General features: G+C 67.3%; 56 protein-coding genes, 1 tRNA gene and 1 riboswitch (2 of these 58 cut by a window edge). Of the genes, 43 read left to right on the top strand and 14 right to left on the bottom strand.

The features are described from left to right. The 3 genes in view from BM150_RS03910 to BM150_RS03900 are tightly spaced (each overlapping or abutting the next) and all read right to left on the bottom strand, a layout consistent with a single transcriptional unit that may run on beyond the window. Positions 1-106, bottom strand: partial view of an MFS transporter gene (locus BM150_RS03910; protein WP_217641340.1) — the 5' portion only. It extends 1181 nt beyond the left edge of the window; 106 of the gene's 1287 nt are visible here — the first part of the coding sequence; it begins with the start codon at positions 104-106; its stop codon lies off the left edge, out of view. Then, positions 103-1224, bottom strand: coding sequence for a PLP-dependent cysteine synthase family protein (locus BM150_RS03905; protein ID WP_092923973.1), 1122 nt, complete (start codon positions 1222-1224; stop codon positions 103-105). Before BM150_RS03905 ends, BM150_RS03910 begins: the two co-directional genes overlap by 4 nt. Then, entirely contained in the window at positions 1221-2141 is a 921-nt protein-coding gene (locus BM150_RS03900; protein ID WP_175496672.1) for a hypothetical protein, read from the bottom strand. The genes BM150_RS03905 and BM150_RS03900 overlap by 4 nt, the downstream gene beginning before the upstream one ends. Positions 2142-2362: 221 nt before the next feature. After that, positions 2363-2533: riboswitch (cobalamin riboswitch) on the bottom strand. Positions 2534-2731: 198 nt separating this feature from the next. Between BM150_RS03900 and BM150_RS03895 the strand changes: the two genes are divergently transcribed. Next, positions 2732-3286, top strand: coding sequence for a GNAT family N-acetyltransferase (locus BM150_RS03895; protein ID WP_217641339.1), 555 nt, complete (start codon positions 2732-2734; stop codon positions 3284-3286). Positions 3287-3607: 321 nt separating this feature from the next. Then, positions 3608-5701 carry a putative bifunctional diguanylate cyclase/phosphodiesterase gene (locus BM150_RS03890; RefSeq protein WP_092924423.1) on the top strand — a complete coding sequence of 698 codons (2094 nt, stop codon included), beginning with the start codon at positions 3608-3610 and terminating at the stop codon, positions 5699-5701. A gap of 228 nt (positions 5702-5929) precedes the next feature. Here BM150_RS03890 and BM150_RS03885 read toward each other — a convergent pair whose 3' ends face one another. Continuing rightward, on the bottom strand, positions 5930-6844 hold the full coding sequence (locus BM150_RS03885; protein WP_092923970.1) for an esterase/lipase family protein: 915 nt from the start codon (positions 6842-6844) through the stop codon (positions 5930-5932). Positions 6845-7465: 621 nt separating this feature from the next. Here BM150_RS03885 and BM150_RS03880 point away from each other — a divergent pair. Both BM150_RS03880 and BM150_RS03875 read left to right on the top strand, forming a co-directional pair. Then, a complete protein-coding gene (locus tag BM150_RS03880; RefSeq protein WP_092923967.1) occupies positions 7466-8938 on the top strand; it encodes an MFS transporter in 1473 nt (490 codons plus the stop codon). Positions 8939-9002: 64 nt separating this feature from the next. After that, positions 9003-10022, top strand: coding sequence for an alpha/beta hydrolase (locus tag BM150_RS03875; protein WP_217641338.1), 1020 nt, complete (start codon positions 9003-9005; stop codon positions 10020-10022). 93 nt (positions 10023-10115) lie between these two features. Here BM150_RS03875 and BM150_RS03870 read toward each other — a convergent pair. After that, positions 10116-10188: transfer RNA gene (locus BM150_RS03870), tRNA-Arg, on the bottom strand. Between the two features lie 432 nt (positions 10189-10620). On the opposite strand from BM150_RS03870, the gene BM150_RS03865 reads away from it, so the two are divergent. The 10 genes from BM150_RS03865 (at position 10621) to prmC (ending at position 24002) form a co-directional block, all read left to right on the top strand. Next, complete coding sequence (locus BM150_RS03865) at positions 10621-11541, top strand: cation diffusion facilitator family transporter (protein WP_092923964.1); 921 nt, start codon at positions 10621-10623, stop codon at positions 11539-11541. A gap of 87 nt (positions 11542-11628) precedes the next feature. Beyond that, complete coding sequence (argS, locus tag BM150_RS03860; RefSeq protein WP_092923961.1) at positions 11629-13293, top strand: arginine--tRNA ligase; 1665 nt, start codon at positions 11629-11631, stop codon at positions 13291-13293. 12 nt (positions 13294-13305) lie between these two features. Next, positions 13306-14724: a diaminopimelate decarboxylase gene (gene lysA, locus BM150_RS03855; protein ID WP_092924419.1), complete on the top strand. Its 1419-nt coding sequence runs from the start codon at positions 13306-13308 to the stop codon at positions 14722-14724. Then, positions 14725-16029, top strand: a complete 1305-nt coding sequence (locus BM150_RS03850) for a homoserine dehydrogenase (protein WP_092923958.1) — start codon at positions 14725-14727, stop codon at positions 16027-16029. Beyond that, entirely contained in the window at positions 16026-17117 is a 1092-nt protein-coding gene (thrC, locus tag BM150_RS03845) for a threonine synthase (RefSeq protein ID WP_092923955.1), read from the top strand. The genes BM150_RS03850 and thrC overlap by 4 nt, the downstream gene beginning before the upstream one ends. Positions 17118-17188: 71 nt before the next feature. After that, the gene (thrB, locus tag BM150_RS03840; RefSeq protein WP_342752528.1) at positions 17189-18073 is read left to right on the top strand and encodes a homoserine kinase; all 885 of its coding nucleotides are present in this window, start codon (positions 17189-17191) and stop codon (positions 18071-18073) included. Between the two features lie 1034 nt (positions 18074-19107). Beyond that, positions 19108-21135, top strand: a complete 2028-nt coding sequence (gene rho / locus BM150_RS03835) for a transcription termination factor Rho (RefSeq protein ID WP_092923949.1) — start codon at positions 19108-19110, stop codon at positions 21133-21135. Positions 21136-21555: 420 nt separating this feature from the next. After that, the gene (rpmE, locus tag BM150_RS03830) at positions 21556-21786 is read left to right on the top strand and encodes a 50S ribosomal protein L31 (RefSeq protein ID WP_092923946.1); all 231 of its coding nucleotides are present in this window, start codon (positions 21556-21558) and stop codon (positions 21784-21786) included. A gap of 81 nt (positions 21787-21867) precedes the next feature. Next, the gene (gene prfA / locus BM150_RS03825) at positions 21868-22938 is read left to right on the top strand and encodes a peptide chain release factor 1 (RefSeq protein ID WP_092924417.1); all 1071 of its coding nucleotides are present in this window, start codon (positions 21868-21870) and stop codon (positions 22936-22938) included. 176 nt (positions 22939-23114) lie between these two features. Then, on the top strand, positions 23115-24002 hold the full coding sequence (gene prmC / locus BM150_RS03820; protein ID WP_092924415.1) for a peptide chain release factor N(5)-glutamine methyltransferase: 888 nt from the start codon (positions 23115-23117) through the stop codon (positions 24000-24002). A 129-nt stretch (positions 24003-24131) separates the two neighbouring features. On the opposite strand, the gene BM150_RS03815 is transcribed toward prmC, so the two are convergent. After that, complete coding sequence (locus BM150_RS03815) at positions 24132-25007, bottom strand: alpha/beta fold hydrolase (protein ID WP_092923943.1); 876 nt, start codon at positions 25005-25007, stop codon at positions 24132-24134. A 121-nt stretch (positions 25008-25128) separates the two neighbouring features. On the opposite strand from BM150_RS03815, the gene BM150_RS03810 reads away from it, so the two are divergent. The 13 genes from BM150_RS03810 to BM150_RS03750 all read left to right on the top strand — a co-directional run bounded on the left by BM150_RS03810 (position 25129) and on the right by BM150_RS03750 (position 36405). After that, complete coding sequence (locus BM150_RS03810; protein WP_092923940.1) at positions 25129-25776, top strand: L-threonylcarbamoyladenylate synthase; 648 nt, start codon at positions 25129-25131, stop codon at positions 25774-25776. Between the two features lie 382 nt (positions 25777-26158). Beyond that, positions 26159-27298 carry an MraY family glycosyltransferase gene (locus BM150_RS03805; protein ID WP_092923937.1) on the top strand — a complete coding sequence of 380 codons (1140 nt, stop codon included), beginning with the start codon at positions 26159-26161 and terminating at the stop codon, positions 27296-27298. A gap of 20 nt (positions 27299-27318) precedes the next feature. Beyond that, on the top strand, positions 27319-27798 hold the full coding sequence (locus BM150_RS03800) for a Cg1360 family ATP-synthase-associated protein (RefSeq protein WP_092923934.1): 480 nt from the start codon (positions 27319-27321) through the stop codon (positions 27796-27798). 277 nt (positions 27799-28075) lie between these two features. Next, positions 28076-28855: a F0F1 ATP synthase subunit A gene (gene atpB, locus BM150_RS03795; protein WP_092923931.1), complete on the top strand. Its 780-nt coding sequence runs from the start codon at positions 28076-28078 to the stop codon at positions 28853-28855. A gap of 60 nt (positions 28856-28915) precedes the next feature. Continuing rightward, the gene (locus tag BM150_RS03790; RefSeq protein WP_092923928.1) at positions 28916-29173 is read left to right on the top strand and encodes an ATP synthase subunit c family protein; all 258 of its coding nucleotides are present in this window, start codon (positions 28916-28918) and stop codon (positions 29171-29173) included. A gap of 33 nt (positions 29174-29206) precedes the next feature. Then, complete coding sequence (locus BM150_RS03785; protein WP_092923926.1) at positions 29207-29761, top strand: F0F1 ATP synthase subunit B; 555 nt, start codon at positions 29207-29209, stop codon at positions 29759-29761. Positions 29762-29832: 71 nt separating this feature from the next. Next, positions 29833-30663, top strand: coding sequence for a F0F1 ATP synthase subunit delta (locus BM150_RS03780; RefSeq protein ID WP_092923923.1), 831 nt, complete (start codon positions 29833-29835; stop codon positions 30661-30663). 78 nt (positions 30664-30741) lie between these two features. Next, on the top strand, positions 30742-32394 hold the full coding sequence (gene atpA, locus BM150_RS03775) for a F0F1 ATP synthase subunit alpha (protein ID WP_092923920.1): 1653 nt from the start codon (positions 30742-30744) through the stop codon (positions 32392-32394). A 10-nt stretch (positions 32395-32404) separates the two neighbouring features. Further along, positions 32405-33325 (top strand): F0F1 ATP synthase subunit gamma, encoded by a 921-nt coding sequence (locus tag BM150_RS03770; protein ID WP_092923917.1) that lies wholly within the window; start codon positions 32405-32407, stop codon positions 33323-33325. 1 nt (position 33326) lies between these two features. Next, a complete protein-coding gene (atpD, locus tag BM150_RS03765; RefSeq protein WP_092923914.1) occupies positions 33327-34760 on the top strand; it encodes a F0F1 ATP synthase subunit beta in 1434 nt (477 codons plus the stop codon). A gap of 155 nt (positions 34761-34915) precedes the next feature. Then, complete coding sequence (locus tag BM150_RS03760; RefSeq protein ID WP_092923911.1) at positions 34916-35281, top strand: F0F1 ATP synthase subunit epsilon; 366 nt, start codon at positions 34916-34918, stop codon at positions 35279-35281. A 12-nt stretch (positions 35282-35293) separates the two neighbouring features. After that, complete coding sequence (locus BM150_RS03755) at positions 35294-35749, top strand: DUF2550 domain-containing protein (RefSeq protein WP_092923908.1); 456 nt, start codon at positions 35294-35296, stop codon at positions 35747-35749. Between the two features lie 182 nt (positions 35750-35931). Then, entirely contained in the window at positions 35932-36405 is a 474-nt protein-coding gene (locus tag BM150_RS03750) for a GNAT family N-acetyltransferase (protein WP_092923905.1), read from the top strand. Positions 36406-36849: 444 nt separating this feature from the next. Here the strand turns inward: BM150_RS03750 and BM150_RS03745 are convergent, their stop codons facing one another. After that, complete coding sequence (locus tag BM150_RS03745; protein ID WP_092923902.1) at positions 36850-37434, bottom strand: cob(I)yrinic acid a,c-diamide adenosyltransferase; 585 nt, start codon at positions 37432-37434, stop codon at positions 36850-36852. A 133-nt stretch (positions 37435-37567) separates the two neighbouring features. On the opposite strand from BM150_RS03745, the gene murA reads away from it, so the two are divergent. From murA to BM150_RS03730, 3 genes are all read left to right on the top strand, one after another. Next, positions 37568-38824 carry a UDP-N-acetylglucosamine 1-carboxyvinyltransferase gene (gene murA, locus BM150_RS03740; RefSeq protein WP_092923899.1) on the top strand — a complete coding sequence of 419 codons (1257 nt, stop codon included), beginning with the start codon at positions 37568-37570 and terminating at the stop codon, positions 38822-38824. Between the two features lie 239 nt (positions 38825-39063). Further along, positions 39064-39423, top strand: coding sequence for a hypothetical protein (locus tag BM150_RS03735; protein WP_139219442.1), 360 nt, complete (start codon positions 39064-39066; stop codon positions 39421-39423). 75 nt (positions 39424-39498) lie between these two features. Next, positions 39499-39702: a DUF397 domain-containing protein gene (locus BM150_RS03730; RefSeq protein ID WP_092923893.1), complete on the top strand. Its 204-nt coding sequence runs from the start codon at positions 39499-39501 to the stop codon at positions 39700-39702. A 293-nt stretch (positions 39703-39995) separates the two neighbouring features. Here BM150_RS03730 and BM150_RS03725 read toward each other — a convergent pair whose 3' ends face one another. Further along, positions 39996-40457 (bottom strand): Rieske (2Fe-2S) protein, encoded by a 462-nt coding sequence (locus tag BM150_RS03725; protein WP_092923890.1) that lies wholly within the window; start codon positions 40455-40457, stop codon positions 39996-39998. A 152-nt stretch (positions 40458-40609) separates the two neighbouring features. Between BM150_RS03725 and BM150_RS03720 the strand changes: the two genes are divergently transcribed. Then, positions 40610-40999: a hypothetical protein gene (locus BM150_RS03720; RefSeq protein ID WP_092923887.1), complete on the top strand. Its 390-nt coding sequence runs from the start codon at positions 40610-40612 to the stop codon at positions 40997-40999. Between the two features lie 85 nt (positions 41000-41084). Here the strand turns inward: BM150_RS03720 and BM150_RS03715 are convergent, their stop codons facing one another. From BM150_RS03715 to BM150_RS03710, 3 genes are all read right to left on the bottom strand, one after another. Continuing rightward, the gene (locus BM150_RS03715) at positions 41085-41594 is read right to left on the bottom strand and encodes a LysE family translocator (protein WP_217641336.1); all 510 of its coding nucleotides are present in this window, start codon (positions 41592-41594) and stop codon (positions 41085-41087) included. Positions 41595-41612: 18 nt separating this feature from the next. Continuing rightward, positions 41613-41744, bottom strand: coding sequence for a hypothetical protein (locus tag BM150_RS24855; RefSeq protein WP_281243642.1), 132 nt, complete (start codon positions 41742-41744; stop codon positions 41613-41615). 75 nt (positions 41745-41819) lie between these two features. Further along, on the bottom strand, positions 41820-42401 hold the full coding sequence (locus BM150_RS03710; RefSeq protein WP_092923884.1) for an NUDIX domain-containing protein: 582 nt from the start codon (positions 42399-42401) through the stop codon (positions 41820-41822). 76 nt (positions 42402-42477) lie between these two features. Between BM150_RS03710 and nucS the strand changes: the two genes are divergently transcribed. Next, positions 42478-43137 (top strand): endonuclease NucS, encoded by a 660-nt coding sequence (gene nucS, locus BM150_RS03705; RefSeq protein WP_092923881.1) that lies wholly within the window; start codon positions 42478-42480, stop codon positions 43135-43137. A gap of 90 nt (positions 43138-43227) precedes the next feature. Here nucS and BM150_RS03700 read toward each other — a convergent pair whose 3' ends face one another. Continuing rightward, on the bottom strand, positions 43228-43485 hold the full coding sequence (locus tag BM150_RS03700; protein ID WP_092923879.1) for a hypothetical protein: 258 nt from the start codon (positions 43483-43485) through the stop codon (positions 43228-43230). Between the two features lie 882 nt (positions 43486-44367). On the opposite strand from BM150_RS03700, the gene BM150_RS03695 reads away from it, so the two are divergent. From BM150_RS03695 to BM150_RS03655, 9 genes are all read left to right on the top strand, one after another. After that, a complete protein-coding gene (locus BM150_RS03695) occupies positions 44368-46047 on the top strand; it encodes a sodium:solute symporter family protein (protein WP_092923877.1) in 1680 nt (559 codons plus the stop codon). Between the two features lie 27 nt (positions 46048-46074). After that, positions 46075-46350: a hypothetical protein gene (locus BM150_RS03690; protein ID WP_092923874.1), complete on the top strand. Its 276-nt coding sequence runs from the start codon at positions 46075-46077 to the stop codon at positions 46348-46350. Positions 46351-46542: 192 nt separating this feature from the next. After that, positions 46543-48069 carry an aldehyde dehydrogenase family protein gene (locus BM150_RS03685; RefSeq protein ID WP_092923871.1) on the top strand — a complete coding sequence of 509 codons (1527 nt, stop codon included), beginning with the start codon at positions 46543-46545 and terminating at the stop codon, positions 48067-48069. Between the two features lie 341 nt (positions 48070-48410). Beyond that, positions 48411-49406 carry a dihydroxyacetone kinase subunit DhaK gene (gene dhaK / locus BM150_RS03680; protein ID WP_092923868.1) on the top strand — a complete coding sequence of 332 codons (996 nt, stop codon included), beginning with the start codon at positions 48411-48413 and terminating at the stop codon, positions 49404-49406. 144 nt (positions 49407-49550) lie between these two features. Beyond that, the gene (gene dhaL, locus BM150_RS03675) at positions 49551-50186 is read left to right on the top strand and encodes a dihydroxyacetone kinase subunit DhaL (protein WP_092923865.1); all 636 of its coding nucleotides are present in this window, start codon (positions 49551-49553) and stop codon (positions 50184-50186) included. Beyond that, the gene (gene dhaM / locus BM150_RS03670; RefSeq protein WP_175496670.1) at positions 50186-50905 is read left to right on the top strand and encodes a dihydroxyacetone kinase phosphoryl donor subunit DhaM; all 720 of its coding nucleotides are present in this window, start codon (positions 50186-50188) and stop codon (positions 50903-50905) included. The genes dhaL and dhaM overlap by 1 nt, the downstream gene beginning before the upstream one ends. 107 nt (positions 50906-51012) lie before the next feature. Continuing rightward, positions 51013-51957 carry a DUF3558 domain-containing protein gene (locus BM150_RS03665; protein ID WP_245755240.1) on the top strand — a complete coding sequence of 315 codons (945 nt, stop codon included), beginning with the start codon at positions 51013-51015 and terminating at the stop codon, positions 51955-51957. 392 nt (positions 51958-52349) lie between these two features. Further along, on the top strand, positions 52350-52658 hold the full coding sequence (locus tag BM150_RS03660; RefSeq protein WP_092923859.1) for a hypothetical protein: 309 nt from the start codon (positions 52350-52352) through the stop codon (positions 52656-52658). A gap of 169 nt (positions 52659-52827) precedes the next feature. Continuing rightward, positions 52828-53577, top strand: a complete 750-nt coding sequence (locus tag BM150_RS03655; protein ID WP_092923856.1) for an alpha/beta hydrolase — start codon at positions 52828-52830, stop codon at positions 53575-53577. Between the two features lie 55 nt (positions 53578-53632). Here BM150_RS03655 and BM150_RS03650 read toward each other — a convergent pair whose 3' ends face one another. Beyond that, positions 53633-54154: a GNAT family N-acetyltransferase gene (locus tag BM150_RS03650; protein ID WP_092923852.1), complete on the bottom strand. Its 522-nt coding sequence runs from the start codon at positions 54152-54154 to the stop codon at positions 53633-53635. 194 nt (positions 54155-54348) lie between these two features. On the opposite strand from BM150_RS03650, the gene BM150_RS03645 reads away from it, so the two are divergent. Next, the gene (locus tag BM150_RS03645; protein ID WP_175496687.1) at positions 54349-55167 is read left to right on the top strand and encodes an alpha/beta fold hydrolase; all 819 of its coding nucleotides are present in this window, start codon (positions 54349-54351) and stop codon (positions 55165-55167) included. Positions 55168-55235: 68 nt separating this feature from the next. Here the strand turns inward: BM150_RS03645 and BM150_RS03640 are convergent, their stop codons facing one another. Then, a complete protein-coding gene (locus BM150_RS03640; RefSeq protein WP_092923849.1) occupies positions 55236-57056 on the bottom strand; it encodes a coiled-coil domain-containing protein in 1821 nt (606 codons plus the stop codon). A 170-nt stretch (positions 57057-57226) separates the two neighbouring features. On the opposite strand from BM150_RS03640, the gene BM150_RS03635 reads away from it, so the two are divergent. Then, positions 57227-57511: the 5' portion of an SPW repeat protein gene (locus tag BM150_RS03635; RefSeq protein ID WP_092923846.1), read on the top strand. 102 nt of this gene lie beyond the right edge of the window; the window shows 285 of its 387 coding nt (coding positions 1-285); the start codon lies at positions 57227-57229; the stop codon falls past the right edge of the window.

Below are 57511 nucleotides of genomic sequence, written 5' to 3'. Positions count from 1 at the left end.
AGGCCAGGAACGGCAGCAGCATGTAGAAGCCGAGGGTGATGCCGAACTGGTTGACGACCAGCAGTCGTGCCGCGGGGGACAACCCGCGGAAAGCGGCTTTGCTCAAGACAGTGCACCGTCCTGTCCGCACACCGGGCAGTCGGTTCCGGCGGTACGCCCCGGGCACGGGTCGGCCACGCGGCGCGACCTGCTCCAGCGGGCGGTCCCCTCGTGGCGCTCGTCCTCCCGACCGACCGGACGCCGCTCTCCCCGCGTGGTGTGCAGTCCGTTGCGATCGACGAACTCGTCGTCGTAGATGGTTTCCCAATAGCGGTGTGGACCGTCCGGGAAGACGCCCACGATCCGGTCCGACCCGGTCTCGGCCGCGTACCAGGCCGAGACGAGAGCGACCGCGCCGGTGCTCCAGCCTCCGCTGACGAAGTTCCCCCGGGCAAGTTCCCGACACGTCCGTGCCGCTTCGGCCGGGCCGACCCAGTGCACCTCGTCGAACCGGTCGTAGGCGACGTTGTCCGGATGGATACTGCTTCCCAGGCCCCGCATCAGGCGTTTCTCCGGTGGTTCGCCGAACAGGGTGGAACCGGGGGAGTCGACTCCGACGATGCGGACGTCCGGCCGGTGCGGGCGGATGGCGGATGCGATACCGGCACTGTGGCCACCGGTGCCGACACTGCAGACCACTGTGTCCAGTCGGTCGAGCTGGTTCAGCAGCTCTCGACCGAGGGGTTCGTAGCCCGCGGCGTTGTCCGGGTTGTTGTACTGATCCGGCCAGAAGGCTCCCGCGTGCTCGGCCAGCAGCTCGTTCACCCTGTCGCGGCGTGCCCGCTGCCAACCGCCTCGCGGGTGCGGCTCTCCGACGATCTCGACCCGCGCACCGTGGGCGCGCAGCAGTGCCAGCGTCAGCGCGTCGATCTCCCGGTCGGTCACCAGGATCACGGGGTGGCCGAGTGCGATTCCCACGTAGGCTAGTCCGATACCCAGGGTTCCGCTGGTGGACTCCACGATCGTGCCGCCCTCGGCGAGTTCGCCGCGGCGGCGTGCTCCGGTCACCATGGACAGTGCCGCTCTGGCCTTCATACCACCGGGGGAGAGTCCTTCGAGCTTCGCCCAGAACCCCGGCTGCGGATCTGGAAGCGGGGTGGTGACGCGCAGCAGCGGGGTGTTGCCGACCAGCTCGGAGAGGGAGTGGTACTTCCTGTCGCCGGGTACGCGCTCCGGATCGCTCACACCGCACCACCTTCCGTGCGACGCGCCGTCCGAGAGGGTGGCGGGGCGGTGTCCGGTTCGGTGCGCTCGCCGGCCCGCGGTGGGGTCGTGGCCGGGTAGGTGTGGATGTCACCGGCCTCGCCGGTCAGCCAGAAGAACGGGTACGGCTCCGCGGACAGGGCGGTCACCTCGTCGCCGAGCAGTTCCCGGAACACGGCACTGCCGGTTTGCGCGAACACCACCAGCGGTACCCCGCTGTCGCGGCAGTGCGCCGCGATCTCGTCGAAGGTCCCGTTGCCGAGCACCATGCCGGAGGCCAGCACCGATCCCGCCTCGCGGATCGCCTCGGAGTGCTCGGTCCGGATCGGTTCGCCCCATTCGGTGTGTCCACCCTTGAGGTCACAGGGGACGTAGTCGAAGCCGCGTCCTGTCAGCGCCGCCAGCAGCGAGTTCACCACGCCGATCACCGCCACCGGGCCGGTAGCGCTCTCGGGCAGCAGGTTCGCCACGATCTCGGCCCGCGCGGTCGACTTCCGCAGCGAGTCGCCGGCTGGGACACGCACGGTTCGGGCAGCGGGATGGGAGGTGTGTGGCCGGAGCCAGGTCAGATACGCGTCCAGCGCGGCGACCCGCACCGCCGTCACGGGATGCCGGAGCAGCTCGTCGACACTGCTGCCCGCTATCCCGGTGAGCGCTCCCGCGTGGAGTTCGCCGGGCTCGGTGGCGCAGGAACCGATCACCTCGCCGACACGGATGCTGAGCACCGAGTTCACGTATCCCGTGCTTCTGCCGCCGTGTCGTGCGCTCTGTTCGGTGCGGAACGCCACCGAGGCGGTCGTTCGCCGTGGGGTGTTCTCGTCGGGGAGCCCGTTCGCTGCCGTGCGGGTGCGCCGGATCAGGTCGTCCAGCACGGTGCGATGAGGATCCGGAGAAGACAAGTCCGTAGTAGACATAAGTGTCTCCGCGCGTCCCGGTTCGCTCCGGGGAATCGGAGGAGTCGGCCGCGACTGTTGGCGAGAGGTCGTTCAGGCGCGCACGCCGAGTGGGGCGGGTGTCAGCGCGAGTGCGTCGCGGCTTCCGCGACGGGACGGCTCGAACGGTGTCGTGCTCGCAACTCGGTGCGGCAACGTCGTTACCTCCTCCGGGGCTCCGCGACCCCGTACGAATCGGCACGACGGCGGCAGTCTCCTGACTCGTGGTTCCTCACCGTCCACCGCCTTCCCGTCGGTTCATCCGACAGTGGCATGTTGGTGGTGGCTACCCACTCACAGTGGCGGGACCGTGCCGGAGTCGCACCGGCTTCCTGGACGCCGTCGTTCGGTTGTTCCGGAGTCAGACGTTCACAGTCCGTAGGTGCCCTGTCAAGGTGCGGCCGATCACGACATCGCGGCATCCGAGAACTTTTCCAGCTCAGCGGGTGTGTCCGGCCAACCGCACGAACGAATTCGATGCAACTATTGTGCAACGGACATCGCATGGCGACTGCCGTGCTCGTTCCGAGCCGTTCGAGAACTCCCGAAGGAGCGAGATGACCGAGGAGACCCGGGTGGTGGGGGAGTACGTGGTTCGCCCCGCGGAACCCGCCGACGTCGAGGGTGCGCGCACCCTGATGCTGGACACCTTCTACCGGGTGCTGGGGCACGGTTACGTGCCGCGATGGCACGCCGACGTGATCGACATCGAGGGAACCTACTTCCGCACGCCGGGGCACGCGCTGTTCGTCGCCGTGCGCGGCGATCGGGTCGTGGGCACCGCCTCGGTACGCGCCGACGGCCCGAAGAGTCCGCCCCACCCGGCATGGATCGCCGAGCGCTACCCCTCCGGCCCCACGGCGCAGATCTTCCGCACCTACGTGGACCCGGAACACCGCAGGCAGGGACTGGCCACCGAACTGGTTCGGTCGGCCTGCTCGTTCATCGCCTCCGTGCCCGGCTACGAGTCGATCTATCTGCACACCAACCCGGCCATCGACGGTGCCGAGCCCTTCTGGCGTGCCATCGCCAAGGAGGTCCACGACGCCAGGCGGGATCCCGGGCACGGTTCCACGGTCCACTTCGAGATTCCCGTCGCGGGAATTCGTTGACTTCGCGCTCCCCCGCTACCGTTCGGCGGGAACCGGAGCGGGCTCTCGCGTCGCGGGCACGGTGAGTCTCGACCGAGCACTACTGGGCCAAGCACTACTGGACCAAGCACTACCGGGCGGCTGTGCCGAGCATTTTTCGTTTCCTACGGTGCCGTGCGCACACCGCGGGGCGGGCGGACACTCGGGGGCGGGCCTCACGGCCGCGACGTCGTTCCCGGAGCCTCCGGAGCTCGCTCCGCGGGGTGAGTTCCGTGCCTGACGGGTATACAGGTGACGTCTCGGGTCGTGCGGGTCGTCGTGTCCCGGCGGCCGGAGCTGGTGATGAGCGGAGTGGAGAACGGACCCGGTATCGGGGCCGACGCGGAGGAACTGATCGGCAGGTTCGGCGCGTCGCTCTGGGAGTACGCCGTCTACACCCTCGACCCGTTCGGAGTCGTGTCGACCTGGAACCCCGGAGCTGAACGAATCACCGGTGCCTCGGCGGCGGAGGTGATCGGGCACAACATCTCGGTGTTCTACACCGCAGAGCAGCTCGCCGCCGGCGAACCGGAGGAACTGCTCGAACGGGCCGCCCGGTTCGGCAGCCACACCGACGAGGGTTGGCGGGTGCGCAAGGACGGCACCAGGTTCTGGGCGCACGTGACCACCATCGCGCTGTGGTCCAGCGAGGGGACGCTGCGGGGTTTCGCCCGCGTCACCAGGGACGACACCGAGCTGCACTCCAGGCTGGAGCGTTCGCTGCGTCAGTTCCGCGACTTGTTCGGACTCACACCGGTCGGCATCGGAGTGTTCGACCGGTACGGCTACGTGCTCGACTCCAACCCGGCGCTGCGCGAGCTGCTCGGCTACGACGAGAACGAGATGCGCGGCGCGCACATCGCCAATATGGTGCATCCGGACGAGCCGGGCAGGGAACCGTTGCGTCGGGCGTTCCGTTCCGGGAAACCGCCGAACGAGGACCTCACCCAGGAGTGGTCCATGATCCGTGCTGACGGACGACGGGTGATTTGCGAACTGCACATCGCGAAATCTGTTCGCGCCAGCGGGGAGTCGTTCTGGCTGGCGGTGTTCCAGGACGTCACCGAACGCCACCGGCGCGCGGAGGAATGGCGCTACTGGGCGACGCACGACAGCCTGACCGGGCTGCCGAACCGAGCGGCGGTCAACGAGCTGCTCAGCGGAACCGACACGCGTGGTTTCGCGATGCTGTACTGCGACATCATCAACTTCCGGCGGATCAACGAATCACTGGGGCTGCGGGCGGGGGACGAGCTGCTCATCGAACTGGCCAAGCGGATGCGCAGCGACCTGCCGAGGGACTGGCTGGCCGCCCGGATGGCAGCGGACGAGTACCTGATCGTGTGCCCCGAGCCCGCCACGGCGGGAGGAATCGAGACGATCGCCGACACTGTCGGCGAGCTACTCCACCGTCCCGTGTACCTGCGCGGACACCCACCGATCCGGGTCTCCGCCTCCATCGGCATAGCCGTGGGCGACGAGACCACCTCCACCGTCGACGACCTGCTGCGTTCGGCGGGCGCTGCCGTCATGGAAGCCAAGGCGAGCGAGCGCAGGCGGATCTCGGTAGCCGGGCCGAGGACCATCTCGGAGATGGACCGCAAAGTGGAGCTCGAGAGCGAGCTGCGCGCGGCGCTCGAGTCCGAGGAGCTGACGCTGTTCTACCAGCCGATAGTCCGTGCGAGCGGCGCGATCGTGGCCGCCGAGGCACTCGTTCGCTGGCACCATCCCAGACGGGGGCTGCTCAGCCCCGACACGTTCCTGCCGGTGGCCGAGAGCGCCGACCTGCTCGGGGAACTCGACCGGTGCGTACTGCGCACGGCCATGCGTGACGCCGCGGACTGGCCCGTCAAACCCGACGGGAACCAGGCAGCGGTGTCGATCAACCTCGCCGAACTGTCACCCGGCGATCCGGATTTCGCGGCCACGCTGGACACGACCGAGGCCGAGACCGGGCTCGACCGGCGGCACGTGGTCATGGAACTGCTGGAAACCTCGTTGATCAATCTCTCCGACCGGGGGAGAAGGACCATGCGCGGACTCACCGAGCAGGGGTTGCGGTTCGCCGTGGACGATTTCGGCACCGGGTATTCCTCACTGGCGCGGTTGCGCGAACTTCCCATCGACGTCATCAAGATCGACCGGGGTTTCGTCGCCGATGTCGCGAACACCCGGGCCGACCTCATGGTCATCAAGGCGATCGCCGATCTGGCCAAGGCGATCGGGTGCACCTGCACCGCGGAGGGGGTGGAAACGTTCGAACAGTTCGAGTTGCTGCGTGACGTCGGTGTGCACACTTTCCAGGGGTGGTTGTTCGCGCCCGCGATGCCTTTGACGGAACTCAAGACACTGCTGGCGGCGGGACCGCTCGAGCAGCGGACCGGCGAGAACGCGTGAGCGGGAACCCGGTCACCCGAGTTCCCGCCCCACTTGAGCAGCCCTGTTACGAACGTCGCTACCCGATGTCGGGCCTCCCCGCAGCGAGAGCCGTGCCAGAGGTTCCGCCCCGACTTCGGCGCGGTGTCAATTTCTCGCGAAATCGCCGCGCCGGCCCAACACGGCAAGGCGCCGACTCACGTGACGGCTAACCGACCATCCGAGCGATCCCGTCGGGCACTCGTTACATCAGCAGCCGGGGCGCTGCGCGTTGGCGGGATCGAGGGCGTTGAACACCAGCTGCTGCGCCGTTCCGTTGTAAGAGATACCGATGTGCTCGGTCAGGTCGATGGCACAGAAGTCCTGCAGCGTCAGGTTGGTCACGTTGGGACCGGCTTCCAGGAAGGCGGAGGTGTAGGGCGTGACCACCTCGTCGTACTTGGTGGCGATGTTGGTGTAGTCCACTCCCGGCACCGTTTCACCGTCCGAGTTCAGCTCCGTGATGAAGTCGGAGCCCGCCAGTTGCTGCGTGCACGAGGCGCACGGGGGCTGCCCCTCGGGCAGGAATCCGGCCAGTTGGTTGAGCCCGTACAGCGTGGTGCCGTGGTTGGACGGAACGAGGCCGACGAGCGAGTCCACCTCGGAAGCGCCGCCCAGGTTCTCGATGTAGTACCTGGGCATCATCCCGCCCTGGGAGTGTCCGACGATGTCCACCTCCTCCGCCCCGGTGGCGGCGAGTACCCGGTCGACGAACCCGCTCAGCTCCCTGGCGGAACGGGTGATCTCGCCGGTTCCCTTGATCGCGCTGTTCGCGCCGCCGCCGTAGTTCAGCGAGAACACGCAGTAGCCGCGTTCGGCCAGTTCCGGTGACAGCTCCGCCCAGTTGTCGTACCGATTCTCGAAGGTCCCGTGCACCAGCACCACCGGATCCGGATGCTCGCCACCCGGTTCGCACGAGAAATCGTTCGATCCGGCGGGTACGGCGTTCGGGTGCTGCTGCGAGTACGCGAACGCGCTCAGGAAGTCGTCCTGTCGTGGGCCGGTTTCCACCGCGGTGGCCTCGGCACTGGAAACACCCGTCATCCCGATCCCGGTGACAGTGGCCAGTGCCAGGGCACCCGTGCCCGCCACCAGACCGCGCAGTAGTCGCGCCGCTCGGTTCATCCTGGCTCCTCTCGAATTCCCGGTCGTCCGAAGCGCACTGGGTGAAACCGCGTTCGTGCGCAGCGACCGAGGATTTTCAGGTCGCCGTTTCCGCCCCGACTCCCAAACCGAAACCCGATTTCCTCGTGGGGCGGCTCCGAGCCGTTGGACGCGTGAAACGGCGAATTCAGCGTCCGAGTACGAGGGAACCGGTTCAATGCTCCAAACGAGTGGAAAGCGACCAGCCGAACGGGTTCGCTCGTCTTTCTGTCATTTCGCGGACAACTACGGATTCCGGTTATGGCAACCGCGTGCCAACAGCGCGGTTTCGCGCACCGGAGTGAGTCCGGTGCGGACACTGTTTGTCACCGTGATTATGGATCGTTTCCGGCGCAGCGGTTCTCGGTTGTGCGGAGATCTTTTCGGCAGTAGCTTTCCGCCACGGACTTCGGTGTGGCGAGGAACGGATCGTTCGGGAGTCGTGTGTGGACCGGATGTGTCGATTCGGCTCCCCGGCCCGGTTCGGTGCACCGGCCACGATTGCTCCGTTGCCGGGAAGGGTGTCTCCCGCGAGATCCCGTTCACGATTTCGACCAGCCGGAGGTGTCGGCATCCGATGACGAGCCCCGATCAGCTGATCCCATGACAGTGCTCCCCAGTGACACCGCTCGCGTCGGGACGAGCCCGGGACGGTCCCCCGTGACGGTGCTGACCGTAGTGGCGTTCGTCGGCTTCGTCACGGCGCTGGACAACACGATCGTCGCGGCCGCCGCGCCCTCCGTGGGACGTGACCTGGGAATCGGCCTCGCGACACTGCAGTGGGTCAGCATCGCCTACATGCTGCCCTACGCAGGGTTGGTGCTGGTCGCGGGAACCGTGCTCGACCGACTCGGGGATCGTGCGCTGCTGGCCGGTTTCGGTGTGTTCGCGGCCGGAGCCGTGGTCTGCGGCGCTGCGGGCGGCGCCGTCCCGCTGCTGCTGGGACGGGCTTGCCAGGGAGTCGCCGCCGCCTTCATCGTGCCGGGGACGCTGCGACTGCTGCGCACCGAACTCCCGGAACGGCTGCGCGCCACCGCCGCCGCCACCTGGACCGCGGCCCTGGCCGCCGCGCTGGCACTCGGGCCCTGGCTGGGCGGTGTGGTTTCGCAGTACCTGCACTGGAGCTGGATCTTCTACGGCAATCTGCCGTTCGTGCTGCCCGCCGTGGTGCTGGTCTCGCTCGGCACTTCACAAGGAGACCGGCGGCGCGCCGCGAAGGTGCGCCTGCCCGCCGCGCTGGCGGTGACCACCGGACTGGTGCTGCTGACATCGGCACTGGTGACAGCTTCGGAAACCGGTGCGGGGCCCTCGTGGTCAGTGCCGCTGGGAGTGCTCGGCGCACTGCTGCTGGCGGGGTTCGTGCTCGGTGAGCGCCGTGCCGCCGAACCCCTGGTTCCGCGGCGGTTGTTGCGCGGACGGGTCTTCCCGGGAGCCAACGTGCTGTTGCTGCTGTGGGGGCTCGGCATCAGCGGCGTGGTCTTCTTCACACCGCTGGTGCACCAGAGTTATCTCGGTCTGGACCCCGGTACGGCCGGTCTCCCACTGGTGGTGGTCGCGTTCGGGGTGACCGCCGCGACACCGCTGGTGGGGCCGGCGGCCCGTGGATTCGGCACACATCGGGTGGTCGCCTGCGGGCTCGGTGTGGTCGCGCTGGGGCTGTTCGGACTCGCCGCGGTCAACACCGTCGCCGCGATACTCCCGCGCGTCCCGGCGCTGTTGCTGATCGGTGCGGGGTCGGCCTTCACCGCCCCGATCACCTCCCACGCGTTGGACAGCAGCGACGAGGACGACGCGGGGACCGCCTCCGGGGTGCTCACCGCGTCACGGGAACTGTCCAGCGCTTTCGGGGTGGCGGTTGTCGGACTGGTCGTTTCCACCGTGCTGCGGCACCGCGTCGCTACCGGCAGTCCGGAACCGGCCGCGCTGGCCGCGGGCTACACGCAAGGAGTCCTGCTCGCGGCCTCGCTGCAGGTGATCGCGGCGGTACTGGCCTGGTCACTGCTGCGACCCGTTTCCACCGACGCCCCCGTTCCAGGGGTGCGACCGACGAGTCGAGTGAAGAATTCGAGGCGATGAGCTCTTGTCGATACGAAGAACCTTACGCGTTGCCGGGCGAGCACTCGCGGTATCACTCGTACTGGTGATTTCGCAGCTACCCGTCGCCACCGTCGCCGGGGGCGCGGCCGACCCCGGTGGTGACAACGGTCCCGATACCGAGCTCTTCTCGACCGGTCCGCCGTCCTGGGTGCACGACGGTTCCGGCGCGCGCGGCGAGCCCGCCGACAACGGTGCGCGGATCGTCTCGCGCAACTGGGTGGGGCAACGAGCGCTGGATCTGGGGATCCGGTCCCCCTCGCTGGCGGACGTCGGGATGGTGCGGGTGCTGCTGCCCCCCGGGTGGCGCACGCAGCCCTCGAAGGAATGGCCGGTGCTCTACCTGCTGCACGGCTGCTGTGAGCCCGCCGACTACCGGTCTTGGACCGAGTTCACCGATGTCCGTCGGTTCGTCGCGGACAAGCCCGTCATGGTGGTCATGCCCAGTGACGGCTCCGCCGGAATGTACAGCCAGTGGCGCAACTTCGGAATGGCGACGGTCCCGGACTGGGAGACCTTTCACCTCACAGAGGTGCGGCAGATCCTCGAACGCAACTACAACGCGGGAACCCGCAGAGCGGTCGCCGGTGTCTCCATAGGTGGTTTCGGGGCGATGCACTACGCGTTCCGGTATCCGGACATGTTCCGTGCGGCCGCCTCCTACAGCGGCATGCTTCACACCACCGGTCCGTTCGTACCCGAGATCGTCAAGGGAATCCTCATCCGCGAGGGATACTACGACTGGAGAGCACTCTGGGGGGACGATCGGGCCAACCGGGAGCTGTGGCGCGCCCACAACCCTTACAACAACGTCGGCGCGCTGCGCGGCACCGATCTCTACGTGTCCGGTGGTAACGGCATCGCTGGACCGTTGGACCCGAAGCCGAAGCTCGACGTCCTCGAATCCTCGGCGCTGTACACCTCGAAGTTCTTCGTGCGCAAGCTGCGCGCCAACGACATACCCGTGACCACGGACTTCTACGGTCGGGGAACGCACAGCTGGCCGTACTGGGAACGCGCACTGCACCGTTCCTGGCCGATGCTCACGGCGGACCTCTATCAGTGACCGGGAATCTCTCCACCGGTGACCGGGAAACGTGCCCCGCGCGATGCCGCGGGGCACACGTCCGGCGATTTCGCGAGAAATTGACACTGAGGGTGCCCTCGGCAGGACTCGAACCTGCGACACCCGCCTCCGGAGGGCGGTGCTCTATCCGCTGAGCTACGAGGGCTTTGCTGTTGAACTTCCCAAAGCCTAACCCATGCCGTGCCGGGGTTCGACGGTGGGGGTGATCGGATAGTCGTGACCAGCGTCGCGGCTACCCGTGCTTCGGAGTCCGTGTCTCGGGGCCCGTGCCTCGTCGCCGAGTCGGTCCCGTCCGTTCGGTTCGGGATGGCTCGGCCGCGCTCGCGTGTTCACGTCCACGCGGTGCCGTGGTTCGCGGGTCGGATCCGGGTGTTCCGCACCTTCCTCGCGGGTATCCCGATTCGGGTGTCCGGCTTCGGGTGTCCCGCATCGGACTTCTCCGGCCCGTTCGCTCGGTCGGGCACCCCGTCGGGTGTTCCTTCGTGAGTGATGTCACCCGTGCGGTGCGTGTTCCTTGTTGCGTCGACTTATGCATATGTCACTATGTGTTCGTCGGAAGCTATCGGGAGGTGCGGCTGTGGGACACGGTCACGGACACGGCGGAACCGGCGAAGCGGCCGCCAGTGCCTCGGGACGTTACGTGCGCAGACTGGCGCTGTCCCTGCTCGTACTGCTGGCGTTCCTGGTCGTCGAAGTCGTCGTCGGCTTCATGACCTCCTCGCTGGCCCTGCTCTCCGACGCGGGCCACATGCTCACCGACGTGCTCGGAATCGGCATGGCCCTGGCCGCCATCACCGCCGCACGGCGGACCTCCGGCTCCAGGAGCACCTTCGGGCTCTACCGGGTGGAGGTGTTGGCCGCTCTGGCCAACGCCGTGCTGTTGTTCGGCGTGGCGGGATACATCCTCTACGAGGCGATCGGGCGCCTGGCGAGCCCTCCGGAGGTCCCGGGGCTGCCGATGATGCTCACCGCCGCGGCCGGGCTGATGGCCAATCTCGTGGTGTTCGCGCTGCTGCGACGCGGCGCGGACGAGAGCCTGAACGTGCGCGGCGCCTACCTGGAGGTGCTCGCCGACACGGTCGGTTCGGTCGGTGTGCTGATCGGTGGTGCGCTCACCTGGGCTTTCGGATGGGGGCTGGCGGATCCGATCGTGGCCGTGGCAGTGGGACTGTTCGTGCTGCCCCGCACCTACAAGCTGGCACGACAGGCGTTGCGCATTCTGGTGCAACAGGCACCGGAGGGAGTCGACGTCGAGCGGATGCACGGTGATCTCGTCGACATCGAGCCGGTGACGGAGGTGCACGATCTGCACGTTTGGACGCTGACCTCCGGCATGGAGGTGGCCTCGGCGCACCTCACCACGGTCTCCGAAGCCGACCACTGCGACGTGCTGGCCAGTGCGCAGCGACTGCTTTCCGAGCGGTACCACATCGAGCACGCGACCCTGCAGATCGAGCCGCACGACCGCACCACCGGCTGTCATTCTCTCAGATGGTGAGACCATGTTCGCCCGGTCCGTTCCGGAACCCACTGTCCCGGCCACCCGCTCGTTAACCAGCGGCATTGCTTTCTTAGACTTCATCAGGTGACACCAGCCGCGCTTGCCGAACTCGTCCGAACGACCGCTGCCGACGTCCTGTCCGCCCGAGGGGTGGACACCTCGGTGCTGCCGGAGAAGGTCACGGTCGAGCGTCCCCGAAACCCGGAGCACGGCGACTACGCGACCAACCTGGCCATGCAGGTCGCCAAACCGGCCGGTCTCAACCCCCGGGAACTGGCGGGGTGGCTCGCCGAATCGCTCGCACAGCGCGACGAGATCACTTCCGCGGAGGTGGCGGGGCCCGGTTTCCTCAACCTGCGGCTCGCCGCCGATGCCCAGGCGGCCATCGTCCGCGACGTGCTGACCAGGCAGGCGGCCTTCGGTGCTGGTGAGCTCTACAGCGGGCTGCGGGTCAACCTGGAATTCGTCTCGGCCAATCCGACCGGTCCCATTCATCTGGGGGGAAGTCGTTGGGCCGCCGTCGGTGACGCGCTGGGGCGCGTGCTCACGGCACAGGGCGCCGAGGTGACCAGGGAGTACTACTTCAACGACGCCGGTGCGCAGATCGACCGCTTCGTGCGGTCACTCGTCGCCACCGCGCTGGGCGAGGAGATCCCCGAGGACGGTTACGGCGGGGAATACATCGCCGAGATCGCCTCCGAGGTCGTGAAATCCCGCTCGGACGACGTGCTCGCGCTGCCCGCCGAGGAACGCGACGAGGTGTTCCGCAGGGTCGGCGTCGGGCTCATGTTCGACGAGATCAAGCGCAGCCTGCACGAGTTCGGCACCGACTTCGACGTCTTCTTCCACGAGGATTCGCTGCACAACTCCGGCGCGGTCGCCGAATGCGTTCAGCGGCTCAAGGACTCCGGCAACCTCTACCACGCCGAGGGGGCGTGGTGGTTGCGCTCCTCCGAGTTCGGCGACGACAAGGACAGGGTCGTCATAAAGAGCGACGGCGCGCCCGCCTACATCGCCGGTGACATCGCCTACCTGCGGGACAAGAGCGACCGCGGCTTCCAACTCTGCCTGTACATGCTCGGCGCGGACCACCACGGCTACGTCTCGCGGCTGAAGGCCGCCGCGGCGGCGATGGGCCAGGACCCCGACTCGGTGGAAGTTCTCATCGGCCAACTGGTCAACCTGGTTCGGCACGGCGAGCCGGTGCGGATGAGCAAACGCGCGGGCACGGTCGTCACGCTCGAGGATCTCGTCGAGGCGGTCGGGGTGGACGCGGCTCGCTACTCCCTGATCCGTTCCTCGGTCGACTCGGCCGTGGACATCGACCTCGACCTCATCAGCAAGCACACCAACGAGAACCCGGTCTTCTACGTGCAGTACGCGCACGCCAGGCTGTCCTCGTTGCAGCGCAACGCGCTTTCGCTCGGTATCGACCGGGGTGACGTCGAGGCCGCGGACCTGGCGCTGCTCACGCACGACCGGGAAGGCGACCTGATCCGTACGCTGGGCGAGTTCCCCAGGGTGGTGCGCTCGGCCGCGGAGCTGCGCGAGCCACACCGCGTGGCCCGTTACCTGGAGGACCTGGCCAGCGCGTACCACCGCTTCTACGACTCCTGCCGCGTCCTGCAACCAGGGGACGACCAGCCCGGGCCGTTGACCATCGCCCGGCTGCAGCTCTGTGAAGCGGCCCGCCAGGTGCTGGCGAACGGGCTGAGCCTGCTCGGTGTCAGTGCTCCCGAACAGATGTAGAGGAGGCGCATGATGCGCGCCCATCCAGCCGGGCCGAGGCACGCCGACGTCGCCGTGAACGCCGATGCCGCCGGACCGGCCCCCTCCTCCGTGGAGGAGACCAATCGGCTGAACCCCGCGGTCTGGCCCCGCAACGCGACGCGGGGCGCCGACGGGGTGGCCACCATCGCCGGATGCGACGTCCGTGAACTGGCCGAGCAGTACGGCACTCCGCTGTTCGTGCTCGACGAGGACGACTTCCGTACCCGGTGCCGGGAGTACACCGCCGCGTTCGGCGATCCCGCCGCCGTGCACTACGCCGCCAAGGCGTTCCTGTGCACCGAGGTGGCCCGCTGGGTCGACCAGGAGGGCCTCGGGCTGGACGTCTGCAGCGGTGGCGAACTGCGAGTGGCGCTGCGAGCCGGCTTCCCACCGGAGCGCATCGCGATGCACGGCAACAACAAGTCCACCGCGGAGCTGGCGGCCGCGCTCGAAGCCGGTGTCGGCGCGATCGTGCTCGACTCGTTCCACGAGATCGCCAGGCTGGAGCACCTCGCCGCCGAGCACGGCACGCGCCAGCGGGTGATGATCCGGCTGACCGTGGGCGTGGAGGCGCACACCCACGAGTTCATCGCCACCGCGCACGAGGACCAGAAGTTCGGTTTCTCGCTCGCTTCCGGCGACGCCGCCGAAGCGGCGCACCGCGTGCTGAAGTCGGATTCACTGCTGCTGGTGGGGCTGCACAGCCACATCGGCTCGCAGATCTTCGATGACAACGGTTTCGAACTGGCGGCACACCGGGTGATCGGTCTGCTGGCCGAACTGCGTGCCGAACACGGTGAGGGGGCGCTGGAGACGGTCGGAACGGTGGACCTCGGCGGGGGGCAGGGCATCGCCTACACCGCCGACGACGATCCGCTGCCGCCCGCCGAACTCGCCGCCGGGCTGCACGAGATCGTGCGCAAGGAGTGCGCGGCGGCCGGGTTCGACCCGCCCCGGATAGCCGTCGAACCGGGTCGTGCCATCGCGGGACCCGGCACGGTCACGCTCTACGAAGTGGGCACGATCAAGGACGTCGCCCTCGACGGCGGGGCTTCCCGCCGCTACATAAGCGTCGACGGCGGTATGAGTGACAACATCCGCACTTCGCTCTACGACGCCGCATACGACTGCCGACTGGTCTCCCGTGCCGGGGAACGGAGCGGTGCGTTGTCCCGCATCGTGGGCAAACACTGCGAATCCGGCGATGTGGTGGTGCGCGACAGCTGGATGCCCGAGGATGTCGCACCGGGGGATCTGGTGGCGGTGGCCGCCACCGGTGCGTACTGCTACGTGATGGCCAGCAATTACAACCGACTCCCCAAGCCCGCGGTCGTCGCGGTACGCGACGGGCAGTCGCGGTTGTTGCTACGCAGGGAGACCGAGGACGACCTGCTTCGCCTGGAGGTGTGAGTGATCGAGGATCGGGAACCGATCAGGGTGGCGCTGCTGGGCTGCGGCACCGTCGGCACCGAGGTGGTGCGCCTGCTGCAGGAGTATCCCACCGAGTACGCCGCTCGAACCGGTGCGCCGGTTCGTGTCACCGGAGTGGCGGTACGTCGTCCGCACAAGCACCCCGATGTACCCGAGCAGCTGCTGACCACGGACGCCGCCGCCCTGGTAGAGGGAGGTGCGGACGTGGTCGTGGAGCTGATCGGCGGTATCGAACCCGCGCGTTCGCTGTTGCTGGCCGCGCTGCGCGCCGGTAAGTCCGTGGTGACCGCCAACAAGGCATTGCTGGCCGAGCACGGCTCGGAACTGTACGCGGCCGCCGACGCCAACGGGGTGGACATCTACTTCGAGGCGGCGGTGGCCGGGGCGATTCCGCTGCTTCGTCCGCTGCGGGAGTCGCTGGCGGGCGACCGCATCAACCGGGTGACCGGGATCGTCAACGGCACCAGCAACTACATCCTCTCCGCCATGGACTCCACGGGCGCCGGTTACGAGGAGACCCTGGAAGAGGCGGGCCGGCTCGGTTACGCCGAGGCCGACCCCACGGCCGACGTCGACGGATTCGACGCCGCCTCCAAGGCCGCCATCCTGGCTTCACTGGCCTTCCACACCAGGGTCGGCGCCGGTGACGTCCACCGGGAGGGGATCTCGGGTATCGGAGCCGGTGACATCGAGGCGGCACGCTCGCTGAACCGCACGGTCAAGCTGCTGGCCATCTGCGAGCGCGTGATCGACGAGGACGGTACCGAGTCCGTCTCCGCGCGCGTTCATCCGGCCATGATCCCGCGGGACCACCCGCTGGCCGGCGTCGGCGGGGCGTTCAACGCGGTCTTCGTCGAAGCCGACTCCGCGGGGCAGCTCATGTTCTACGGGCAGGGAGCCGGTGGTGCTCCCACCGCCAGTGCGGTGCTGGGCGATCTCGTCGCCGCCGCCCGCAACGTGGTGGTTTCCGGCAAGGGACCGCGCGAGTCCGCGCACGCGCAGCTCCCCGCGCGTTCCATGGACTGGACTCCCACGCGGTACCACATCAGTCTGGACGTGGCCGACCGGCCGGGTGTGCTCTCCCAGGTGGCCGCCACGTTCAACGAGCACGACGTCAGTATCTCCGTGGTTCGACAGCAGGGCCGGGGGGCCGATGCCAGCCTCGTGGTGGTCACCCACACCGCCGCGGACTCCGCGCTGCGCGCCACCGTGGAACAGATCGCGCGGCTCTCCTCGGTCAACGAGGTCGCCAGCGTTATGCGTGTGGAGGGTGAACCGTCTTGACCTCGCAAGCACAACTCGCGGCGTCCGGGGCAGGCACCGGTTGGCGTGGGATCATCGAAGCCTACGGTGACCGGATCGGCGTTCCCGACGACGCCGAGGTGGTGACCCTGTACGAGGGCGACACCCCGCTGGTGCCCGCTCCCCACCTCTCGGAACTGACCGGTTGCCGGGTCCTCGTCAAGGTCGAGGGAGCCAATCCGACCGGTTCGTTCAAGGACCGCGGTATGACGATGGCGATGACCCACGCCAAGGCCGCGGGCATGCGTGCCGTGATCTGTGCCTCCACCGGCAACACCTCGGCCTCGGCGGCGGCATACGCCACACGCGCCGGAATGACCTCGGCCGTGCTCGTGCCGCAGGGCAAGATCGCCATGGGCAAGCTCGCCCAGGCCGTGGTGCACGGCGCGCGCATCCTGCAGGTGCGGGGAAGCTTCGACGACTGCCTGGAACTGGCGCGCAAAACGGCGGTGGAGTACCCGGTGACGCTGGTCAACTCCGTCAATCCGGTTCGGTTGGCGGGCCAGAAGACGGCCGCTTTCGAGATCTGCGACGCGCTCGGCACGGCGCCGGACGTGCACTGCCTCCCGGTGGGCAACGCGGGAAACATCACCGCCTACTGGGCCGGTTACGGCCAGTACGCCGAGGAGGGGCGCAGCGATCGCACACCGGCCATGTTCGGTTTCCAGGCCGCCGGCGCCGCACCGCTGGTTTCCGGTGAGCCCGTCGCCTCGCCCGAAACCGTGGCCACCGCGATCCGTGTCGGCAGCCCGGCCTCCTGGGCCGGGGCGGTGGAGGCCAAGAACGCCTCGAACGGGTTGTTCGAGGCGATCACCGACGAGCGGATCCTGGAGGCCTATCGGCTGCTGGCCTCGAAGGAGGGCGTTTTCGTGGAACCCGCCTCGGCTTCGAGCGTCGCCGGGCTGCTCGCGACCTCGGCCGACGGCCGGTTACCGAGCGGTTCCACCGTCGTGTGCACGGTAACCGGGCACGGCCTCAAGGATCCGGACACCGCCTTGGCCGACATGGTGGAGGTGGAGCCCCTGCCGGTCGATCCGGATGCGGTGGCCACGGCTCTGGAGCTGTCTTGAGTTCCGGTGCCGTCCTTCCTTCCGGCTACGACGCCGAATCGGCCACGGGTGGAACGGACGCCGCTTTCCGGGTGACCGTTCCCGCTTCCACCGCGAATCTCGGTTCCGGGTTCGACACGCTGGCCGTGGCGTTGGCGCTGCACGATGTCGTGGAGGTCACCCCTACCGATGCCGCACCGCGGACCGCGCGTGTCGAGGTCACCGGTTCCGGCGCCGGTGAGGTCTCCGTCGACGAGAGTCACCTGGTGGTTCGGGTACTGCACGCGACCATGGATCGACTCGGTGTTTCACCACCCGCGCTGCTGCTGCGTTGCACGAACGCCGTACCGCACGCGCGGGGGCTCGGTTCGTCCGCCGCCGCGATCGTCGCGGGGGTGGCAGCCGGTTATCGGCTGGCCGGGATCGACGTTCGCGCCGAACGGGTTCGTCCGGAGGCGCTGCGACTGGCGGCCTCCTACGAGGGACATGCCGACAATGTCGCGGCGGCGCTGTTCGGCGGGCTGAATGTCGCGTGGAATGTGGAAAATCGTTATCGATCCGTTCGACTGGAACCGCATTCGGAGTTGGCTCCCGTGGTGTTCATCCCCGGTGTGGAGTCCGCCACCCACACGATGAGGGGGTTGCTGCCTGAGACGGTGCCGCACTCCGACGCGGTGTTCGCCGCCGGGCGCACGGCTCTGGCCGTGCACGCGCTGACCACCGAGCCGGAACTGCTGCTCGAAGCCACCGAGGACCGGCTGCACCAGGAGTACCGCGGGCCCGCGATGCCGGAAACGCTGGAACTCGTCCACCGGCTCCGGAATAACGGAGTGCCGGCCGTTGTTTCCGGAGCGGGCCCCACGGTGTTCGCCCTGCCACCCGGCGGTGAGCTTCCCGATCCGTCGGCGGTGGGGGACTTCGAGGTCAGGCGGCTGGATGTGGACCGGACCGGCGTGCGGGTCGAGCGGATGAGTTGACCGGGGCGGTGGTCATCGGCCTCGTCCGTCGTTCGTCCTCGGGGTGGTGGCACCGGCCCCGCTCGTTCCCGGTGGGGTTTTCCGGCAGGTGTTCCGTGACGGTGGATCCCGATCGGGGCCGGGGTCGTGGTGGCCGGTGTTTCGAGTGGTATAAAGGGAATGTCGGCATCGCCGTCGTCGGACCGGCGGTCCTGCGAGGCCCGGGGCACGGTAGCCGCGGCCGGTGAATTCCCGTGCTGTCGCACCGGGTTCGTGGTTCGGCGGGTGAGACCGACGAACTCGTGACCGAGTAGGGGCGCTCCAACTGTGGGCGTGTCATGCTCTTGGTTGTTGCACCGGAGTGACTCGGCGTATACCCTCAAGGTCAATCAGTCACCGGGCGCATCGGCGCCGGTGCCTTGCCCGGGAGCTTCTTTCCGGGATGCATCCCTCGCTGTGAATCGACTGCACCTTACGGGTGAAGATCAGGATGGCGAGTGGCCGATCGCGGTGGCCGAGGCAGGAGTTGTCAACTCAATGGGGTTCGCGTCGTCGAGTCGAACTTCACGCAGTTGCCGGTGTCGGACTGGGAGCTCTGGCGTTACGGATTGTGGTTCCGCACGGCAGTCACGAATAACTCGGTGACCACAGTGGAGGCTTCGGCCTCTCGGGTCACCGTATTCCGCGACCGCGCGGGATCGCGCTCCGAACGAACAGTGCGAACCTCCTCGACATCGGTCGATTCGGTGAGTCCGGTAACGAGTGAGCAGCAAGGTACGCATCCGGGAGTGGTGAACGGACACGGTCACGGTTGTTCCGGCAGGTGGTGGTACCGCTGTGGACGAGTGATATCACCACGGGTGCGCGAGTCGGGCGCCTCCGCTGCCCGGTGCTGCCGGTTTTCGAGTGGGTGCCGACACCACGCGCGCCGGGTGTCCTCGTCGAGTTCATTCGATAAAGGGGCCGGTAGCACTACAAGGCCGCTCGTGTTCGCAGCGAGCGGGGTAATCCGCTGGGCCGCGTAGGAGGCGCGGATCCGGTCAGGAAGGACATTCGTGAGCAACACCGATCTGTTGAGCAGCGAGACGACCAACGGCGTCTCTCCGTCCGGCCGGCAGGAGTCCGAGTCGCAGCAGGCAGCCTCCGGATCAGGAACCAACGGCAGCGCACGCCGCCGGGGTGGCCTGTCGGGCATGGTGCTCGCCGAACTGCGGCAACTCGCCGACGAATTGGGGATCGACACCACGGGCTTGCGTAAGGGCGACCTGATCGCCGCAATCAAGGAGCGCCAGGGAGGTGCCGCCGCGCCGCGCCAGGCGGAGTCCGGTACCCGTCAGCCGACTCTCGACCAGCAGGCGGCCCCGGAGAACAACACCCAGGACACCGAAAGCCAAGGGACCAAGGGTCAGCAGACCAAGGGTCGAGGTGGCAGGGATCAGGGCGCCGGGAACCGGACAGCGGAGCGGACGTCCGGCAAACCCGCCGCGGGCTCGCCCTCCGATAAGGACGATGTCCAGGACCCGGCCACCGAATCCGGCACCGGCACCGAGAAACGCTCCAACGGTTCCGCACCGAATCGGGGCGGTTCACGTCGCTCCGGTAACGACGGATCCGGTGAGGAGGGACGTCGGAACAACCGTCGTCGCCGTTCCTCGCAGCGTCCGTCCGGCAACCAGGACCAGGACGAGCGCGGCGACCGCAACGACCGGGGTGGCGGCGCGGACGGCGGGGGTCGGGCTGAACGCACCGACAACCGCCAGGATCGCCAGGACGGCGGTAACGGTGACCGGCAGGAGAGCCGTCGGGACGGTCGTGGCGACAACAACCGCAACGACAACAACAGGCAGGACGACGAGGATCGCGGCAACAGGCGCAGCCGTCGTTTCCGGGACCGCAGACGCGGGCGTGGCCGCGGGGACAACGAGCCCGAGGTGCGCGACGACGACGTGCTGCTACCCGTGGCGGGCATCCTCGACGTGCTGGAGAACTACGCGTTCGTCCGGACCTCCGGCTATCTCGCCGGACCCAACGACGTCTACGTCTCGCTCTCGCTCGTTCGCAAGTACGGACTGCGTCGCGGCGACGCGCTCAAGGGTGTGGTCCGGCAGCCGCGCGAGGGTGAGCAGCAGCGACAGAAGTTCAACCCGCTGGTGCGGGTCGACGCCATCAACGGGCTGGAGCCCGAGGCCGCCAAGAAGCGTTCGGAGTTCCACAAGCTCACTCCGCTCTACCCCAACGAACGGCTCCGCCTGGAAACCGACCCGCAGGGTATGACCAGCAGGGTTATCGACCTGGTCATGCCCGTCGGCAAGGGGCAGCGTGCGTTGATCGTCTCCCCGCCGAAGGCGGGCAAGACGATGATCCTGCAGTCGATCGCCAACTCGATCACCACGAACAACCCCGAGTGCCACCTGATGGTCGTGCTCGCCGACGAGCGCCCCGAAGAGGTCACCGACATGCAGCGCTCGGTCAAGGGTGAGGTCATCGCCTCCACCTTCGACCGTCCGCCGTCGGACCACACCACGGTCGCCGAGCTCTCCATCGAGCGTGCCAAGCGGCTGGTCGAGATGGGACACGACGTGGTGGTGCTGTTGGACTCGATCACGCGTCTCGGACGTGCCTACAACCTCTCCGCACCGGCGTCCGGACGGATCCTGTCCGGTGGTGTGGACTCCACGGCGCTGTACCCGCCCAAGCGGTTCCTGGGCGCGGCACGCAACATCGAGAACGGCGGTTCGCTGACCATTTTCGCCACCGCGCTGGTGGAAACCGGTTCCGCCATGGACACCGTGATTTTCGAGGAGTTCAAGGGAACCGGCAACGCCGAGCTCAAGCTCGACCGCAAGCTGGCCAACAAGCAGCTGTTCCCGGCGGTGGACGTGGACGCCTCCAGCACTCGTAAGGACGAGCTGCTGATGTCGTCCGACGAACTGGCCGTGCATCAGAAGCTGCGCCGGGTGCTGGCGGCGTTGGACACGCAGCAGGCGCTCGAACTGGTCCGGGACCAGTTGCGCAAGACCCGTACCAACATCGAGTTCCTCACCCAGGTCGCCAAGACCACTCCGGGCAAGGAGGACGAGTAGGCGAGTGCGTGGGACGGGCTGTGTCGCTGGTGCGGTGAGCCGTCGCGAAGCGGCTCCCGCCGCTTCTCGGTGATGTCGAACCGAGGTCGCGACACACGCCCGACCCAAGCTCAACCCGTGCGGCTCGTGGAGCCCGTGACGAAATTCGCGGGGTGGGCAGGCCGGCCCGGCACGTGAGGCGTCACCTCGCGGCGTTGGGCCGCTCTCGAGCAGCGCGAGCTACGGGGACTACGACGAGCCGCCGACGCGGGCGGTCCACACCGCCCCCGAACATGCCTCCTCCGGGAATACCCACGCTGGCTCGGGCGTTGCCGAGCAGCGGTCCCCGGTCTGACAGAATCGGGACCTGTTCCGGTTCCGGTGCCGGTTCACCTCCGGTTGACACCGCGAGGACCCGGTGCCACGAAGAGAGGACGAGACATGAAGAGCGACATTCATCCCGAGTACGTCGAGACCCAGGTCATCTGCGACTGCGGGCACAGCTTCACCACCCGCAGCACCAAGACCAGCGGGCACATCAGCGTCGAGGTCTGCTCCAACTGCCACCCGTTCTACACGGGCAAGCAGAAGATCCTGGACACCGGCGGCCGCGTGGCCAAGTTCGAGGCTCGCTACGGTCGTCGTCCGCAGAACGCTCGCACCAAGAAGTAGCCGGGTCCGCGGCGCCCGCCGTTTCGACAACGTGGCGGGCGCCGTTCTCGTATCGGACTCGTAGCGAAAGTGGGGAGCACCGTGGAGACGTCGAGGCTCGAGGAGTTGCTCGCCGAGTACACCGAGCTTGAAGGGCGGCTCGCGGATCCGGACGTGCATGCCGACCAGGCGCGGGCCCGTAAGCTCGGCAAGCGACACGCCGAGCTGACTCCGATCGTGCGCACGGCGCGAGAGCTCGAGAACGCCCGCTCCGACCTGGCCACCGCACGGGAACTCGCCGACGAGGATCCCGGTCTGGCCAGTGAGGCCGACCAGCTCGAACAGCGGATTCCGGAGCTGGAGGACAGGCTCGCCGAACTGCTGGCGCCGCGGGACCAACGCGACGGTTCCGATGTCGTGTTGGAGATCAAGTCCGGCGAGGGCGGCGAGGAGTCGGCACTGTTCGCCGGTGATCTGCTCCGGATGTATCTGCGGTTCGCCGAGCGGCAGGGTTGGCATGCCGAGATACTCGGCGCCACCGAATCCGACCTCGGCGGGTACAAGGACGTCATCGCCACGGTCAAGTCCAAGGGGGAGCCCGGTCTCGAAGGAGTTTGGTCCAAGCTCAAGTTCGAGGGCGGGGTGCACCGGGTGCAGCGTGTCCCCGTCACCGAGTCGCAGGGACGAGTGCACACCTCAGCCGCCGGCGTGCTGGTTTACCCGGAGCCGGAGGAGGTCGAGGTCGAGGTCGACGAGAAGGACCTGCGCATCGACGTCTACCGCTCCTCGGGGCCCGGCGGACAGAGCGTGAACACGACCGACTCCGCGGTGCGGATCACACACCTGCCCTCGGGTGTCGTGGTGGCTTGCCAGAACGAGAAGTCGCAACTGCAGAACAAGCTGCGCGCCATCCAGGTGCTGCGCGCTCGGCTGCAGGCCATGGCCGAGGAAGAGGCCGAACGCGAGGTGGCGGAGACACGACGCAGCCAGGTCCGTACCGTGGATCGTTCGGAGCGGGTGCGCACCTACAACTTCCCGGAGAACCGGATCTCCGACCACCGCATCAACTTCAAGGCGTACAACCTCGACCACGTGCTCGAAGGCGAGTTGGACTCGGTGCTCGGCGCGTTGCGTGAGGCCGATCGGAACGAACGGATGCAGGCCGGGGTCTGATTCCGGTTCTCCGCCCGGTCCGCCGACAGGAGCCCGTGAGGCCGTCCGTGCTCGACCACCGGGAACGTCGTACCTCGGTTGCTCCGTTCTCGGAGTTCTCCGAAGCCTCCGGTGCAGCGCACGGTGATTCCCGCCGAACTCGCCCCCGCGAGCATGCTGAAAGGATCGTTACCACCGTGGAACGAAAGCCGTTGCGGTTGGCCATCCTGGAAGGAGAGCGCGCGTTGGCAGCGGCGGGGATTCCCAGCCCACGTGCCGACGTGGAGTCACTCGCGGCTCACCTGCTCGGCGTCGAGCGCCCACGGTTGCTGCTGTTGCCGCCCCTCGAACCCGCCGTGCTCGACTCGTTGCAGGAGTTGGTACGTCGCCGCGCGGAGCGCGTCCCGCTGCAGCATCTGACCGGTACCGCCGCGTTGGGGAGCACGACGCTCTCCGTCGGCCCCGGCGTGTTCGTGCCTCGTCCGGAAACCGAGCAGTTGCTGGAATGGGCGTTGACCCGCATCCGGTCGGTGCGTGACCCCCTCGTGGTCGATCTGTGCAGTGGATCCGGCGCACTCGCGCTGGCCGTCGCCCAGCGGCGCCCTGACGCTCGCGTGCTTGCCGTGGACAACGATCCGGCCGCGTTGGAATGGGCCCGGCACAACGCCGACTCGCTTCGCGCCACCGCGGACACCTCCGTGGAGGTGATCGCCGGGGACGTCACCGACCCCACCCTGCTCACCGGGTTCGACGGGACCGTCGACCTGGTGGTCTGCAATCCGCCCTACGTGCCGGAAGGCACTCCGGTGCCTCCGGAGGTGTGGGAGTACGACCCGTACGCGGCGGTCTTCGCCGGTCGTGACGGTCTCGAGATCGTGCCGCACGTGCTGACGCGTGCCATCGGCCTGCTGCGTCCCGGTGGGGTTCTCGCGGTCGAGCACGACGACACGCACGCCGAGGCGGTGCCCGCGCTCATGAACGACAGCGGGACGCTGACCGAGGTGCACGATCATTCGGATCTGGCGGGGCGGCCTCGCTTCGCCACGGCAGCGAAGAAGCCCCCGGATTCCGCCGGGAACTCGTGACGGAGCTCGGGTGCGTGGTCGGGCAGCCGTGCACGTGATCCGACACCTCGCGGCGCGGCGATTTCGCGAGAAATTGACGCCGTTCCGAAGTGGTTCCGGCGATCCGAGTCAGGGGTCCCGCCGCGTGAGTCAGGGAGTCCCGCAGCGGTTGAGGAACTCCCGCAGCGCGGCGTTGAACTCGCCGGGTTTCTCGCGGTGGCACCAGTGGCCGGCTTCGGCGAGCACCCGCAGCTCCGAGCCCGGCACGACATCGGCCGCCGTTCGGGAGACCTGGAGCGGAACCCTCCGGTCGGCCGCACCGTGGATGAGCATGGTCGGGCAGCGGATACGGTCCAGCAGCGGGAGGTGGTTGACCCGCATGTTCCGGCTCCCCACCGCCTCGAAAAGCCAGTCGGAGAACACCGAATCCGTCTCACGAAGCTCCGCGTGAACTTCGTCGAGCAACTGCTCGGCGTCGGCCACGCGGCCGGGGGCGTGCAGCACACCGCGACTCAGGTAGCGCCGACACATCCCGCGGGAAAGCTTGGTCAGCCTCGCGATCGCCACTCCGGCGATTCGGGACCGCAGCATCAGATACATCGGCAGCTGCCCGGCGATCCGGTGCCGCAGGCCGCCAGAGGCGACGAGTACGAGTCCGCTGACCCGTTGGGGATGTCGCAGTGTGAAACCCGTCACCGCGCTGCCTCCCGTGGACAGCCCCACCAGTATCGCCCTGTCGAGCCCCCAGAGATCCAGCAGCCAGCGCAGTATCTCCTCCATCGTGCGCTGACCGACCCGTCCCGACCAGTTCCGGCTGCCACCGTGCCGTGGAAGATCCGGGACGAAGACGCGGTGGTCGGTTGCCAGGGCCGGAATCGTGTGCCGCCAGCTGATCATCGCGTTGTCGATGCCGCCGCCGTGCACCAGCACGATCGCGGGGCCCACCGTGCCTGCCCGGTAGTAGCGGATCGTTCCCGCCGGGAACTCGACGTGTTCGGTCGCCGCACCCTGTGGTGGAGCGGTCATGGGTTGTCCTCCTGGAACTGTCGTCGATCCTGACGAGGATGATCGTTCGGACATGTTGCCCGATGCGCGGGTGAGGTACCACTCGCAGCCGAGCTTCCGGTACGTGCCAGGATTTGACACCGTGAGCACGGTCTATGATTGCGAGAGCCCGGAGGGTCGCAGCGCCGGCCTGAGCAGGGCTGCGAGTTCGTTGCGCGGCGGTGGGCTGGTTGTCCTGCCTACCGACACGGTTTACGGAATCGGTGCGGACGCGTTCGACCCGGAGGCGGTCCGCGCATTGCTCTCGGCGAAGGGACGCGGCCCCGACATGCCCGTTCCGGTGCTGGTTGGTTCGTGGAACACCGTCGACGGGTTGGTCATGTCCGTGCCGCGGCAGGCCAGGGCACTCATCGAGGCGTTCTGGCCCGGTGGGCTTTCGCTGGTGCTGCCGCAGGCACCTTCCCTGTCCTGGGACCTTGGGGAGACCCGCGGCACCGTCAACCTCCGGATGCCGTTGCACCCGGTGGCGCTGGATCTGTTGCGCGAGGTCGGTCCCATGGCGGTTTCGAGTGCCAACACCACGGGCAATCCCCCCGCCGCCACGGTGGAGCAGGCGCGGGAGCAGCTCGGCGAGGCCGTTCCGGTCTATCTGGACGGCGGCCCCTCCGGCGAACCCGTCGCTTCCACGATCGTGGACCTTACCGGGGATCAGCCGCGGGTGCTGCGTGAAGGAGCGGTGAGTCGGGACGAGCTGGCCGCCGAATTGGGCGTCGAGCTTCCGGTGGAGTAACGCGCCGTTCGTGTCGTACCGCTGTTCGTTCGACCTGGCCTTCCCGCGGACGGGGGAACCGCCGATGTCTGGAATTCGTGTCGCTCTGGGCCGTGCGGGCTATTGACCTGCTGAAACGGTGTCGCTGTGATCTCCCGAGATCGTCGGTGGGACCCGCGCGGCGCGCCGCACCGCTTCTCGATAGCGTGAACGAGCGTGCGCGGCCAGTGGACGACGCTTTCGTCCCGTGCCGCGCGGTTGTCGGCAACGGCGCGTCGGCGCGGCTGCGTCGGTTTTCGTGTTCGCCCCGGAAAATGACGAGGAGCAACCAACGGTGACTGTGCTGTCGTGGGATCAAAGCGGTGTCGTACGCCACGTTCCCACGCACGGCTAGGTGGCGACGATGGATACCGTCCCCTCCTGGGCGCCGGTCGGGTTGCCCGCACGCGAGTACTTGCTGGTGTGTCTGACTTCCGCGGCCGTGACCTTCCTGCTCACCGGGCTGATCCGGGTGTTCGCCATCCGCGGCGGGGCCGTGGCGCATCCCAGACGCCGGGACGTGCACTCGACCCCCATCCCCAGGATGGGTGGGGTCGCGATGTACTTCGGCGTGCTCGGCGGCATGTTCCTCGCCGACAATCTGCCCGCTCTCTCCCGCGGGTTCGACTACTCCAACGACGCGCTCGCCGTGATCTTCGCCGGTGGGCTGATCACGCTCGTCGGCGCGCTGGACGACCGCTTCGAACTCGATTCGTGGACCAAGCTGGCGGGCCAGGTCACCGCGGCGGGGATTCTGGTGCTGATGGGCGTGCAGTGGTACATGCTGCCCGGCGGCCAGGGCGGTGAGTCCGGTTCGGTGCTGGTGCTCAGCGGGAACCAGGGGCAGTTGCTGACGGTGCTGTTGACCGTGGCGATGGTCAACGCCATGAACTTCGTCGACGGGCTGGACGGGCTCGCCTCCGGCATAGGTCTGATAGCCGCCAGCGCGACCTGCGCGTTCTGCCTGGGACTGCTCAGCGACCAGGGCGGCGATGTCACCGCTTACCCCCCCGCGCTCATCGCGGCGACCATAGCCGGAGCCTGTCTCGGCTTTCTGCCGCACAACTTCCAGCCCGCTCGCATCTTCATGGGCGACTCGGGCTCCATGCTGATCGGGCTGATGCTCGCCTCGGCCAGCACCACCGCCGCGGGCAAGATGGACCCCACGAGCCTGGACGCCTTCGGGCTGTTCGCCCCGTTGTTGGTGGTGGCGGCGGTGCTGTTCGTGCCACTGCTCGACCTGAGCCTGGCCGTGGTGCGCAGGACCAGGGCGGGGAAGAGCCCGTTCCACGCCGACAAGATGCACCTCCACCACCGGCTGCTGGAGCTGGGGCACTCGCAGCGGCGTGCGGTGCTGCTCATCTACCTGTGGGCCGGGGTGGTCGCGTTCGGCGCCGTCTCGCTCACGCTGTTCGACGATATGCTGCTCGTGGCATGGGCTGTGGGCTTCGCGGTGCTCGTAGCGGGTACCGTATCCGCGATACCCCGAATGAGGACCAAGTAGAACTTCGCGGCGGGAGAGTGATGACGGAAGCGACCGGAGCGCCCGACGACACCGACCGGCCCACGGCCGAGGAGACGAATCCACATGCCCGGACGGTGCGCCGGTTGGCCGCGGCCATGCTTCGCGCCGCCGTGCTGCCGGGTGCCCTGGCCGTGCTGTTGTGCACGGTCGTCGCCGCTTTTCTGACAGGGGTGCCGGGGCTGCTGGGCGGGTTGATCGGTGGCGCGGTGGCTTTCGGTTCGTCGCTGCTCACGCTGTGGTTGATGCGAAGTACAGCCGATTTTCACCCGATGTTCGTGATGGTCGCCGCGCTGGGCGGCTACATCGGGAAGATGGTCGCGCTGTTCGTGGTGGTGACCCTGCTGCGTGGGCTCGACTTCGTCCACGTGGAGTCCGTGGCGCTGACGATACTGGTCACGGTCCTGGTGTGGACCGCGGCCGAGGTGCGCGGCTTCCGCAAGACCAGGACCCCCACGATCGCGGTGGCGGACCGCTCCTGAACGGACCGACTCACCCGGGGCACGCGTCCTGGCGTGTGGGCGTTACGACCGTTTTGTTACCGAATGGTAGGGTCCGTTGCGCAGGTAACTCGGGTTTCGGCGCGAGTACGTCTTCCGTCGCCGGAAGTCGTGGTCCGTCCCGTGGGGCTTGCCTGGCGGAACCTGCCCGGTGGGAGGGCCCCTTAGTCCTCGATCGTGTATCAGGTACGTTGAGTGCAAATCGTGACGATTCCCCCGGTGGAGTTAGCTCCAGCCGGGAGAACCGGAAGGAGCCCAGTTGGGCGCGCTGGTGTTGAGCCAGGGCGGAACTTTCGAGCCGCCCGGTGTCGATAGCTTTTTCCTCCCGCCGATCTTTGGTGAAGTCACCAAGCCGATCGTGCTCGTAGTGCTCTCGGCTGTCATCGTCGGTGCGTACTTCTTGATTGCCACCCGCAATCTCAAGTTGGTACCTGGCAAGGCTCAGTTCGCGGCGGAGTACATCTACGACTTCAGCAGGAACACGATCGCCAGGGATCAGATCGGGGCGCAGCACTTCCGCCCCTTCATCGGGCTGATCTTCGGGCTGTTCACCTTCATCCTGGTGAACAACCTGTTCGGGATCATTCCGCTGATCCAGTACCCCACGATGGCCAAGATCGGTTTCCCGATCGCACTGTTCCTCATGGTCTACGTCGTTATCCACACCGTGGGATTCCGGCGGCACGGCTTCCTGGGGTACTTCAAGCATGTGATGTTCCCCCCGGGGGTACCCAAGCCGGTCTACGTTCTGCTGGCCCCCATCGAGTTCCTGCAGAAGTTCCTGTTTCAGCCGGCGGCGCTGGCCATCCGAGTCTTCGCGGCCATGTTCGCCGGACACCTCATTCTGCTGGTGTTCACCCTCGGTGGGCAGTTCCTGCTGCTCGAGGGGAGTGCGCTGCTCAAGCCGGTTTCCATCGTCAGCTTCGCCTTCGCGATCCTTCTGACCTTCGCCGAGGCCTTGATTCAGGTCTTGCAGGCGTACATTTTCGCGGTGCTCACCGCCAACTTCATCGGTGCCGCACTCGCGCAAGACCACTGAAGGACAGATCGAGACCTCACGATCCGCGAGTTATGCGGACCGAGTTGAAAGGTAGTAACAGTGAGCAACATCGTTCTTGCACAGGCTGCGGAGACCGCAAGCAACATCAACCCGGGGCTGGCCGCCATCGGCTACGGCCTCGGTGCGATCGGTCCCGGCATCGGCGTTGGTCTGATCTGGTCGGCCGTTATCAACGGAACCGCTCGCCAGCCCGAGGCGCAGGGCCAGTTGATGGGTATCGCCTGGATCTCCTTCGTTCTGGTCGAGGTGCTGGCGCTGATCGGTCTGGTCATCTACTTCATCGCTTCCGCCGCCTGAGTCTGACAGCTTGACGGGTTGGGAGAAGTCCTGATGGAGAACAAGATGGTGCTGGCAGCGGAGGGCCACAATCCGATTCTGCCCGCTCCGGCCGAGATAATCGTCGGTTTCGTCGCGTTCGCCGCCCTCCTCTTCGTGCTCTACAGGTACGCCGTTCCACGCTTCGAGAAGGTCTACCAGGAGCGCAGCGAGCGGATCGAGGGTGGCATCGCCCGTGCCGAGGAGGCGCAGGCCGAGGCACAGCGCACCCTGGAGCAGTACAAGGCACAGCTCGCCGAGGCACGTGCGGAGGCCGCCAGGATCCGTGACGACGCCCGTGCCGAGGGGCAGCAGATCCTGGACGAGATGCGTTCGCAGGCTCAGGAGGAGAGCGACCGCATCATCAGCCAGGGTCAGGCACAGCTCGCCGCGCAGCGTTCGCAGGTCATCGCGGAGCTGCGTGAGGATCTCGGCAGGCAGGCCGTTGATCTGGCGAGCAAGGTCGTCGGTGAATCCCTCGAGGACGAGGCCCGGCGGCGCGGCACGGTGGACCGGTTCCTGGACGAGCTGGACGCCGCTTCCGCCCCGTCGACGTCGGCCAACAGCTGAACGGTTCCGACCGTTCGGTCGAAGGTCGAAGGGACGTAAGTGATGGGCCCAGGAGAGAAAGGCGTGCAGAGTTGAGCACCCTCGTGAACGCCGCGAGTCGCGATGCCCTGGCAGCCACCGAGCTGCAGCTGTTGCAGGCCACTGACGGGGCAGGACCCGCGGAGATCACCGGGCTCGCCGAGGAGTTGTTCGGGGTCGCCGCGCTGTTGCGCGGCGAGTCCGCCCTGCGGCGTGCTCTTGCCGATGCCGCCACCCCCGCTGAGTCCAGGCAGGGTTTGGTCCGCGAACTGCTGACCGATCACCTCGGTGCACGGGCGCTGCCGGTGGTCACCGAGGCGGTGGGAGTTCGCTGGTCGTACCCCGGTGACCTGGTGCGTGGTCTCGAACGGCTCGCCCGTGTCGCGCTGCTGGTGCAGGCCGAGCGTGCGGGCAGGCTCGACGCGGTCGAGGACGAGCTGTTCCGGCTGGGCCGCATCATCGGCGGTCAACCCGAGTTGGAACGGCTGTTGTCGGACCCCACGGCCGATGCCACCGGTAAGGGAGCCGTCATCCAACAGCTGGTCGGCGGCAGAGTCGAGGACGTGACCGAGCGACTGGTTCGGCAGTTGGTCGAGCAGTCGTCGGGGCAGCACCTCAGCGAAGGGCTGGAGGAGCTGGCCGAGCTTTCCGCCAAGCGGCGGGAACGTTCGGTCGCCCACGTTCGTTCGGCGATTCCGCTCAGCGACGAGCAGCAGCAGCGGTTGGCCAGTACCCTGCAGCGCATATACGCGCGGCCGATTGCGGTACACCTGGAAGTGGACCCGCAAATCGGTGGTGGGCTGGTCATTCGGGTCGGTGAGGAAGTCATCGACGGCAGCACGTCCGGACGGCTGCAGGCACTGCGGCGCGACCTCTCCGACTGACGGGCGGCATTCCCGAGCCCGTCGTCGGAAGGGGCCGGACCCCCTTTCCACAGAACGAAGCGAGAGCAGGAACGAGACATGGCGGAGCTGACGATCTCGTCGGACGAGATCCGCAGTGCGATCGAGAAGTACGTCTCCAGCTACTCACCCGAGGTCAGCCGCGAGGAGGTCGGGGTCGTCACGGACACCGGTGACGGCATCGCCCATGTCGAGGGTCTGCCTTCGGTCATGACCGAGGAACTGCTGGAGTTCCCCGGCGGCATCTACGGCGTCGCGATGAACCTCGAGGCGCAGTCGATCGGTGCGGTCATCCTGGGTCAAGCCGACCAGATCGAGGAGGGCCAGGAAGTCAGGCGCACCGGCAAGGTGATGTCTGTACCGGTTGGCGACAACTTCCTCGGCCGCGTGGTCAACGCGGTCGGTGAGCCCATGGACGGACTCGGCGACATCGAGGCCGAGCAGAACCGCGACCTGGAACTGCAGGCCGCTTCGGTCGTCCAGCGCCAAGAGGTCAACGAGCCGATGCAGACCGGCATCAAGGCCATCGACTCCATGACCCCGATCGGCCGTGGCCAGCGTCAGCTGATCATCGGTGACCGCAAGACCGGCAAGACCACGGTCGCGCTCGACACCATCATCAACCAGAAGAGCAACTGGGAGAGTGGCGACGCGGAGAAGCAGGTTCGCTGCGTCTACGTCGCGATCGGTCAGAAGGGCTCGACCATCGCCGCGGCGAAGCGTTCGCTGGAGGAAGCGGGCGCGATGGACTACACCACCATCGTCGCCGCCCCCGCGTCGGACTCCCCGGGTCTGAAGTGGCTGGCCCCCTACGCGGGATCGGCCATCGGTCAGCACTGGATGTACCAGGGCAAGCACGTGCTGATCGTGTTCGACGACCTCTCCAAGCAGGCCGAGGCCTACCGTGCGATCTCGCTGCTGCTGCGGCGCCCGCCCGGTCGTGAGGCCTACCCCGGTGACGTGTTCTACCTGCACTCCCGGCTGCTGGAGCGTTGTGCCAAGCTGCACGACGACCTGGGCGGTGGTTCGATGACCGGCCTGCCGATCATCGAGACCAAGGCCAACGACGTGTCGGCCTACATTCCCACCAACGTCATCTCCATCACCGACGGACAGTGCTTCCTGCAGTCGGATCTGTTCAACTCCGGGCAGCGCCCCGCCATCGACGTCGGTATCTCGGTGTCCCGTGTCGGTGGTTCCGCGCAGCTCAAGGCGATGAAGACCGTCACCGGTTCGTTGAAGATCGACCTGGCGCAGTACCGTGAGCTGGAGGCCTTCTCCGCATTCGCCTCCGACCTGGACGCCGCCTCCAAGGCGCAGCTCGATCGCGGTGCGCGCCTGATGGAGATCCTCAAGCAGGGTGAGGGTTCGCCGTTCCCCGTCGAGGAAGAGGTCGTCTCGCTCTACCTGGGCACGAAGGGGCACCTGGACGACGTCCCGACCGCCGACGTGCGTCGGTTCGAGTCCGAGTTCCTGGCGCACATGCGGCGCAACCAGGACACGGTGCTCAAGGACATCGTCGAGAGCAAGAAGCTCTCCGACGACGGTGTCCGGGCCATCGAGGACTCCGTCACGGAATTCAAGAAGCAGTTCACCACCTCGGAAGGCGGTGCTGCGCTCCCGCAGCACGACGAGGCCGGCACCGTGGAGGCCGATGAGGTCGCCCAGGAGACGGTGAAGGTCAACCGCCCCGCCGGGGACAGCGAGAAGTGACCGGGTAGCTATGGCTCAGCTTCGCGAACTACGAGACCGCATCCGGTCGGTGCAGTCGACCCGGAAGATCACCAAGGCGCAGGAGCTCATCGCCACCTCGCGGATCACGCGGGCACAGGCGAGGGTGGAGGCCTCCAGGCCCTACGCCGAGGAGATCACCAGGGTGCTGACCGCACTGGCCGATGCCAGCCCACTCGATCATCCGCTGTTGGTCGAGAGGGAGAACTCCAAGCGCTCCGCCGTGCTGGTCGTCACCAGTGATCGCGGCTTCTGTGGTGCCTACAACGCCAACGTGATCCGCGCGGCGGAGGAGCTGCAGAACACGCTGCGGCAGCAGGGCAAGACCCCGCTGCTGTACGTGATCGGACGCAAGGGCGAGGCGTACTACCGATTCCGCAACCGGGAGATCACCAAGAGCTGGAGCGGTTTCACCGATCGGCCGGACTACGCGAACGCCGCGGACGTCGGTGAGACCTTGGTGAACGCCTTCATGCAGGGCACCGAAGAGGCCAAGCATCGGGAGACGCCCGAGGACGTGCTGGGCGTGGACGAGATCCATCTGGTGCACACCGAGTTCGTCTCGATGCTCACCCAGCGGCCGATCATCCGGCGCGTCGCTCCGCTGGAAGTGGAGTACACCGAATCGCAGGGACTGCGACCGGCATACGACTTCGAGCCGGACGCCTCGACCCTGTTCCGGGAGCTGCTTCCGAAATACATCAACACCCGCCTGTTCGCCGGGTTGCTGGATTCGGCTGCCTCCGAGCACGCCGCGCGCCGTACCGCCATGAAGTCGGCCACGGACAACGCGGACGAGATCGTGCAGAACCTCAGCCGTGAGGCAAACCGGGCGCGCCAGGCCCAGATCACCCAGGAAATCAGCGAGATCGTCGGTGGTGTCGAGGCGCTCTCGTCTGCAGGAAGTGAGTGACATGACTGCAACTGCCACTAGCACTGCTACTGGCACCGGTCGCGTCGTCCGGGTCCTCGGCCCGGTGGTGGACGTCGAGTTCCCCCGCGATCACGTGCCGGACCTGAACAACGCGCTGTCCGTGGAGATCACGGCAGTGGGGATGTCGAACAACGTCACGCTCGAAGTCGCGCAGCACCTCGGTGACAACGTGGTGCGCACCATTTCGATGCAGCCCACCCAGGGCCTCGTGCGTGGCGCACCGGTCACCGACAGCGGTGCCCCCATCTCCGTGCCGGTCGGTGACGTGGTCAAGGGCCACGTGTTCAACGCCCTCGGCAACTGCCTGGACGAGCCCGGATACGCCTCCGACGCGGAGCGTTGGAGCATCCACCGGAACCCGCCGACCTTCGACAAGCTCGAGGGCAAGACCCAGTTGCTGGAGACCGGCATCAAGGTCATCGACCTGCTGACTCCCTACGTGCAGGGCGGCAAGATCGGCCTGTTCGGTGGTGCCGGTGTGGGCAAGACGGTGCTCATCCAGGAGATGATCCGCCGTGTCGCCAAGAACTTCGGTGGCACCTCGGTGTTCGCCGGTGTCGGTGAGCGTACCCGTGAGGGCAACGACCTCTGGGTCGAGATGTCGGAGTCCGGCGTGCTGGCCGACACCGCGCTCGTGTTCGGCCAGATGGACGAGCCGCCGGGTACCCGTATGCGGGTGGCGCTGTCCGGGCTCACGATGGCGGAGTACTTCCGCGACGTGCAGAACCAGGACGTTCTGCTGTTCATCGACAACATCTTCCGGTTCACCCAGGCCGGGCAGGAGGTCTCCACCCTGCTGGGCCGGATGCCCTCCGCGGTCGGCTACCAGCCGACCCTGGCCGACGAGATGGGTGCGCTGCAGGAGCGGATCACCTCCACGCAGGGGCGTTCCATCACCTCCATGCAGGCGATCTACGTGCCCGCGGACGACTACACCGACCCGGCGCCCGCGACCACGTTCGCCCACCTGGACGCGACGACCGAGCTGTCCCGGTCGATCACCCAGAAGGGGATCTACCCGGCGGTGGATCCGCTGACCTCCACCTCCAGCATCCTCGACCCCGGCATCGTCGGGGAAGACCACTACCGGGTGGCCCAGCAGGTCAAGCAGATCCTGCAGAAGTACAAGGAGCTGCAGGACATCATCGCGATCCTGGGTATGGACGAGCTGTCCGAAGAGGACAAGGTCACCGTCAACCGGGCGCGCCGGATCGAGCGTTACCTGTCGCAGAACTTCTTCGTGGCCAAGCAGTTCACCGGACAGGAGGGCTCCTTCGTGCCGTTGAAGGAGACCATCGAGGCGTTCGACAAGCTCTGCAACGGTGACTTCGACCATTACCCGGAGCAGGCGTTCCTGTCCATCGGTGGGCTCGAGGACCTGCAGAAGGCCTACGAGAAGTACAACCAGGAGTGATCGGGTAGTCACCCGTTGCTTCGACGGATCGCGGGTGTCGGGACTCCCGGCACCCGCGCCGTGTTCGGGACGGTTCGAACCGCGGTGATGCCGCTGTTCGGGCGTGTCCGATCCATCGGATAGACTACGACGACACACCGACGAAGGAGACACGCGTGGCCGAGATGTCCGTCGAGCTGGTCGCCGTGGAGCGCCGACTCTGGTCCGGTACCGCGACCAGCGTGGTTGCCCAGACGACCGAAGGTGTAATCGGCATCCTGCCCGGACACGAGCCGATGCTCGGTCAGTTGGTCGAAGGGGGAGTCGTAAAGATCACGACCCCCGATCACGAGACCGTCACCGCCGCGGTGCACGGTGGTTTCCTCTCGACCTCGAACGGCGTCGTCAGCGTTCTCGCGGAGTCGGCGGAGCTGGCTCAGGAGATCGACGTGGCCGCCGCACGGCGTGATGCCGAGGGCGATGATGAACAGGCCAGGGTGCGGGCCAGGTCACGGCTGCGAGTGGCGGGCTACTCCGTCTGACGGCCACGACGAATGAGCCCCTCGATCCTGCTGCTTGCCCTCGTGCTCGGCTCGGCGGTTGTCGTCGTGCTCGCGGTGCTCGGCGGCCTGCTGCTGGCGCGTCGGCGGTTGGGCAAGCTCAAGGCGGGGGGCATCGAGGTCGCGCTGCGGGTCCACCGCGGTGAACCCGGTCGGGGCTGGCATCTGGGGGTCGCGCACTACCACGGCGAGGAGTTCGCCTGGTATCGCGCGTTGAGTTTGCGCTCCGGCCCCGACTGGGCGCTCAACCGAGGCGACATGGAGATCGCCGCTCGGCGCAGCCCCAGTACCGCCGAAACCTACACCATGCCCGCCGGATCGCTGGTGATACACCTGAGCCGACCCGGCGACGACATCGAGATCGCGATGGGCAACGACGCGTTGACGGGTTTTCTCTCCTGGATGGAGTCGGCGCCGCCCAGCAGTGTCGCCCCCTGGGCCGGGCATTGAGGTTTTCCGCCCGGGTTGCCGGGGTGTTGCTGTGGCGGAACCTCTCGCACGGCTCTCGCTCAGCGGCGCGGCGATTTCGCGAGAAATTGACGCCCACCCCGCCGTGCCGTCGGCCCACCGGGGCGGAAGATTCCGGAGAATTCCGTGGTGGATTCGCGAGACGCATGCCTTAGCATGGCGAAGTGCGAATCGAGATCTGTCGCTACGACCATCCCGACGCGGGGGAACTCGTCCGTCAGGTGCAGCAGGAGTACGTGCACCGCTACGGCGGGCCCGACAGCACGCCGCTGCTGCCCGAGGACTTCCTGCCGCCGCGCGGACTGTTCCTGATCGGCTACCGCGCCGAGCTACCGGTGGCGATCGGTGGCTGGCGTTCGCAGGACTCCGACGTCGACGGATTCGAGGACGGCGACGCTGAGATGAAGCGGATGTACGTGGTCCCGGAAGCACGTGGCTCCGGCCTCGCGCGGGCGGTTCTCGCCGAGCTGGAGGACACCGCCGCGCGGGCAGGCCGGAAACGTATGGTCCTGGAGACCGGGCTGCGGCAGCCCGAGGCGATCGGTCTGTACGAGTCGTCCGGTTACCACGAGATAGCCAAGTTCGGGGTGTACCGCGATGAGCCCGACAGCCGATGCTTCGCCAAGGAACTCAACTAGACCTCGGAAAGGTGCTTGTGTGCGTGGTCGGTTAGCCGGCACGTGAGTCGGCGCCTTGCCGCGTTGGGCCGGCTCTTGAGTAGCGACCTACGCGGCGAGCGGCCCTGTCTCGCAACGCATCCGACTCACGCACCGGGGACACACGCGCTGCTTAATCGCATAGTTCCGTCCCGACGAGCGGCGCGGCGATTTCGCGAGAAATTGACACCGCATCGGGGCGGGCGGAACCTCCCGTGCGGCTCTCGTTCCGGGAGGCCCGACATCGGGTAGTCACTACACAACGTCGGGCCTTCCTCGCGAGAGCCGCACGGGAGAACCCGCGGCGGTGCGAGCTGCGGGTTTGGTGGGAATTCGGCGCTGCTGTGCCGATTGATAGATCTGCCTTCACCGCGATACCGACGGTGGGAGGTCGATCCACCTGAGGGGTGCCGAACCGGCTTCGGCTCACGACTCCTGTTCCGCGTTGCCGCCGGGACGCCACAGGACGTCGCCCGTCGGGTTCGCCACGCGGGCGAGGATGAACAGCAGGTCGGAGAGTCGGTTGAGATACTTGGCCGGTGCCTCGTTGGTGTCATCCGGATGGGTGTCGAGTAACCGCCAGGCCGAACGCTCGGCCCGCCGAGCCACACAACGGGCCTGGTGCAGCAGCGCACCACCGGGAGTGCCCCCGGGGAGTATGAACGACTCCAGCTTGCCCAACCGCTCGTTGTACTCGTCGCACCAGCTCTCCAGCCGCGACACGTAGCTCGGCTGTACTCGCAGCGGTGGATACTTCGGTTCCGCCAGCACCGGGGTGGCCAGATCCGCCCCGACGTCGAACAGGTCGTTCTGCACCGAACGCAGCACGTCGTGCACGTCGGCGTCGAACGTGGCGGTGGCCAGGGCGACACCGAGCACGGAGTTGGTCTCGTCCACGTCCGCGTAGGCTTCCAACCGCGGATCGGTCTTCGACACCTCGGAGTTGTCCGAGAGCCGGGTGGTGCCCGAGTCGCCGGTACGCGTGTAGATCTTGGTCAGGTGCACGCTCATGCGTGCAAGCCTATGCGTCCCCGGCCCTCGAACCGTTTCGGAGCCCGTTTCGGGGTATCGGTGGGCGCGTTGGTCCGATCGTTGTACCACCCACTCGGATATCGACCGTACCGCGGCCGTAACCTGGCTGTCCGTGAGTGAGCATTTCCGGGTACACGGTGGCGCCCGTCTCGTCGGAGAAGTCGGCGTGGTCGGCGCCAAGAACAGCGTGCTGAAGCTGATGGCCGCTTCGCTGCTGGCCGAGGGGACGACGACCATCACGAACTGCCCGGAGATCCTGGACGTCCCGCTGATGGCCGATGTGCTGCGCAGCCTGGGGTGTTCGGTCAGCATCGACGGTCCCACCACCACCATCACCACACCGCCCGATATCAGTCATGAAGCCGTTTCGGTTCACATGAGCAGGTTGCGTGCCTCGGTGTGCGTACTCGGGCCGCTCGTGGCTCGCTGCAGGCGCGCGGTGGTCACCCTGCCCGGCGGGGACGCGATCGGGTCCCGACCGTTGGACATGCACCAGAACGGGCTGCGGCAGCTGGGGGCATCCAGCCACATCGAGCACGGTGCCGTGGTGGCCCAGGCCGATAATCTGCACGGTGCGCGGATATGGCTCGACTTCCCCAGCGTCGGTGCCACCGAGAACATTCTGATGGCCTCGGTGCTCGCGGACGGCACCACCGTGATCGACAACGCGGCCCGCGAACCGGAGATCGTGGACCTGTGCGTGATGCTGCGGCAGATGGGTGCACGGATCGAGGGAGCTGGTACTTCCACGTTGACAGTGCACGGTGTGCAGCGGCTCGAACCGGTTCGCCACCAGGTCATCGGCGACCGCATCGTGGCGGCGACCTGGGCCTTCGCCGCCGCCGCCACCCGTGGTGACGTGACCGTGCACGGGGTGGATCCGAACAACGTGAATCTCGTGCTGGAGAAGCTGCGCGGCGCCGGGGCCGAGGTGTCGTTCGAGGACGAGAGCTTTCGCGTGGCCATGGACCGGCGTCCCAGCGCGGTGGACTACGTCACGTTGCCGTTCCCCGGTTTTCCCACCGACCTGCAGCCGATGGCACTCGCCTTGTCGGCCGTGGCCGACGGTACATCCATGATCACCGAGAACCTCTTCGAATCCCGGTTCCGCTTCATCGAGGAACTGGTCCGAATGGGGGCCGATGCGCGTACCGACGGGCACCACGCCGTGGTGCGGGGACAGGAACGGCTCTCCAGCGCTCCGGTGTGGGCCTCGGACATCCGGGCCGGAGTGGGACTCGTTCTAGCGGGGCTGTGCGCCGAGGGAACCACCGAGGTCTGGGACGTCTTCCACATCGATCGCGGTTATCCGGACTTCGTCAAGCAGCTGTGCGGTCTGGGGGCCGACATCGAGCGGGTGTTCGACTGACGGGAGCCCCGAGCGTCGAAGAACAGCCCGTTCCCGCGGAACCTCCGGCGAGCTCCCCGAGGTCAGGCGTGGACGTCGAGTTGTGCTCGGTATCCCGACGGTGTCGTTTCGCCGGAGAACTACACACTTGTGTGTGGTTACATTTGGTGTTCGTTCAGTTACCTTGGGTGTGCTGTCGATGATCTTGACGTGGTTGTCGTCGGCATTGCAGGGGAGTTCACGCGGCCATGGAAGACGGAGTGCAGAGTCCTCGACACGATCTCGACCATCCGAACGCGATCCGGCCGACACGGTCGGAGTGCCCGCATCCGCGGGAGCGGCTGCGCTGGCTCGGTGATTTCACCGGACCGTTCGAGCAGTGGCTGGTCCAGATCGACTGTCTGCGGTGCGGCGGTTCATGGGATCACAACTCCCGGGACGGCGATGCTCCCTGGGAGCAGGTGACCCAGATGCTGGACGAAGGCAGGTTCAGCAAGCTGTGTTCACGTATCGGTCCGGTGCCCGGCGAGACCCGTGCGGCCGCTGCCGTCACCGCGCGCAACTCGGAGATTCTGCACGATCTCAAGAGCATGGGCGCGATGAAGTTCCCGATCGACTGAAGGCGCGGCCCGCTGCAGAACGTGTTCCGTGAGCGTCTCGGACTCTCGGGCCGCAGGATCCGATGAGGAGCTGATATGAGCTTCGACTGGTCGCAGGCCACCTTCCGCAAGGCGGAAGCCTCCAGCATCGAGGGAACCGAGTGCGTCGAAGTGGCGCGACTCGGTGATACCTACGGCATAAGGAACTCACGCGATCCCGACGGACCGGTACTCGAGTTCACCGGGGCGGAGATGGCGGCGTTCGCTTCCGGGATCCGCAACGGCGAGTTCGGCGTCTGACGGATTCTTCCGCTCTGCCCGACAGGCCGTTTGATTCAGGGTCGGTCCCGTCCGTCGTCGCCGAGTGTCGATTCACGCGGCGAGCAGTCCCTCGAACAGGGACCGGCCCTCCCAGGAGGACCGTCGTTACCGCGGACGCCGTGCCACACCTTTCCGCGTTCGTCTCGTTTCACCGGGACGGAGCTACCGTTCGGCTGGAGCGGGACGTCCGTGCCCGGCGGACACGGACGGAGCGTATCGCGGACATGGGGTTCCGACGTGCGTTCCGGCGCTCCCTTGGGTGAAAAACCCGGTCAGCCCTCTCCGGTGACGATCCGTTCCCCTTCCACGTGAACGGCGATCCCGGGAAGCGCGGTGCGGGCCGGACCACTGACCACTTCACCCGAGGAGGATTCGAACACCGAGTTGTGGCAGGGGCAGCGCAGCCGATCGCCGTCGGCCCGCACCGTGCAGCCCATGTGGGTGCACACCGCGCTGTGCGCGGTGAACTCCCCCTCACTCGGCTGGGCCAGCGCGATCCGCTCGTCGTCGGGGCCCTCGGTTATCAGCGCGCCACCGACCGGAACCTCGTCGACACGTGCCAGTGCGTTGCCCTGTTTCGGGCTTTCCCCCGTCGGGGAGCCGGTCTCCTCGGTGGTCGTCAACGAGGACCCGCTGTAGGAACCGTCCCCGCAGCCGCTCAACGCCGTCACGCCCGCGACGGCCCCTCCGGTGACCAGCAATCGACGACGGGAGGTCGCTCGTTCGGAACTCATTTCGCCTCCGAGCTGTCACTCGCGTCGAACCGCACGATACCGGCATAGTGGCACGGTCGCCGACCGCGGTACAGCATTCCGGGAAGTGAACGGAGCTCGCGGGCATCGGCGGACCTGGTGACGGACACTTCGACGGCGGAGCTGGAAATATCATGAGCCCTTCTGACCGAGCCGGACGCGCGACCGTCGAGTTGTTGAGGACACTGGTGGCGACAGGACTGCTCATGTCCGCCGTGGTGCACCTCGAACTCTGGGCGCAAGGTGTGCGCGACGTAGCGGTGATCGGACCGCTCTTTCTGCTCAACGCGGTCGCGGGGGTGGTGCTCGCGTTCGTGTTGCTGTGGTGGAAGCACTGGCTTCCCGTCCTCGGTTCGCTCGGGTTCGGCGTTCTCACGCTGGTCGCCTTCTTCCTCGCCGTCACCATCGGCCTGTTCGGTTCCGAGGAAGTGGCGGTGGGGGTTCCGCAGCTGCTGGCCGGGGTCGCCGAGGGCGTCGTGATCGTGGCCGCGATCCCGTTGCTGCTGCTCGGCGGTCACGACTGAGTGCCGTGTCGCCCCGTTTTCCCGTGATTCCTGGCGCTCGCGGGAACGGGGCCGTGAGCGTCGCGGTGGTCCACCGGGCGGATGTTCAAGGTATGCCGTCCCGCCAAATGGTGAAGGCCACGCGCACTCCCAACGCGATCAGCACCAGGCCGGTGGTCGACTCCAGCGCGGTACGGAACCAGCGGCGGCGCAGCACGCCTTGGATGCTGCCGAACAACCAGGAAGTCAGCCGCCACCACAGCAGCCCGACCGCGATGAACGCCAGTGCCAGTTGCAGCGAGGTTCTCGCGTGTGGTTCGCTCGGCCCGACGAACTGGGGCAGCAGTGTCAGGAACAGCACCGCGATCTTCGGATTGAGCAGGTTACTCAAGAGCCCCTGCCGGTAAGCCGCGCTCCTTCCGAGTGTGTCCGTGGCGGCCGTGACCCCCGAATCGAACGGGGTCGCGAGCGTCCGGTTCGCACGCACGGCACCCAGCAGGCTTTGGAATCCCAGCCAGAGAAGATATCCCGCTCCGGCTGCCCGAAGCGCCGCGTAGGCCGTGGCCGAAGTGGCCAACACGGTCGACAGCCCGATGACCGAGGCAGTCGCGTGCACCCCCAGCCCGCTGCAGCATCAGAGTCCGGTCCACCACATCGCGCTCGATCCGCCACGCAGGCTGTTGCGCAGCCCGAGAGTGATGTCGGGGCCGGGGGCTATCGTGATCAAAACGGCCAGGATCAGGAACGGCAACAGTTGATCGGGCACGTTCCGAGGTTAGGCGTCGGCGTCCTCGGCGCTCATCGGTTTCGACGAGACGACCGCACCGCGTCGTGCGCTCCCCTACGAGCCGTGCGCCTCGTCCGCTCCGCCTCGTTCGTGCAACAACAACAGCGTGTAGGCGGCGATGGACTGCGCATCGGTTATCTCACTCCGCCGGATCATCCTTTCGAGGTCCGCACGCGTGAACCAGGCCGAGCGCATGTCCTGTTCCTCGGGCTCACGTTCGTGTTCGCCGAGGGTGAGACCGGTGGCGAGGAAGGCGCGACCCCGTTGACTGGACAGCCCGGGCGCCACGTCCAGCGAACCGAGTTCGACGAGACGCTCGGCCCGCAGGCCGGTCTCCTCGCGCAGCTCGCGCCGGGCGAGTTCCAGCCCGTCGAGCTCGGTGAGACCGGGTGCCGTTCCCTGCGGAAACTCCCAACGGCGTATCCCCAGTGGATAGCGGTACTGCTCGACCAGCCGTACTCGTTCGGTTCCCGGAGCGTCGCTCCCCTCACCGGTTTCCAGCGGGATGATCAGAGCGTAGTCGGGCTTGTCCACGACGCCGTAGATCCCGTCGGAACCGTCGGCGCGTCGGACGGCGTCCTCGCGGACGGTCATCCACGCATTGGCGTAAACCTGCCTGCTGCTCTCGGTTCGCATCTGCTCGGTCCTCTTTGGACGTGGTCCCGGTAGGCGGTTGTCGGAAGCGGTGGGGCTTGCCTTTACGCTCTGTCGAGTGCGTCTGGTAATCGCTTCCTGCAAGGTCGACTACATCGGCAGGCTCAACGCTCATCTGCCGTTGGCGACACGACTGCTGTTGATCAAAGCCGACGGCTCGGTGTCCGTGCACTCCGACGACCGAGCCTACAAGCCGTTGAACTGGATGAGTCCGCCCTGCTGGCTGATCGAGGATCCCGATGTGTGGACCGTGCAGAACAAGGCGGGCGAGAAGCTGGTCATCGACATCAAGGAGATCCTGCAGGACTCCAACTACGAGTTGGGAGCGGAACCGGGACTGGTCAAGGACGGCGTCGAGTCGCACCTGCAGCAGCTGCTCGCCGAGCACGTCAGCACGCTCGGTGATGGTTGGAGCCTGGTGCGCCGGGAGTATCCGACCCCGATAGGGCCGGTCGACCTGATGTGTCGTGACTCCCAGGGCGGCAACGTCGCCGTCGAGATCAAGCGGCGCGGCGAGATCGACGGAGTCGAACAGTTGACCCGGTATCTCGAGCTGCTCAACCGTGACCCCGTGCTGGCACCCGTCGGCGGCGTTTTCGCGGCGCAGCAGATCAAACCACAGGCACGCACGCTCGCGGAGGATCGTGGGATCCGCTGTGTGACGCTGGACTACGAACAGCTGCGTGGGATCACCCCCGACGAGTACCGGCTCTTCTGAGTGCCTGCTCGATGTCGGGGTGCCCGCGGCGAGAGCGGTGCGAGAGGTTCCGCCACGCAACCAGCTGCGCGGTATGTTCGGGGAACGCTCTCAGAGTTGACGGAGTCCGTTCAGAATCCGCTCCATCAGCTCCATGTCCGGCGAGCTCACCCGTGGGGTGCTCCAGCCGTGTACGGGGAACTCCGGCGGTCGGTACGCCGCCGGGGCGGTGGCTCCCAGGGAGTGCTGTCGTGGCAGTTCCCCCCGGAACGCGGTTACGTAGCGATGCGTCCGGCACGGACGTGGTGCCCGTCGCGGCGGATCCGCCTCGACGGGGGTAAGTGTTTCGGGGATCGCGGGAGCCGTCACTGCTCGGTCTCCTTGCCACGTTTCGGTGTTCGAGTCACCGGGGTGAGCGCAGCGGTCGGTTCCGTCGCTGCTCCGGTCGGCAACCGGCGTTCGCCGGGCACCCCTCGGCGTCGTGTCCACGACGCGGCCGACTGCGGGGTCCGTTCGTTCACGGAAGTGCCTCCTCGCTCGGTGACTCGGGTTCGGACTTCTCGCTCCGCGACCGAGCCGGTTCAACCATGCGGCGTGCCGCGCCGTGGTGTGGCGGAGAGCCAGCGAAGTAGCAACCAGGGGCCCACCACCAGTGTCACAGCCAGTAGCGCCAGTACGGCGGCGATGCTCATCGATTCACCTCCTGCGGTCGATATGATGCTATGTGTGATCTCTTTCCCGTGGTAGATGTTCGGAATTCACTGCACTTTTCGGGTTAATATCTCTCCCTGGTAGTGGCCCGTGTAGCGGTTGTGTGGTGCGGATTCTCGACTGTGCGTGTTCGGCTGGATGTCGCGCTGGCGAGACCGCTCCGAATGTTCGAGTGTGATTCATTTTTTTGGTTACTCTTCGTGACAATTTGTTGATCTTTCTTGTCGTGCTGTGCGATGTTCGATCCTCGATCGCGGTCGTGTTGGTTCCCGTTTTCGTTCCGGTGCCGCGCCGCCGTGCGGCCACGGACTCGAGCGGCATGTCCGCGCTGGGATGGATGTCGCAGTACGGACTGCTCCTGATCGGCTAGGGTGATCTTCCGTTCGGCCGCTTGGCTGAGCGTGCCTGATCGATTTAGCGTCCGTAGTCAACGAATTGATATCGGCCCCTCTGTGACTCGGCGCACTGTGGGGTATTGTTCACCTGCTTTGGTGAATGGTGATTACCGTTTGAACTTGTTTAATTTGGAGGTGGGGTAGCGTGCATGTGCTAGCGCAGGAGCAGCTTCGACTGGACGCCGGGCCGGTCGACTATCTGCTGCTCGCGCTCTACTTCGCGTTCGTGCTCGGGATCGGGCTCCTGGCGCGTCGTTCGGTGTCGAGCAGTCTTGACTTCTTCCTCTCCGGGCGGTCACTGCCCGCGTGGGTGACGGGCCTGGCCTTCATAGCGGCCAACCTCGGTGCCGTCGAGATCATCGGTATGTCCGCCAACGGCGCCCAGTACGGCATGCCGACGATGCACTACTTCTGGGTCGGCGCCATCCCGGCGATGCTGTTCCTCGGCGTCGTGATGATGCCGTTCTACTACGGCTCGAAGGTGCGCAGCGTTCCGGAATTCATGCTGCGCCGTTTCGGCAAGGCCGCGCATCTGGTCAACGCCATCAGCTTCGCGGTGGCGCAGCTGCTCATCGCGGGTGTGAACCTGTTCCTGCTCGCCAGCATCGTCAACGTCCTGCTCGGCTGGCCGCTGTGGGTCTCCGTGATCATCGCCGCGTTGATCGTGCTCAGCTACACCGGGCTCGGTGGCCTCTCCGCGGCGATCTACAACGAGGTCCTGCAGTTCTTCGTCATCGTCGCCGCGCTTCTCCCGCTGACCATCGTCGGCATGATCAAGGTCGGCGGTTGGTCCGGACTCGTCGACAAGGTCAGTACCCAGTACGGCGCCAACGAGCTCTCGGCCTGGCCGGGTAACGAGCTCACCGGGTTCGGCAGCAACTTCCTGTCGGTGCTGGGAATCGTCTTCGGGCTCGGCTTCGTGCTGGCCTTCGGCTACTGGACCACCAACTTCGTCGAGGTCCAGCGTGCGATGGCGTCCAAGAGCATGTCCGCCGCGCAGCGCACCCCGATCATCGGCGCCTTCCCGAAGATGCTCATCCCGTTCCTGGTGATCATCCCCGGTATGATCGCCGGTGCTTCCGTCCAGGAAATGATGGTGTTCAAGCAGACGGGTGAGGGCAACGTCGAGTACAACGACGCCCTCCTGCTGCTGATGCGTGATCTGCTGCCCAACGGCATCCTGGGTATCGCGCTCGCCGGATTGCTGGCATCGTTCATGGCGGGCATGGCCGCGAACCTGAGTTCGTTCAACACCGTGTTCACCTACGACATCTGGCAGGCCTACGTCATCCGGAACCGCCCGGACAGCTACTACCTGAACATGGGCCGCTGGGTCACGGTGGGCTCCACGGTCATCGCGATCGGTACCGCGTTCATCGCTTCGGGCTACTCGAACCTGATGGACTACCTGCAGCAGCTGTTCTCGCTGTTCAACGCGCCGTTGTTCGCCACGTTCATCCTCGGTATGTTCTGGAAGCGCATGACCCCGGCCGCCGGTTGGTCCGGTCTCGTGCTCGGTACCGCTGCCTCGTTGAGCGTCTTCCTGATGGCCGAGACCGGTGTGCTGGACCTGCTGGGACAGGGAGCGAGCTTCGTCGGAGCAGGCGCGGCCTTCGTGGTCGACATCCTCGTCAGCGTCGTGGTCAGCCTGGCCACCAGGCCCAAGCCCGCCGCCGAGCTCGTCGGACTGGTTTACGGTCTGACGCCGAAGGAGGAGCGCACCGCCTCGACGACCGGCGAGGACTCGGGCTGGTACCGCAGGCCAGGACTGCTGGCCGGGATCGTGTTGGTGATAGTCATCATCCTCAACATCGTCTTCGGCTAACCACGTTCGCCATATCGGGAGGCAAGTATGAGCGCATCCAACGAGAACGGCTCCCGCAGCGGGCAGCGTGCCGGAGTGTTCGACGTTCGCCAGGTGATCGCCGCGCTGTTCGTGCTCTACGGTCTGGTCTGCACCCTGATGGGGTTGTTCGGCACCAGCTCGCGGGAGATCGATCAGGCGGCGGGAGTCAACATCAACCTCTGGAGCGGTATCGGCATGCTGATCTTCGCCGGTTCCTTCATCCTCTGGGGTTGGTTGCGTCCGATCGTCGTTCCCACCGACTCGGAGAGTGAGTCCTCCTAGCGGGACCTCGTCTACTCCCCGTTTCCCCGGTCGCGGGTTCGGCGCAACCATTGAGCCGATGATTCGTTGAACCTCCGCGCGGGCACGTGCCCGCGCGGAGGTCGCGTGCGTCGCCGTTCGGCCGAATCGCGTAGGCCGCGTCACATCAGCGACGTCGCGACCGGCGAACACCGACCGGTGGGGAGGCCGAGCATGACCCAGACCGCCCGTGGCGGTGTCGAAGTACCTGTCGAGAAGACGGCCGACACCTCGCCCGGTTCCATCTTCGAATCCATCGATCCGCGTACCGGTGAAGTGGTGGGCACCCACCCGATTCATGATCGGGAGCACGTCGCCGATGCCGTCCGCACCGCTCGCGACGCCCAGCACTGGTGGGAGGAACTGGGGTTCCAACAGCGGAAACTCCGGCTGGATGCCTGGCGGGAGCTGCTGGTCTCGCGGTTGGACGAGGCCGCGGAACTGATCTCCGCGGAGACCGGTAAGCCGATGGACGACGCCAGACTCGAACTGGTGCTCGTCGTGGACCACCTGCACTGGGCGGCCGCCAACGCGTCCAAGGTGCTCCGCAGGCGCGGGGTTTCCGCCGGGGTCCTCATGGCCAACCAGGCCGCCACCGTGGAGTACCGCGCGTTCGGCGTCGTGGGAGTCATCGGACCGTGGAACTACCCCGCCTTCACCCCGATGGGATCCATCGCCTACGCGCTCGCCGCGGGTAACTCGGTGGTGTTCAAGCCCAGCGAGCTGACCCCCGGCGTGGGGGAGTGGCTGCGGCGGACCTTCGCCGAGGTGGTTCCCGAACAGCCCGTACTGCAGGTGGTTACCGGATTCGGCGATACCGGTGCCGCGCTGTGTCGTGCCGAGACGGACAAAATCGCCTTCACCGGTTCGACCGAAACCGGCAAGCGGGTGATGGCCACCTGCTCGGAGTCGTTGACCCCGGTGCTGGTGGAGTGCGGCGGCAAGGACGCCCTGATCGTGGATTCGGACGCCGATCTGCGTGCTGCCGCCGAGGCCGCGGTGTGGGGAGCCGTCTCCAACGCGGGACAGACCTGTATCGGGGTGGAGCGCGTCTACGTGGTCGACTCCGTGGCCGAGCGGTTCGTCCAGCTGGTGCTCGACCGCGCGGAGAAGCTGCGCCCGGGCGGACAGCCCACCGCCGATCTCGGTCCCATCACGATGGGTTCGCAGGTGGAGGTGATCCGCGAGCACATCGCCGATGCCGTCCGTTCCGGCGGGAAGGCCGAACTGGGCGGCGAGAGCTCGGTCCGCCCGCCCTACGTCGATCCGGTGGTGCTCACCGACGTGCCGGAGGACTCGGCCGCGGTCACGGAGGAGACCTTCGGTCCCACGATCGTGATCAACCGGGTGAGCACCGCGGATGAAGGCGTCGAGCGTGCCAACGACGGCAACTACGGCCTCGGCGGAACGGTTTTCTCACGTTCCAGGGGGACGGAGCTGGCACGCCGCATGCGCACCGGGATGGTCGCGGTGAACTCGGTGATCTCGTTCGCCGCCGTGCCTGCCCTGCCGTTCGGCGGGGTGGGGGACTCCGGTTTCGGCCGGATTCACGGTGCCGACGGGCTGCGTGAGTTCGCCAGGGCACAGTCCGTCACCCGGACCCGGTTCCGCATGCCGATCGATCCGATGACCTTCGGCCGTTCCGCGCGGACCGTCCGGTATCTGGTGCGGCTGATGAAGCTGATTCGCGGACGCCGGTGAGCGTTCCGCGTTGACACGGCGCCCGCGCGGTCCCTCACCCGTTCGAGGGTGTGTCACTGGGTCCCGGCACGTGGCCGGCCACTGGCGAGCGGGCGGCACCACTTCGACGGGACCGTCCCGGTGGAACGACTTTTCGACTGGCCGGTACTCGACTGTTGCCGGACTGTGGTGTCCCGAAGGATCCTGGGTGCGCGGAACCGTTCACGACCCGGTCGGCCGGCTCCGGGCTCCAGGTGGATTCGTCCGGCGTGTGCCCGTCCTCCCGACCCGGTAGGTATCGGTTCCGGGAATCCGGCGGTGGAGCCGGGCCTAAAGCGCCACGGTCTGTCAGGAGGTCGCCAGTGAAGAAGATCATCAACGCTCCCGCCGATGTCGTGACCGACGCGCTGCGCGGCATGGCCGCCGCCCATCCCGATCGACTGCGGGTTCACCTGGAGCCGGACTTCGTGACCCGTGTCGACGCCCCGGTCTCCGACAAGGTGGCCGTCGTCTCCGGCGGAGGTTCCGGGCACGAACCGTTGCACGTCGGGTTCGTCGGTTCCGGCATGCTGGACGCCGCCGTCCCGGGGGCGGTGTTCACTTCACCCACCCCGGACGCCGTGCAAGCGGCTGTCCGGGAAGTGGACGGTGGTGCGGGAACGCTGTTGGTGGTCAAGAACTACACCGGCGACGTGCTCAACTTCGAGACCGCAGCCGAGCTGGCCGAGGCGGAGGACATCGGGGTACGCACCGTCGTGGTCCAGGACGACGTGGCGGTACGGGACTCCACCAACACCGCGGGGCGCCGCGGGGTGGGCGGGACCGTCCTGCTGGAGAAGATCGTCGGTGCCGCCGCCGCACGAGGTCACGACCTGGCGAGCTGCCACGAGATCGCCGAACGTGTCAGTGCCGGAGTGCGTTCCATGGGGATGGCGTTGACCGCTCCCACCGTCCCCCACGTCGGTGAACCGAGCTTCGAGCTCGCCGACTACGAGATGGAGATCGGTGTGGGCATCCACGCCGAACCCGGCAGGGAACGGGTCGAGCTGGAGTCGGCCGACCGGATCGTGCGACGGTTGCTCGAGCCGATCCTGGAGGATCTGCCGTTCCGGGAGGGCGACGAGGTGCTGTTGTTCACCAACTCGATGGGGGGCACACCTCCGACGGAACTGTATCTCGCGCACGGTGTCGCCGAGCGGTTCCTCGCGGAGCGCGGTGTTCGCGTCACCCGGAGACTGGTCGGGCCCTACATCACCAGTCTGGAAATGCAGGGGATGAGCTTTACACTGCTCAAGCTGGATGACGAGCTGCGGCAGCTGTGGGACGCACCGGTGAGCACCCCCGCATTGACCTGGTGAGACACGGGGCCCGTGAATGATCCGTTCGGCGGGGCGCGACGCTGTCCGGCGTCGCTGCCGCACCGGTGGTTCGTCACCGCCGTATTCCCGCGTGAGTTCTCCGGCTGTCGCGTGAGGACTCCCGAAGACAGGATAGAGGACCGCATGTCTTGCACGGCACGAGAAGTCATCGCCGCGGTACGTCGGGGTGCCGAGGTGATGTCTGCCCACCGCGACGAGCTGGTCGAACTGGACAGAGCTATCGGTGACGGCGATCACGGGGAGAACATGGACCGGGGTTTCCGCGCGGTGGTGGCACAGCTGGAACTCGCCGAGCCGCCCACACCCGGTGCCGTTCTCAAACTGGTGGCCACCACCCTGATCTCCTCCGTGGGTGGGGCCTCCGGCCCGTTGTTCGGTACCGCATTCCTGCGCGCGGCATCCACCGCGGGGGACGCCGAATCGCTCGACGGTACGGCGCTCGCGGCCTCGTTGCGTGCGGGGGTGGACGGGGTCGTGGCCCGCGGCAAGGCGGAACCCGAGGACAAGACGATGATCGACGCGCTGCTTCCCGCCGTGCGTGCCGCGGAGGAGAGCGCGGGCCGGGGTGGTGAACCGGCCGCGACGCTGTCGGCGGCGGCCGAGGCGGCCGAGGTGGGGGCCCGCTCCACCGTGCCGCTGGTCGCCAGGAAGGGGCGCGCTTCCTACCTCGGGGACCGCAGCGCCGGGCACCTCGACCCGGGGGCCCGTTCCGTGGCCTTGTTACTGGCCGCGTTCGCCGACGTCGAAGGAGCCGAGTGATGCCGGTCGGACTCGTGATCGTTTCGCACAGCGACGCCCTCGCGCGCGGTGTCGTCGAACTGTTGGGGCAACTCGCTCCCGACGTCAGGGTCGAACCCGCGGGCGGTATGTCGGCCGGAGGACTCGGAACCGACTTCGAGGCGACGTCGGCCGCACTGGCCGATGCCGAGACCGGTGCGGGGGTGGTGTTGCTGTACGACCTGGGCAGTGCCCGCATGACGGCGGAACTCGCCGTCGAGTCGTTGCCCGATCCGGACACCGCCGTGGTGGCGGAGGCCCCGCTCGTCGAGGGTGCCGTCGCCGCCGCTGCCTCGGCACAGGGAGGCGACGGGCTGAAAACCGTTGTCGACGCGGCGGAGCGTGCCGTGGGGGGCACCGTCGATTCCCCCGAACAGGCGACCACCGCGGCTGAAGGTACGGATTCCGGAACCCAGTCCTCCGTCACGACATCTCCGCGAGCGAAACAGGACCTGGTCCTGCGCAACGAAGCGGGACTGCACGCCAGACCCGCCGCGCTGTTGGCGCGCGTGTTGACCGGGCTCGACGCGGAGGTCACCGTCACAGCGGGTGGGAACTCCGCGGATGCCCGCAGCGTGCTCGGCGTCATGGGGCTCGGGGCGCGCAAGGGCGACCGCATCGGGCTCCAGGCCACCGGCCCGGACGCCGAGTCGGCGCTGCGACGTGTGACCGAACTGGCCGACCGCGATTTCGAAGGGTGAGCCCGACGACATCTCGAACAGTTCCGGTGCGCGAACCGTTCCGCACGTTCCCCGGTGGAGGACGCGGGGCCACGCGCCCGCGTTACCGAGGCATCCGATCGTTCGTGGTGCTCGGACTGTTGTTCGGACTGCTCGCCGGTTGTGCGGTGTTTCCGTCCGGGGATTCCACGCGTAGGGGAGAGCGGGGGGTCTCCAGCGCGGTGCTGGGAGACCTGGCCACGCTCGATCCGTGCGGGCTGCTGCGGGCCCGGCGGCTCGAACGGTTCGGAAAAGTGAATCGTGCGGACACCGTCTCGTTGGACTACTGCCTGTTCCACCTGCGTCCGGAGTCCGGCGGACTGTTGCAACTGGCCGTGGGACGGCTGCAGGACGTGAACGCCGCTGAGTTGACCTCCGACAATCCCGTTCGGCACGTCGGTGGCCTCCGGGTGGTCGACGAGCAGCCGGTTCCCGAGCACTGCGGCAGGCGGATCCTGTTCTCGGACGGAATCGCCATGAGTGTCGACGTCGACCTGCTGTCCGGCGATCCGGAGGTGGGGCTGTGCACCGTGGCCGGCTCGGGAGCGGAGGCCGCCGCCGAGGCCGTGCTGGCCGGTGGGGTCGAGCACCGGGACTTTCCGCCGAACTCGCTGGCCAGGACGGATTCGTGCGGGCTCCTGCCGACGGAGGTCGTGCACCGGGTCGCGGGGCTGCGGCGAGCCGAGCGGCGGGCGAGTCCCGCCGGGCACCGGTGTCGTTGGGGCGGTGAGAGCATCCGGGTGCCCAGCGTCGAACTGACGCTCACCGCTGGAGAACCACCGCGCAGGCGGGACGCCACGGCTGTCGTGGAGCGCACCGCGGGCAGACGTACCGTGGTCGACATCATCGGTGACGACCCGAAGGTGGGGCTGTGCGCAGCGGAGACCGGCCACATCCCGTTCGGTGGTCCCACTGCCGGTGAGGTCGAGGTCGCGATGCTGGTGGTCTTTCTGCCGGAGGCCGACGGGGTGCGGGCGTGCGAGTACGCTCGTGGGCTGGCCGAACACGTCTGGCCCGAACTCCCGAAACGGTGACCCGGCACGAAGTCGGCACCGTGGTTGTCTCGGGCCCTCACTTGGCGGAACCTCGCGCACGGCTCTCGCTGCGGGTCCGGAGACACCGGGTAGGGCAACTACACAACGTCTCCGGCGTCCTCGCGAGAGCCGCACGGGAGAACCCGCGGTCGGTCCTGCTGCGAGGGTGGTGGGAGTTTCCACTGCGGTCGTGGTGCGACTCGGTACCGCACCGAGGGCCCGGCGATTTCGTGGGAAATTTACGCAGCCCCGACACGAGCGGGAAAGGCGAGGCAGCTCGGCCCGGGTGGGCGAACCCCCCGATCGCGAACAGCCCTCAGATGGAGCCACTCGTGGACACCCCGGCCGGGGAGGTGCTTTCGGGGGCTGAACCCGCCGGTTAACGTTGGGACGTGCCTCGCCGCAACCGCCCCAAGAGTTCTCGTCGACCGGATTCCACGGCGCGCCCGCTCGGGTCCGGTTTCGGTTTCGCGCGTACCGAGACGGGGCCGGACGGTGACTGGATCGTGCGAACCGTGCCGGCAGCCCAGGCGCAGAAGGACTACCGCTGCCCCGGCTGTGACCACGAGATACGTCCCGGTGTGGGACACGTCGTCGCTTGGCCCGCCGACGAGTACGGCACCGTTCGGGACCGCCGCCACTGGCACACCGGATGCTGGAACGGCCGCAAACGCAGTGGACGCGGATTCGGCCTCCGGTAAGAGACCCGTCGGGCGGTGCTCCACCACGGGGTCCGCTACCGGCCGGAGCGCCGGCCGTGCCCGTCGAGCTCCGAAGCGGACGAACCGCAGCCCGCTCCCGGAGTGAGCCGGGGAACTCCGGTGCTGACCCGACTACGAGAACTCACCCCTTCGTGGCAGGATCGCGACGATGAGCACCGAAATCCGCGCCAACACCGTGCTCCCGGGCCGCCGTGAGCCGATCACGCTGCACACCGCGGACGGGCTGCGGCTGGTGGGCGAACTCGCCCTGCCACAGCACCGTTCTCCCCGAGCCACCCTGGTGTGTCTGCACCCGCTTCCCACCCACGGTGGGATGATGGACTCGCATCTGCTGCGGAAGGCGGCCTGGCGCCTGCCCGCGTTGGCCGATCTCGCCGTGTTGCGTTTCAACACGCGCGGTACCGCGAGCGAGGCGGGCCGCAGCGACGGTGCCTTCGACAACGGTGACTCGGAACGCTTCGACGTCGCCGCGGCCCTGGAGTACGCCGAGTTCCACGATCTGCCCGATGTCTGGTTGCTCGGCTGGTCCTTCGGCACCGATCTGACGCTGGTGCACGGCCTGGACCCGTCGGTCACGGGCGCGGTGCTCCTCTCACCACCGCTGCGCTGGAGCGAAGAGCGACATCTGCGTGCCTGGGCCGAGTCCGGCAAACCGGTGCACGCCCTGATCCCGGAATTCGACGACTACTTGCGTCCCGATGAGGCACGCCGGAGGTTCGCCCCGCTGACCCAGGCCGAGGTCACCGGATTCCCCGACACCAAGCACCTGTGGGTAGGCAAGGCCGACCAGGCGCTCGACGCCGTCGTCAGCGCGGTCGCCCCGGACGTTCCCACCCCGTTGCCCCGCTACTGGGACGGTGAGGTCGACACCCACCAGGTGACGATCGTGGACTCCTGAGAGTCCGCGGCGGGATTCACCTGCCGGACCCGACAGCGACCGGGTCGGAAGATTTTCAGTGAGAAGTTTCCGGCCCGGCGTGTCGATAAATCCACTCCTCGGCTCCATCGGTTACACGTGAGGCCGCGAACTCGAATCCCAGTTTCTCGGCCACCCGCAGCGCGGGCCCGTTGGTCGGTCTGGTTCTGAGTACCACCGGCAGGCGAGGACATCGTTCTTCGGCCAGTTCCAGGGCCGCGGTGGCCATTTCCACCGCATATCCCCTGTTCCACGCTTCGGGGCGGAACCTGTAGTAGAGGTTGAGAGCCGGTTCGGTTTCGAGTTCGATTCGCCGGAGTCCACCTACCCCGAGCAGTCCCTCCTCGGTCAGCGACTCCACCACCCAGTAGCTGATGCCGTCGCTGTTCCAGCGCCGTATCCAGTCGCCGAGATCGGAGCGCACCTGCTCCGGTTGGGGGACTCCGGCGGCGCGATGTCTGTTGGTGCGGGGATCGGTGTGCATCGCCGTGACCGCGGCTTCGTCCGAAGGATGGGGCGGGCGCAGTCGAAGGCGTTCCGTGATGCGCTCATCGCTCATGTGAACACTGGTTCTTCTTTCGGGAAGGCGGGTATTCCGATCACTCGTTCGGTCCGTGCACCCCCGTGGTGACTCGTCCTGGTGCACGCTGCTCCGGGCAGCGGGTTTCCACCCTGTCCCGGCAAGCGCGCGGTCCCGGCAAGTACGTACGGGAAGATCACCGCACCGCGCGTGCGGTGATCCGTTACGGCATTATGGAGATCGTGCACTACGTCGAGTCTGGAATCGGGACGCCGGTCGTGCTGCTGCACGCGTTCCCGGTGGACGCACGGATGTGGCAGGGGGTGCGTACGGAACTCGAGGACCACGTCAGAGTCATCGCCCCCGATCAACGCGGGATGGGGCAGCGCTCCTCGCGGGAAGCCGCCACGAGCGAACTCACCTCCGACGACCCACAGCGGACCGTTCCGGAAGAACCCGGCATGGAAACGGTCGCCGAGGACGTGCTCGCGCTGCTCGACCAGCTGCGGTTGCGGCGGGCGTACGTGGCGGGGTGTTCCATGGGCGGCTACGTGGCGATGGCGATGGCCCGCAAGGCGCCGGAGCGGCTCGAGGGGATGATCCTAGCCGACACCAAGGCGGAGGCGGACTCCGCCGAACAGCGCGACAACCGGCTGCGGATCGCCGATCGGGCCGAGCGGGAGGGGATCACGGGCTGGCTGGCCGAGAACACCCTGCCGGGGATCCTCGGCGACACCACCCGGCAGCGGCGCGGCAACGTGGTCGAGCAGGCACGCGAACTGGTCGAGCAACAGCCTCCCGCCGGGGTCGCGTGGGCACAGCGTGCCATGGCGAACCGCCCGGACAGCTCCGAGACGCTGCGCGCCTACCGGGGGCCGGCCCTGGTGCTGGCAGGCACCGAGGACACCCTCTGCCCACCCCGGTCCGCGCGTGACACGGCGGCGCTGCTGCCCCGCTCCGAGGTCGTCACTCTGCCCGAAGCCGGGCACCTCTCCCCGCTGGAGACCCCCGAGGCGTTCGCCCACGCCGTGCGGGAGTGGTTGGGCGAATGAACGACGACCACCCACCGGAACGCTACGGGCACACCGGGCCGCCCCGGTGAGGTAACCGGGGTGTCCGGTCAGTGCTGCTGAACGGGCTGATCGGAGCCGTGCTCCGGCTCGGTTCCCGAGTCGTCGTCCCCCGTCGGTGCCGAGCCGTTCCCGAGGTCGGGAAGTGGGATCCGCCTGGTCGGTGGGTCGTGGGCGTCCACGCCCCCGTTCGCGTCCGTTCCCCGCTGCGGGAGCTTCGAACGATCGATCTTTTCGGTAGCCGCCTCCAGTGATGCCTTCCCGCTCGGCTCCGTCCCGTTGGAGCCCGCTTTCCCGTCGGTGGTGGAATCGGCGGTTTCCGGTCCGGCGTGACCGTTGCCGGACGGATCGGCGAGCGGGACACCCGAACTCTCGATGTCGGCCAGTGCGAACCGTATCGTCGCGGTGTTGCCGTTCTCCGCGCCCACGGTCGCCGAGCTGGTCTCGGTTTCGGTCGTTTCCGTGCCGGCAATCTCGGACGAGGAGGGCTCCCCGCTGTCCCGTTCCGGCTCGTCCAGCGCGGCGATCGCTTCCGACCGGGCCGTCTCGCGTGCGGTGGCGGCGGATTCCCGCAGCTGCTGTTCCGCCTCGTCGTCGTTGGTGAGCCTGTCCAGCAGCGGAGTGGTCTGCCCGAGCAGTTCGGCCGCGTCCCGCAGCTTCCCGGCCACGCTGTCACGCAGCTCGGTCAGGGTGCCGACCTGCTCGTCAACCGTGCTCAACCGCCGTTCGCACTCCCGCGTGGTGGCCGTTATCCGTTCCTCGGCGTCCGCACGGGCCCTGCGGCGCAGTCGGTCGCTCTCGAGGGTCGCCTCCTCCAGGAGGCGGGTGGCCTCCTCGGTGGCACGTTGCGTTGTCAGCCTCGCCTGTTCCTGCGCTTCGGTGACCAGGCGTTCGGCTTCGGCCTTGCTGTCGCGCTCGCGCTTCTCGGCGGCCTCGATGCTCTCGCGTTCGCGTCGCTCGGCCGCTTCCCTGCTCTCGCGTTCCCGCTTCTCGGCTGCCTCGACACTTTCGCGTTCCCGTTTCTCGGCTGCCTCGATGCTCTCTCGTTCGCGTCGCTCGGCAGCCTGCTTGCTCTCCCGCTCGCGTTGCTCCGCGGCCTCGGTGCTCTCCCGGGTGAGCCGCTCGGCCTCCTCGGTGGCTTCCTGGACCAGGCGGTGAGCCTCCCCGCTGGCCTCCCGCAGCCTGCGGTCGGCCTCCTCGGCGGCCTCGCTGACACGACGCTCGGCCTCGGCCTTGCTGTTGGCCTCCTGGTCGGCGAGGGTTCGCATCGACTCGCTGCGGCGAGCCGCCATGGCGATCTCGAAGTCCTCCTCGACCTGGGCGCGACGTGCCTCGGACTCCTCGTCGGCCCGCTTGCGGTTCTCCTCGGCCTCGGTCGTGATGCGCTCGGCCTCGGCCCTCGCGGTCTCCAGAACCGAGCGGTGCTCGGACTCCATCTCGGCGCGTCGTGAGTCGAGCTCGGAGATCAACTGCTCGTAGCGGTTGCGGAGATCGGTGGCCTCCCGCTCGGCGCGCTCCCGCCGCTCGGTGGCGTCACTCTCCGCTTTGGAACGAATCTCGCCCGCTTCCTCCTGGGCGAGTCGCAGCATTCGTTGCAGGCGCTCGCTGAGTCCTTCCATCGTGGTCGGCGGTTTCCCCAGCCGCTCGACCTGTCCACGTAGGCTCTCGATCTCGGAGCGCGCCGATTCCAGTTGTTTGGACAGTTCCCCTGACTGCGAGACCGCCGCGTCACGATCCGAGGTGAGCAGGCGCAGGTCCGCGTCGATACGTTCCAGGTGCTCGTCGACCTGGGCTCTGTCGTAGCCACCCTTACGAACGATGTCGAAGCCCGATCCCAGCGGTAGCAGATCACGATCGTCGGCAAGACCCATGGCACTACGCTACCTCCGAACCGTTGTCGATGTTGTCCGGTGCGCGCTCCGCGTCCGGAACGGGCCGGGAATCCGCCCCTCGATGCGAGCTGTCTCACAATTTGACCGCTCGGCCGGCCAGGGAGGAAAATGTGCTTCCAGCGGTCACGAGGGGGGAGAGGTGATCGACTATGGCTCGTGGTTCGGCTGGTTCGAAGACACGGCCGTGGACCCGGTGGCAGGACTGGGGAGCCGTGATACTCGGTGTCTATCTGATTCTGGCTACGCTGTGGACTCTCACCGGTCCGGCGGCGCTGACGTCGATGATCGTGCTCGGCGTGCTGCTCGGAGTCTCCGGAGTGTGGTCACTCGCGATGCCGGGATCCATAACGAGCGAGTACGCGCACGTGCTGCTCGGGATCCTGCTGGTGATCTCACCCTGGGCACTCGGGTTCGCCGCTTTCGGCGGCGCGGCC

Source organism: Actinopolyspora alba (genome assembly GCF_900112765.1).
Taxonomy (GTDB): Bacteria; Actinomycetota; Actinomycetes; order Mycobacteriales; family Pseudonocardiaceae; genus Actinopolyspora; species Actinopolyspora alba.
Note: the sequence above shows the minus strand (reverse complement) of the source record. Positions and strands in the feature narration are given on the sequence as shown.

What these genes read in the sequence shown, in the direction of transcription:
- BM150_RS03895 (WP_217641339.1), top strand. Translation starts at nt 2,732, where the DNA reads ATGACCGAGGAGACCCGGGTGGTGGGGGAGTACGTGGTTCGCCCCGCG.
- BM150_RS03890 (WP_092924423.1), top strand. Translation starts at nt 3,608, where the DNA reads ATGAGCGGAGTGGAGAACGGACCCGGTATCGGGGCCGACGCGGAGGAA.
- BM150_RS03885 (WP_092923970.1), bottom strand. Translation starts at nt 6,844, where the DNA reads ATGAACCGAGCGGCGCGACTACTGCGCGGTCTGGTGGCGGGCACGGGT.
- BM150_RS03880 (WP_092923967.1), top strand. Translation starts at nt 7,466, where the DNA reads ATGACAGTGCTCCCCAGTGACACCGCTCGCGTCGGGACGAGCCCGGGA.
- lysA (WP_092924419.1), top strand. Translation starts at nt 13,306, where the DNA reads ATGCGCGCCCATCCAGCCGGGCCGAGGCACGCCGACGTCGCCGTGAAC.
- rpmE (WP_092923946.1), top strand. Translation starts at nt 21,556, where the DNA reads ATGAAGAGCGACATTCATCCCGAGTACGTCGAGACCCAGGTCATCTGC.
- BM150_RS03815 (WP_092923943.1), bottom strand. Translation starts at nt 25,007, where the DNA reads ATGACCGCTCCACCACAGGGTGCGGCGACCGAACACGTCGAGTTCCCG.
- BM150_RS03805 (WP_092923937.1), top strand. Translation starts at nt 26,159, where the DNA reads ATGGATACCGTCCCCTCCTGGGCGCCGGTCGGGTTGCCCGCACGCGAG.
- BM150_RS03800 (WP_092923934.1), top strand. Translation starts at nt 27,319, where the DNA reads ATGACGGAAGCGACCGGAGCGCCCGACGACACCGACCGGCCCACGGCC.
- BM150_RS03785 (WP_092923926.1), top strand. Translation starts at nt 29,207, where the DNA reads ATGGAGAACAAGATGGTGCTGGCAGCGGAGGGCCACAATCCGATTCTG.
- atpA (WP_092923920.1), top strand. Translation starts at nt 30,742, where the DNA reads ATGGCGGAGCTGACGATCTCGTCGGACGAGATCCGCAGTGCGATCGAG.
- BM150_RS03770 (WP_092923917.1), top strand. Translation starts at nt 32,405, where the DNA reads ATGGCTCAGCTTCGCGAACTACGAGACCGCATCCGGTCGGTGCAGTCG.
- atpD (WP_092923914.1), top strand. Translation starts at nt 33,327, where the DNA reads ATGACTGCAACTGCCACTAGCACTGCTACTGGCACCGGTCGCGTCGTC.
- BM150_RS03755 (WP_092923908.1), top strand. Translation starts at nt 35,294, where the DNA reads ATGAGCCCCTCGATCCTGCTGCTTGCCCTCGTGCTCGGCTCGGCGGTT.
- BM150_RS03745 (WP_092923902.1), bottom strand. Translation starts at nt 37,434, where the DNA reads ATGAGCGTGCACCTGACCAAGATCTACACGCGTACCGGCGACTCGGGC.
- BM150_RS03730 (WP_092923893.1), top strand. Translation starts at nt 39,499, where the DNA reads ATGAGCTTCGACTGGTCGCAGGCCACCTTCCGCAAGGCGGAAGCCTCC.
- BM150_RS03725 (WP_092923890.1), bottom strand. Translation starts at nt 40,457, where the DNA reads ATGAGTTCCGAACGAGCGACCTCCCGTCGTCGATTGCTGGTCACCGGA.
- BM150_RS03720 (WP_092923887.1), top strand. Translation starts at nt 40,610, where the DNA reads ATGAGCCCTTCTGACCGAGCCGGACGCGCGACCGTCGAGTTGTTGAGG.
- BM150_RS03710 (WP_092923884.1), bottom strand. Translation starts at nt 42,401, where the DNA reads ATGCGAACCGAGAGCAGCAGGCAGGTTTACGCCAATGCGTGGATGACC.
- BM150_RS03690 (WP_092923874.1), top strand. Translation starts at nt 46,075, where the DNA reads ATGAGCGCATCCAACGAGAACGGCTCCCGCAGCGGGCAGCGTGCCGGA.
- BM150_RS03685 (WP_092923871.1), top strand. Translation starts at nt 46,543, where the DNA reads ATGACCCAGACCGCCCGTGGCGGTGTCGAAGTACCTGTCGAGAAGACG.
- dhaL (WP_092923865.1), top strand. Translation starts at nt 49,551, where the DNA reads ATGTCTTGCACGGCACGAGAAGTCATCGCCGCGGTACGTCGGGGTGCC.
- dhaM (WP_175496670.1), top strand. Translation starts at nt 50,186, where the DNA reads ATGCCGGTCGGACTCGTGATCGTTTCGCACAGCGACGCCCTCGCGCGC.
- BM150_RS03655 (WP_092923856.1), top strand. Translation starts at nt 52,828, where the DNA reads ATGAGCACCGAAATCCGCGCCAACACCGTGCTCCCGGGCCGCCGTGAG.
- BM150_RS03650 (WP_092923852.1), bottom strand. Translation starts at nt 54,154, where the DNA reads ATGAGCGATGAGCGCATCACGGAACGCCTTCGACTGCGCCCGCCCCAT.
- BM150_RS03645 (WP_175496687.1), top strand. Translation starts at nt 54,349, where the DNA reads ATGGAGATCGTGCACTACGTCGAGTCTGGAATCGGGACGCCGGTCGTG.
- BM150_RS03640 (WP_092923849.1), bottom strand. Translation starts at nt 57,056, where the DNA reads ATGGGTCTTGCCGACGATCGTGATCTGCTACCGCTGGGATCGGGCTTC.